Below are 57671 nucleotides of genomic sequence, written 5' to 3'. Positions count from 1 at the left end.
CCGGTCGAAGGTCTCGGTCTGCAGGACCTGGCCCGACAGCCACTCGTGGTCGGTGACCGAGCGGCCGAGCGCGTCGGTGAGGGTGACGCTGCGCGCCGATCCGCTCTTGCGGACGTCGCCGTTCATGCCCTGTCGGTAGGTGGTCCGCACCTGGGCCTTGGGGCCGTCGTTCCCGCTGCCCCTGGTGACGGTCACCGTCGCGAAGCCGCGGAACTCACCCCAGGTACGGGCGTTGGCCTCGGTGAACTGGCTGTCGTCGCGGTGCCAGCCGGCCGGCCCGTACGCGAAGGCGGTGATCTTCTGCGGGGCGTCGGTCGCCGTGTCGTTCTCGGTCAGGGACTTGACCGTGTGGTGGTGGAACCAGTCGAGGACCGGAGCCGAGTCGGCGACGGAGCCCGGCGGCAGCCAGCGCACCGGGTAGCAGGCCAGCGTGTTGTCGTCCTCGGCCGTCGGCATCACGTTGTTCACGCGCGAGCAGGCGGGCAGGTTGTAGTCGACGTTGAGGACCCCGCCGGTCTCGTTGGCGATCTGCTGGATCCGCGGCCGGTTCATGATCGGCGGGGCGGGGACCAGGTCGGTGCCGTCGACCCGGTTGGGCAGCATCACCGGCGTGAACTTCACCGGCGGGAGCGGCACGGTGGGCGTCTCCGTCAGGCCGGTGCGCTGGACGGAGTCCAGCCACAGGACCTTCTGGCTGGTCGCGTCGAGGGGGTTCGGGAAGGAGTGCTTCAGCTCGTACGAGTCGACGCCCTTCCAGGCCCCGCCGACCCGCACCTCGGTGAGCACGGAGGACAGCCGCTTCGTCGTGAAGTAGGTGGGCGCGTACCTGGTGCACGTGCCGGAGGACTTGCACTCCTGGTTGACGGGCACGTCGGGCCACTTGGTGCTGTTGGCGGCCGTGCGCGTCGCCGGGTCACAGGGCGTGGCGTCGGTGCAGCGCTCCACGGCCGTGAAGGTCACCCGGGCGGCGGGCTGCAGCGCGCCCTTGGCGGCCACCTGCTCGTCGAGCTTCTGGCCGTACTTCACCGAGGCGAGGGTGGTGGCGCGGGTGTACGCGGTCTGCGTGCCGGTGCCGTTGTTCTGGGCGCCGCCGCGGTTGTACCAGTTCGTCTCGGGGGCCCAGGTGTAGGTGGTGAGGTTCCCGTTCGGGTCCACGATGTGGTCGAGGGAGAGCCGCTGCCACATCAGGCACTGGGAGGCGTTGCCCTTGGCGGAGTCGTAGCAGGGGTCTCCGCTCTTGGGCGAGTAGACGGGGACGCTGGAGACGGAGTTCGTCGCCGGGTCCGTCTTGTCTCCGCCCGGCAGGTGGTTGATGCCGAAGTAGTAGACGGTGCCGACCGGGTCGGTGACCTTGGCGTAGGCGCCGTCGCGCACACCGTTGACCGCGCCCGAGCCGAACTCGACGCGCGTGCCGTCGTCGTTCTTCAGGCGCCACACACCGGTGGCGGCGTCGTTCGCGGCACCCGAGGTGGCCACCCGGACGAGCGGCCCGGAGTGCACGCCGAGGGAGAGCGAGGCGTTGTACCCGGCCCAGCACAGGTCGCCGGAGTCCTTGATGCCGGCCTTGTCGCAGACCTTGTACGTGCGCTCGATGAAGCCGGGGTTGAGCTCCCAGCCGTCACCGATCCACGAGGCCTGGGAGTTGGTGGCCGACGTACGGCCGTCGACACTGGAGGAGTCGTACTTCAGCGTGAGGTCCGGTGCCGCCCCGCCGAGGGCGGCGGGGACCTGCAGGGCGTAGTCGTACGTCAGCGAGCCCGAGGCGTTGCCGGACGCCCACGCCGAGGAGGGGGTGAGCGCGGTGGCGGTGTAGTCACCGCCACCGCCCTTCTCCTCGGTGTCGGCGGCGAGCAGCAGCGGGGCCGCCGTCCCAGCGGGGGCGGCGCCCACGGAGGCGGCGAACCGCTCGCCGGCCGCGAGGGGTGCTCCCGCTGCCGGTACGGCCACCTCGGCCGTGAGCCGGCCGGTCGCCTTGTCGACCCGTACGGCGAGCGGGGTGCGCACACGGCAGGCGGCCACCTGGGGAGTGGTCACCGCACAGGCGGGCAGGGTCACCAGACGGCCCCGCGAGGCGAACTGGCCGCCGGTCGCCTTCTGGAGGGCGGCCATGTCGAGCCCGACCGTCATCGGCGTGCGGGTGCCGGTGCCCTGGGCGGCGCGGTCGGCGGTCAGGGTGAAGAGCAGTCCGTCGACGCCCGCCTTGCGGGCGGTCGCCGCGTCGTTGCGGACGACGGTGACGGCGGGCGGCGCGCCCTTGGCGCCCTTGCCGGCGCGGGAGACCCAGACCGGCAGGGCCCCGGCCCTGGCCTGGCCCTTCGTAGTCGTCCGGGCCGTCCCGACGAGCCGGGTCACCGGAGCCGTGGGCGTGGTGGCGGCGGCCCGTGGGGGCACCGGGCGCGGTGGCTTGATCCGCTCGGCCGGGCCCTTCGGCTTGAGCGGTACGGACGCCGTGCGCGGCAGCGGCGTCCTGGGCGGCCGCCAGACCGTGTCGAAGTCGGGCGTCGCCGCGCCCGCCGGCGGTATCGCCAGAAGTGATGTGGCCAAAGCGAGCACCATCGGGACGGTCACCCGTCTCCAGTGGTGTCGCCGAGAAGCGTGCATGCCGGTGTGCGGCATCGCTCATCCCCCCGCTGAACTAGACGCCGTTGATCCGGATGATCACCGGCTCAAGCGCGTGAACGTATCAGCCGGTTGAGGGTCAAGCCATTTTGCGGCCACTTTTGAGACGAGTGGCGAAGATCACTCCATGGCCAATTGCTGACGACCTCTGGCAGGAGGGGCGGAATCGGCCGCTCCGGACTTTGATCACGAGGCGAGTTCCTGCCAGAGTGCCCCGCTCCGGGGCCGGACGGCCCCGGTCGTACCTGTATGGGGGGAGTGGGCACTCGCATGTCCAACGCACGAAGAGCCGGCTTGAGACGGCGAGTTCCGGCCAGTCTGGCCACAGGGGTTTCGGCGGTTCTCCTGCTGGCGACTCCGTATGTGGCGGAGGCCGCGCCGTTGCCCGTGCCGGACGCTCCGACGAAGCCGCGACCGTCGGCCGCGCCCGCGGCGCCCACCGCAAACAGCAGGCCTGCCGCTCCGTCGGACGCCCCCGCGCGTACGGTGATCGAGAAGGCCTTGGCGCTGGCGGCGAAGACCGGCAGGGACGTTCCGATCACCGAGCTCACGACGGAGTTCGCGACGACGGTCGCCACCCCCGAGCGCAGACTGCGCACCGACAGCCACGTGCTGCCGCAGCGCACCAAGGACGACAAGGGCCGCTGGAAGGCCCTGGACGACACCCTGGCCGTCCGTGCCGACGGCACCGTCGCGCCCGCGGCCGCCAGCTCCGACCTGGTCATCTCCGGCGGCGGCAGCGGCCCGCTGGCCACCATGACCACCGAGGACGGCAAGCGGCTGGCTGTCTCCTCGCCGTTCCCGGGGCCGCTCCCCAAGCCCGTGCTGAGGGGCAACGACGCGCTCTTCGAGAACGTGGCACCGGACACGGACCTCCAGGTGAGCGCCACCAAGTACGGCGGCTACACGACCGTCGTGGTTTTGCGCACCCCGGCCGCGGCCGCCAACCCGGCCGTGCGGAACCTGGTGTTCCCCACCGTCACAGACGGCCTGGCCCTGGCGAAGGGCAAGGACGGCAGCCTCACCGCCGCAGCCGGCGGGGACACGGTCTTCCGTGCCCCGGCCCCGCTGATGTGGTCCGCCGGCGAGGCCCGCAAGCCCGCCGCCAAGAGCTCGCGCCACGCCGACCTCGATGCCCCCGGCGCGATGGACCCCACCGGCGGCAGGGCCGCCCTGAGCAGCGCCGACGGCCCCGGGGCCAGAGCCACCGTGGCCCGCATCCCGGTGACCGGCGCGAAGGTCTCCGGCCCCGGCAAGGGCGCCACGGGTGAGATCGCCCTGGCGCCCGGTGCCGAGCTGCTCGACGGCGCCGACACCGCGTACCCGATCTACGTCGACCCCTCGTGGTCGGTGGACAGCCGCGGCAAGTCGCACCACGCCTGGGTCCAGCAGGCGTACGACACGGGCAACTACGACCGCACGGGCTCCACCGACCGGGACAAGCCCGGAGTGGGCTACCAGGGCTGGGAGACCGACAAGGGCATCGAGCGCGCTCTCTACGAGTTCGACCTGAACGGCTACGCGGGCGCGACGATCAACTACGCGAAGCTCCGTCTGGAGCAGTACGTCTCCGCCGACTGGTCGTGCACCACCAAATACCCCGTGCACCTCTACCGCGCCGGAGCCTTCGGTTCCACGGTCAAGTGGAGCAACCACCAGATCCGTGAGTGGATCCAGAACCAGAACGTCGGCGGCAACGGCAACAGCGGTGACTGCTACGCCAACATCCCCGTCGAGTTCGACGTCACCAACGCCCTGCGCGACGGCATCCGCGACACCGGCACCCCGCTCGCCTTCGCCCTGACCGGCCAGGAGGGCACGGGCGACAAGATGGCGTTCAAGCGGTTCGCCTACACCGCGGTGCTCAGTGCCGAGTACGACTTCCCGCCGCGCGTCCCCGAGAACCAGCGCACCGTTCCCGCCCCGCGCCGGGTGGTCGCGGGCGACACCCAGGCCTGCGGCGCCGTGCCCGGCGAGCAGTTCGGTTGGATCACCACCCCGGCAGTCACGATCGCGTCCAAGGTCTCCAGCCCGAACCAGGGCCAGCTCACCCAGTGGCTGAACATGTGGGAGCACAACACGGGCGCCACCGTGCACACGGGCTGGTCCGGCTTCGTGGCCACCGGCACCGACGCCACGTACACCGTGCCGCTCGGCGCGATCGAGGACGGTCACAACTACGGCTGGGCGGTCCACGGCGACGACGGCCTGCTGCGCGGTCCCTCCACCACCTCGTGCCACTTCGCGGTCGACCTGACCCCGCCGGTGCTGGAGTTCGGCCGCTTCACCGACCCGGCCACCCAGTTCCCGCCGGCCGGCAACGGCCAGATCACCAAGCTGCGCCTCGGCGACACGGGCTCCCTCCCTGTCACCGCTTCCGACCCGAGCCCGGGCGCGGGCCTGCGCAGCTCCGGACTGGCCTGCCTCGAGTGGGGCTTCGACCCACAGCTCACCGGTGCCCAGAAGCAGTGCGCGCCGGCCGGCAGCGCGCTCAGCGTCAGCTCCCTGAGCGTCAAGCCCACCCACTGGGGCACCAACATCGTCTACGCCCGGGTCCTGGACGAGGCGGGCAACTCCTCGCAGACCCAGTCGTACGCCTTCTACGTCCCGTGGAAGGACGGCGCGGTCGCCTTCGGTGACACCACCGGCGACGCCCGCTCCGACATCCTGCTCCCCGACACCGCGGGCAACCTCGTCACGCACGGCCGCGCCACCGACGGCACCGCCCGCAGCATGATCCCCAGCGGCACCGCCGCCACCGCGCTCCAGGCCCCGGAGGTCTCCTCCGGCCGGACCTGGAAGGACTACCGCACCGTCCACCGCGGCTCGCTCGACCCGGGCCGGAACGTGGACGACCTGTTCGTCCACCAGGAGCCGGCCACGCCCGGCGCCCTCGCCGGAGCGCAGCTCTTCGTCTACGACAACACCCTCTCCGACCCGGGCCGGTTCACGCTCGGCACGAAGGGCACGCTCGACAAGCCCGAGTGCGACACGGCGTACACCACCTCGTGCAGCGGCTACCACAACGAGGTGACCTGGCAGCGCTCCAGCCAGATCACCCCGACCGGCCCGGCCCGCACCACGCGGACGCCCAGCCGGCAGGTGACGGACGCCACCGGCGTGCTGGCCGTGGAGTCCGGCAATCTCTGGTTCTACCCGGTCAAGACCAACCAGACCCTGGCCCCGCCCACCCTGGTGGACGCGTCCGGCACCTGGGACGACAAGGACCTGATGGTCCCGGGCAACGCCCTGAACATCGGCACCGCCACCGACACCGCGCCCGCGCTGTGGGTGCGGAACCGGACCAGCGGCGACATCTTCCAGTACAAGCTGACCACCGCCACCCGGGCGATGGACCAGTACGTGGTGGTCACGGGCCTGGCGGCACAGCCGACGACCCGCATCGGCTACGGGATCAAGGGCACGGACTACCCGCTGGTGGGTTCCGAAGGCGATGTGACCGGCGACGACATCCCGGACTTCTGGGCCGTGGGCACCGACGGCACCCTGCACGCCTGGGCAGGCAGCGCCACCGCCGGCGCGGTGAACGGCCTCGGCGGCCACCACGTCCGCGGTGACGCCCAGGCCCCGACGGTCCAGTGGCGCCTGGAGGGCGACGCCAAGGCCATCCCGGCCAAGAACGGCAGCGGCGTCAGCAACGACGCCACCGCCACGGCCGTCACCTACGCCACCGAGACCGTGGACGGCCGGTCCCGCAAGGTCGCGGTCTTCGACGACCTGGCGAAGTCGGTCGTGACCGGCCCGGCCAAGCCCGTCGACACCCGGCAGTCCTTCACCATCTCCACGTGGGTGAAGATGACCGCGCCCAACGGCATGATCGTCAGCCAGGACACCACCCACGCCAGCGCGTTCATGCTGTGGGCCGACTCGGGCCACTGGCGCTTCGCCATCGCGCGCGGTGACGACGACGGCTGGCCGTACGACTTCAACTCCACCCTCACCCCGGCCAACACCTTCAAGCAGGGCGTCTGGACCCAGTTGACGGCCACGTACAACGCCACCACGGGCGCCATGAGCCTGTACGTGAACGGCACCCTGGCCTCGAGCGGGTACCACAGGGCGAGCACCAGCCCCGCCCCGAGCGGGTCCCTGGTCCTGGGCCGGTACAAGTACGTCAGCAAGCCCAGCGACTACCTCAAGGGCGCCATCGCGGGCCTGTCCGTCTACCAGGGCTACGTGCCGCCGGCGACGACCACGGACCTGCCGATCCGGTACGCCCCGTCGCCCGACTTCTGTGTGGACACGCCGCAGGGCGCCAACGGCAACGGCAACCAGCCGCAGCTGTGGGACTGCAACGGCTCCGACCCGCAGAAGTTCAGCGTCAATGCCAACGGCACCCTCACCCAGAAGGGACAGTGCGTAGCGGTCCGCGGCAACCAGACCGTCCACGGCACCGACCTGATCTTCTGGCAGTGTCTGGGTGAGGGCGGCCAGCAGTGGCTGCCGCGCGCCGACGGCAGCATCTACAACCCGCAGTCGGACGCCTGCTTCGACCTGCCGCGGGCGAACCGCGACTGGGGCCAGAAGTTCATGATCTGGGGTTGCAACGGCACCCCGGCGCAGCGCTGGAGCATTCCGACGCTGATGACGCCGGACCTGCCGGTCGCCCCGTAGCCACCGCGCCACCGCTTCCGGCACCGGAGGAGGGCCCGCGGCTCGTGGAGCCGCGGGCCCTTCGGCGTCCCCACCGCCGGCCGGCAGCCCCGTCCGGACCCATCAGATGGACCAGGAGATGGTCCGTTCGATCACCCACCGGTGCCGGCCCAGACGCTCTTTCGACTCGGTGCCCTTGCGGGCGATGCGGGGTTGGAGATTCGCCACCATGGGCTTCGGTCCGTGGCTGCCGTCATGACGACCTCGACAACCGCCTCACCTCATAGGACATGGTCTTGTCTTGTTCTTTGACCTCACGTCACCGCGGAATGCTTGCCGGTGGAGAAAATGCGGTGCGCGCCGGCGCCACGTTGGTCAGACTCGCTGACATGACTGAGAAGATCACCCGCATCAACCCCGAGCAGCTGCATGAGACACCCGGCTACCACCACGTCACCGTGGTGGAGGCAGGCCGTACCGCCTATCTGGCGGGGCAGTGCCCGCTTGATCGGAAGGGTGACCTCGTCGGTTCCGGTTCCTTCGAGGCGCAGGTCGACCAGGTTGTCGCGAACGCGCTCGCCGCCCTGGCAGCGGTGAGTGCCCGGCCTGAACATGTGGTGCGGTCAGTGATCTACGTGCGGAGCGATGAGAGGGACGTTCTCGGAGCCGTATGGCTTCGGCTCACCGAGTCTGCCCTGGGTCCGGCGTTCACCACCGCCAGCACGCTCCTGGGCGTCGCCCAGCTGGGCTTTTCGGGACAGCTCGTCGAGGTGGATCTCACCGTGGCGCTGCCTGACTGACGAGGACCTGTTCGACCGCCTGACCGTGCGCGGGGACGAACTGTTCGAGCTCACCGGGGCCGGCGCGGCGTCCCGCTGTCCTGGCGGACCGAGACCGCCCCCAAGCTCCCCCACTACTACACCTGGTGACGCCGTTTCAGCGACGCCCCCATGTCCTGCACCGTGTACCCCGCGTGGAACGTCCGTCTGATCAGGATCTTGATCCAGGCGAGTGTCCACCGCCGGTGGCTGTCCCGGTATCGCCCGTCAGTGCCGCTGCGGGCTCGCCGGCGCCTCCGCGCCTTGCGGGGTCGCGTCCGCCGTCGGACTTGCGCCGTCCGCCGTGCCGGGCCCCACGATGCGGCCGTCGCGCAGTTCCACGACCCGGTCGGCGAGTTCGATCAGGTGGGGGTCATGGGTGGCGACGAGGATGGCGACCGACTGGCTGCGTACCACCGCGCGCAACAGTTCCATGATCGATCGTCCGGTTTCCGAGTCGAGCTGGCCCGTGGGTTCGTCCGCGATGATCAGGTCGGGGTCGTTGGCCAGGGCGCGGGCCACCGCGACGCGTTGTTGCTGGCCACCGGAGAGTTCGCCGGGGCGCTGCTCGGCGTGGTCCGCGAGGCCGACCAGGGCGAGTAGGGTCCGGGCGCGCTCCTCGCGCTCCTTGGCCGGTACCCGGCGCAGTCGCATCGGTACGCCGACGTTCTCGGCGGCGGTGAGGACGGGGATGAGGCCGAAGGACTGGAAGACGAAGCCGATGCGGTCGCGGCGCAGGGCGAGCTGGCCCGGTTCGTCGAGGGACGCCAGGTCGGTGCCGTCGAGGGTGATCCGGCCGCTGGCAGGGGTGTCGAGACCGCCGACGAGGTTCAGCAGGGTGGTCTTGCCCGAGCCCGAGCGGCCCCTGAGTGCGGTGAGCGAGCCGCGGCGGACCTCGAAGGACACGCCGCGCAGGGCGTGGACGGCCTGCGGTCCGCTGCCGAAGCTGTGGTGCACGTCGTCCACCACCACGATCGGAGCACCGCCGCTCTTCCGCGCCTGCGGTATCGCCGCTGGTTCCTGCTGGCCCCTCATCGCGCACTCCCTTGTTGCGTTGCCCGCGCGGGCCGGTCCGGCCGGCGTCCCGCACGCTGCCGCTGCAGCCTTGAGTCAGATTTACTCATCTTCAACATCAGTCACTCAAGCCTCTTTCCTCTGTCGCTCAAAGCTGACAGCATCGTCCGGTATCCGGTAAGGGTGTCCGCCAACAGGCAACGAGCTGCGGGAACTTGCACGCCTGGGCAGCGGGTGTCCGCGGGTCGTGGGCTCCCGAGGCGACACTCACGAGTCGTGCGCACGGCCTGTCGGCGGACGCTCCAGGGAAGGAACTGAAACACGTGCTCGGCTTCGTCGTTCGCCGACTGCGCGGGCGATGGCCCCTCGCTCTCTCCGTGCTGCTCACCGTACTGATCACCGCGACCTCGCTGACCGCGCTGGCGGCCTTCACCCGTGGTGTGGGGGAGCAAGGGCTCCGCCGGGCCCTGACCGGCCCTGACCCTGAACAGTCCCGGACCACCGTCGTGATCACCAGTGGCCATCCCGCCTCCTTGCGCGCCAAGGACGACGAGTCCGTCCGGACCTTCGCCGACGAGGTGTTCGGACGGCTTCCGGTGGCCTTTCAGAGCGTGGCCCGCAGCCGGTCGTACGGACTGCCCGGCGCCGCCGCTCCGGGCCGCGACGCCGACTTGACCCTGCTCGCCGCACTCGCCCGGGAGCACGTGGAACTGCTCGCCGGTGCGTGGCCCGGGCCGGTCCCCGCCGGGGCCGGTACCCCGACGGCGCCGATACGGGTGGCCGTACCGCGCGCGGCACTCGCACGGCTCGGCCTGGCCGAAACCGCGCTGCCCGCACCGGTCCGCCTCGACGACCGCTTCGGTGGTCCTCCCCTGACCGTGCTGGTCACCGGCGTGTACCGGGCCGTTGATCCAGACGCCGGGTACTGGCAGCTCGACCCGCTCGGCGGCCGGGAGGTCCAGTCCGACGCTTTCGCCGTCTACGGCCCGCTCCTGGTGGACGACAGCGCCTTCACGAGGGGCGGCCTGCTGCAGGAATACCGCCTCACGCTGCTGACCCCGGACCTGCGCACGATCCGTACGTCCGAAGCCGGGGCCCTGCGGACCGCGACAGACCCCGCGGCGCGCTCCCTGGAGCGCACCGCCTCGCTGCGAGCCTCCACCGAGCTGCCGCAATTCCTGTCCGAGTTGGACTCGGGCCTGGTCGTCGCCCGGTCCACCCTGGTGACGGGCGCGCTCCAGCTCGCCGTCCTGTCGGCCGCAGCGCTGCTCCTCGTCTCCCACATCCTGACGGTGCGCCAGGAGCCGGAGCGCGTCCTGCTCACCGCGCGCGGCGCCTCCCGCCGCCGACTCGGCGCGCTCACCGCGGTCGAGTCGCTGCTGCTCGCCCTGCCCGCGGCCGTCCTGGCCCCGCTGCTCGCACCGCCCCTGCTCGACCTGTTCGGCCGGTTCGGACCGCTCGGACGGGTCCGTCTGGAGATACCGGACACCTGGCTGGTCTGGCCGGTCGCGGCCGGCTGCGCGCTGGCGTGCGTCCTGCTGACGACCCTGTCCTCCCTCCTGCGCGGCGCCTCGGCCGCCGTGCTGCGCCGCGCAGGCCGCAGACAGGCCCTGGTGTCGGGTGCTGCCCGCTCCGGCGTGGACCTGGCCGTGCTGTTCCTCGCCGTACTCGGCTACCAGCAACTGTCGCAGCACGCGGGTTCGGACGTCCCCGCGCCCGGCGCGTCGGTCGACGGCGGGCTCGGCGTGGACCCGGTCCTGGTGCTCGCCCCGCCCCTGGCCCTGTGCGGGGGCACGCTGCTGGTCCTGCGGCTGCTTCCGTTCGCAGCGCGGGCTGCGGGACGGCTGGCGGCGCGCGGCCGGGGCCTGGCCCCGGCCCTGTTCGGCTGGCAGCTCGCCCGAAGGCCCGGCCGGGCCACCGGGCCCGTGCTGCTGCTCGTCCTCGCCGTCTCGAGCGGGGTCCTGGCTCTCGGCCAGCACACCGCCTGGTCCGACTCCCAGCGGGACCAGGCCGACTTCGCGACCGCGGGCGGCCTCCGGATCTCCGGGAGCAGCATGTCCCCGATGGGGCAGGGCGGACGCTACGGGGCGCTGCCGGGCGGGGACCGCCTGAACCCGGTGGTCCGCCGGGAGCAGAAGCTGCCGGACGGAACCGCCGTCGACCTCCTCGCACTGGACGCCACCAAGGTCGACGAACGGGTGCCGCTGCGCGCGGACCTGCGCGGCGGCCACGGGATGCGGGAGCTGTTCGCCCCGCTCGCCGTGGGTGGCCCGGCCTCTCCGGCGGCGACCGGCGCCGCGGAAGCGACCCCCGCCCCCGGTCTCGTCCTGCCCGGATCTCCCCGCCGGATCGACCTCGACGTGACGGTACGGTCCACCGGTATGGACCGGGCGGCCGTGAGCCTGCTGCTGCGCGACCGGTTCGGGGTGACCCATGGGACGCCGCCGGTCACCCTGCCCGCCCACGGTGACGCCACTCTTCCGTTCGCTCTGGACACACTGACCGGTGCCCCGATCGGGTCGGCGGCCACCCCGCTGACGCTGGCGGGCATACGGCTCTCGTACGCCGGGAACGGCGGACCCGCGGGGGACGGCGCCGAACTGACCGTGCGCCGGATCACCGTCTCCGACACCGTGGACGGCGGCGCCGTGAGCGTCACCGCGCCCGGCACCGCGACGGCCACGGGCGGCTGGCAGTCGGCTCCCCCACAAGGGCGGCCCTCCCTCCGGGCTCCCGCGCTGTCCCCGGTCCCTGCCGGTTCCACCGACGTACTGCGGCTGCGCTACTGGGGCGGGTTCGGCACCGACAGGGGCGTCAGCACCGTGCTGTTCCCGACGCCCGCCACGCCACTGCCCGCCGCGGTCCCGGCGGTCGCCACCACCGGCTACCTGCGGTCGATCGGTGCTTCCGTGGGCGAGACGGTCCGCGTCACGCTGGACGGCGCGAACGTCCCGGTGCGGATCACCGCCGCCGTGGACGCACTCCCCGTGGTCGGACGGACGGCGCTCGCCGTCGACCTGCGCACGGTCGGCCGGTTCCTGCTCGAGTCCTCCGGCCGACAGCCGGATCCGCCCACCGAGTGGTGGCTGCCCGCCGCCTCGGCCGCCGACCCGGTCCCGGCCCGCGCAGCGGCCGAGCTGCGCGAAGGGAGCAGGACCGAACGCGTCCAACTGCGTGAGGAGACCGCCACGCGCCTGCTGGACGACCCGCTGAGCGCCGGCCCCCAGAGCGTGCTGGCCGTCCTCGCCGCCGCGTGCGCGGTCCTGGCGGCCATCGGCTTCGCGACCTCCGTCGCCGCCGAACGGCGCGTGCGCGGACGGGAATCCTCGATCCTGTCGGCGCTCGGCGCACCGCGCCGGTCGCTGGCCCGGGCTTCCGCCGCCGAGGGCGGGGTGCTGATCGCCCTCGGGACCGCGGTCGGGACCGGGCTCGGTGTCGTCCTCGTCCACCTGATGGCACCCCTGGTCGTGCTGACCCCCGCCGCCGGACGGCCCTTCCCGCCCGTGCGGGTGGACATGCCGTTCGGGCAGACCCTGCTGACGGCCGCCGCCATCGCCGCCGTTCCCCTGCTGACGGCCGTGTCCAGCGGCCCCCGAGGCCGCGATGTCGCCGCCCGGCTGCGCACCGTGGAGGAGATGTGACCACCCGGCCGCCGTCCGCCGCCCCGCCGTCCGGCCCTGCCCCGCGGCCTGCGCCGTGGATCAGGACCCGGTTGCGGGCGGCACCACTGGCAACGGTGCTGGGCGCCGTGCTGGCGTTCGTCGCCGTCCTGCTGGCCGCCGCGCTGCCGCGGGTCCAGGACCGGAGCGCCGACCAGGCCCTGCGGTCCTTCCTGCACGACAGCGGGCCGAGGAACACGAGCCTGCTGGCCGCCGCGCCGGCTCCCGAGTCCGGCCAGGACCCCCGGGTCCTGGACGCGACACTGAACAGCATGCTCGCCCGTACGGGAGCCGCCTTCCACGTCGATCCGGCCACGGTGGTCCACGGCACGCGGACCACCGAGCGGCAGACGCTGACGAATCCGGAACTCTCCCGCCCGTCCGGCTTCCCGCCCAGGATGTCCCTGCTGTACGTCCGGCAGGCAGAGGCGCACGTGAAGCTGGTGAAGGGGCGTTGGCCGAGCGCCACACCCACCGCTGCCGCCGGCGCGCCCGCGAGAGCCTCCCGGGGCGCCGCCGAGACGCCGCCCCTGCAGGTCGCCCTCTCGGAGCGCGCGGCCCGGACCCTCGGCGCCCGCCTGGGATCCGTCCTGCAGAGCGAGTCCGTCTCCGACGACACGCCGTCCGTGGAGGTCGTCGGTCTCTTCACCGTCCCCGACGAGACCGACGACTTCTGGGTGGACCTGGAGTGTCTCGCCCACGCCTGCGAGCACCGCAACGGCGAGAACCTCTCCTGGGACGTCGACGCCTTCGTCGGCGCCGGGGACCTGGACCGACTGGGCACCTGGGGCCACACCGCCGAGGACTTCTGGCGGCTCCCGGTGGACGTCGACCGCCTGCGGGCCGACCGGCTCGACGCCACGACCGAGGACATCGCCTCGTACGTCGGCGGCCCCACCGCCGCCACACTCGCCCAGGAAACCGACCGCGAGTGGCTACGGACCACCTCGTGGCTGCCCGAGCTCCTCAAGGAGGCCCACGTCCGCCGGCAGGCCGCCGCACCGCTCACCGCGATCGGACCCGCCGGGGTCGGCGCCGTCGCCTTCGTCGTCCTGTGCCTCGCCGGCGCGCTCGCCACGGACCGCCGGAAGGCCGAACTGCGGCTCCTGCTGGCGCGTGGCGGCTCGCGCACCACGATCGTCGGCCGACTCCTCGGGGAGAGCGCCGTCACGGTGCTCCCGGCAGCCGCTGCCGCCACCACGCTCGCCGTACTGCTGTTCCCCACGCCCCGGCTCGCACCCGCGCTGCTCTCGGCCGCGGCCGTCGCACTGCTCGCGCTGCTGGCCTTCCCGGTACGAGCGGCCGTGCTGCTGTCCCCACGGCGCCCGGTCGGACGGTGGCGCAGGCCCGTGGCCGAGCTGCTCGTCCTCGTCACCACGGCCGCCGCGGTGCTGGAGGTCCGCCGCCGCGGGATCGCCCCGGCCGGAAGCGACCTGGACCCGCTGCTGGTCGCGGCCCCGCTGCTGCTCGCGCTGTGCGCAGGGCTGCTGCTGGCCCGGCTCCAGCCGGTGGTGACCGGGTGGCTCGCGGCGGCGGCCGCCCGCCGCTCCGGGCTGGTCGGCTTCCTGGGGCTTGCACGGGCCGCACGCGGCTCCGGGGCCCGCGACGCCGGGCCGCATGCCGGCGGCCGGACAGGTCCCTCCGTCCTGCCGATGGTCGCGCTCCTCCTCGCCGTCACCACCGGCGGATTCGGGGCGGCCGTCCTGGACTCGGTGGACTCGGCCCGGCTGGGCGTCGCACGGCTGACGGTCGGCGGCGACGCCGCGATCACGGCATACGGGGACACGCCGCTCCCGGACGGGCTCGCGAAGGCCGCAGGCGAACTTCCGGGCATACGGACGCCCGTGCCGCTGTGGATCGACGACGGCTTCTCCGTCCTGGGCACCGCCCAAGGCACCACCCAGGTCACCGTGGTCGTCGCCGAGCCGGCCGCATACGCGCAGCTGTCCCGTGCCCTGGGCTGCGGCTCCTTCGACCCCGCCCTGCTGGCCGGAGGCGGTGCGCAGTCCCCCGACGCCCCGGTGCCCGCGCTGTTCAGCGCCGGCCTGGCGCGACAGGCCGGCCCGGGCACGTACGCGCTGCGGTCCGGCAACGGCGAAGAGCTGCGGGCCCGGGTCGCCGGCGTGATCGACTGCACCCCGGCCCTGCCGGTTCCCGACGCCGCGACCGTCGTCCTGCCGGCGGGCCACGCGACGACCCTCATCGACGGCGCCGACCGACCGAACCGGTGGTACGGCCTCGGTTCCGCCGACGGCGACCGGCTGCGCGCGCTGGTCCGGGCCGCGCTCCCGGCCGCGTCGGCCGCCCCGGCCCCGGCCACCCCGACCGACCCGGCTGACGACCTGTATCTCGCACGCACCGCTGCCGAGACGGTCGCCGAGCTGGGCGCCGATCCGCTCCAGCGGTCGGCACAGCGCCTCTTCTGGGGCTCCGTGGCCGCAGCGGCCGGCTTCGCGCTGCTGGCCGTACTGCTGACGCTGATGCGGACCGTCCCCGAACGCACGGCGCTGCTGGCACGGCTGCGCACCATGGGGCTGCGCCGCCGGCAGGGCGTGGCACTGATCCTCTCCGAGGCCCTGCCGCAGACCCTGGCCGCAGCGCTGGGCGGGGCCCTGGCGGCGGCGGCCGCGGTGGCGTTGCTGGGACCGGCGATGGACCTGTCCACGCTGGTCGGCGCACGGGTGCCGACCGGCATACGGCTCACGGCGGGGCCCGTACTGACCCAGGCCCTGGGCCTGGCCGCCCTGGTGGCCGCGGCCGTGCTCGTCGAGGCGGCGACATCCGGACGACGGCAGATCACCACCGAGTTGAGAGCGGGAGACCAGAGTTGACCACCGACCAGCCGACGTACGAGGAGCTGCGCCGCCGGGCGACGGCCGCCGCGGAGCCCCGCGTCCGGACGGCGGACACCGCGATCGCCTGCGATCGCCTGGTCCGGATCTTCAACGCGGACGGCCTCGAGGTGCAGGCACTCCAAGGGCTGGAGCTGACGGTCGACCAGGGTGACCTGGTGGCCCTCGTGGGCGCCTCGGGCAGCGGCAAGTCCACCCTCATGAACATCCTGGCGGGCCTGGACGTCCCGACGGCGGGCAGCGCGACGGTCGCCGGCTACGACCTGCTGGAACTGTCGGCGCGCGACCGGCTGCGCTACCGGCGCGAAGCGGTCGGGTTCGTCTTCCAGCAGACGGCCCGCAACCTGCTGCCGTTCCTCACGGCCGCCCAGAACGTCGCCCTGCCCATGCAGTTGCGGGGAGGCGGTGGCTTCCGACGCGGCGCGGCCGCACGGCGCTCCGCCCGGGTCGCGGAGACCCTGGACGCCCTGGGGATCGGCGATCTGGCTCACCGGCGCCCGGCGGAACTGTCCGGAGGCCAGCAGCAGCGCGTCGCGATCGCCGTGGCGATGGCGAACCGGCCCGAAGTCCTGCTGGCCGACGAACCGACGGGCGAACTGGACTCGGAGACGGCCGCGTCGGTCTTCGAGACCTTCCGCACGGTGAACAAGGAACTCGGCGTGACGGTGGTCATCGTGACGCACGACCCCATGGTGGCGGGCGAAGTTCGCCGCACGGTGGCGATCCGCGACGGCCGGACCAGCAGCGAGGTCCTACGCCGCGTGGTCACCGACGAACACGGCGAGGAATCGATCAGCGAACGCGAGTACGTCGTCCTGGACCGTTCCGGGCGCGTCCAGCTCCCCCCGAAGTTCTTGGCAGCCCTGGGCATGGAGCACCGCGTGGCGGTCGACCTGGCCCCGGACCACATCGAGCTGAGCCCGGACCGGAGCTGAGTACGCCGTAGCCGATCGAGCAACGTCCGGGCCGAAGAATTCGGCGAAGGGAGTCACCCGGGCCCTGGTGCTGTGACCGGGAAGGTTCACCGGGTCGGGTCCGGTGCAGGCGTGATCGGTCATGGCGTCAGTGTGTGGCAGCCCGGCCCCCGGTGTTGGCGTTCGCTCCACAGTGCACCACGCGGTACGCGGGAACGTGCACAACACGTACGCCAGGGGGCCGGCTCAGATGTGACCTCCCCCGTCCCGTGGGTGCGCCCGGCCCACCCGGGTCGCTGTGCTCTCGGCCTGTGGGGGCGGCAGGGCACGGTGGTGCCGAGCGCCGGCTGCGCACTACCCGTGGTTCATGGCGTGCAGGGCGAGCAGGCTGCGGAGGAACACCTCCCGGTCGGCGGCCGGAAGCTGTCGGAGCAGGCGTTCCTCGCCGTCCTGGACGGCTGCCTGGACGGTGTCCCGGAGTCGGCGGCCTTCGGGAGTGAGCGAAAGCAGGCGCGCCCGGCGGTCCTCGGGGTCGGGTCGGCGGGTCAGCAGCCCGCGGGATTCCAGGTCGTCCAGTACGGCGATGATCCGGGTCTTGTCGGCGTGGATGGCCTCAGCCAGGGCGGTCTGGGTACGCAGTGGCGCCTCGTCGAGGTGGGACAGCACTGCATAGGCCCACATGGTCAGGCCATGGGCGTCGAGGACCGGCCGCTCCGCGGCCATCAGTGCACGGCCCAGGGGAACGACCATCGCGGCGAGGTCCGGGCGGGGGGTGTTCGGCCGGGGTGCGGTCATGCCGAAGAATGTAACCCGTTGACAAATCGTGTGCACAAGCTGATCGTAAGCACATGCATATGAATCTCATGAGGTCGTCCTGGACGCCGGGGCCGGATCACGGCCGGGACGGCCCCGTCCTGGTCAGCGTCACCGACTTCCGGCTCGACACGGTGCTGGACCTGCCGGGGGTTCACCGCGCAGCCCGGCGGCTCGCGGCCGGCTGGCCCGAGTTGGACGGAGCACACGGGATGTGGCTGTGGGCACGCCCCGCCGCCCGCCGCTGCGGTGCCGTGGCGGTCTGGCAGGACGAGGCCGCCCTGCACCGGTTCGTCGCTTGGCCGCCGCACGTCGAGATCATGCGCGCGTATCGAAACAGAGGCGTTCTGACCTCCACCACCTGGCGCTCGGACGCCTTCGACCCGATCGAAACCTGGGCCCGCGCCCGCACGATCCTGCTCGCCCGGGACGGTCGCGGCCCGCGTTCCGGGAAACCAGGTGACCCGGCCGCCCCCAGCCCGACGGCCCGGGACAGCGGCGCACGTTGAGCCGTACCGACTTGTGCGTGTTCAGGCGTACGCCAGGACGTCGGGGTGCCGCGCGTTGGCGTTGCGCCAGCACAGGTAGCGGTGCAGTTCACGTGTCCGGACGGTGGGTGTGCGGCTCGATCAGCGCTTCAGGAGCGGGCAGCGGACCGGGGTCGGTGACCGTCACCGCCGACGAACTGGAGCCCCACCGGGACGCCGACGGTTTCCTGCACCTCGCGCTCACCGCGGAGGTCAACGGCGAGACGGTCGGGTCGGACCTGCTGTCGAACATGAGCTGGACGTTCGAGGAGATGGTGGCCTGCGCCTCGCGCGGCACGCGGGTCGTCCCGGGTGACGTGCTCGGCTCGGGCACCCGCGGCAACGGCGGTTGCCTCGCCGAGCTGTGGGGCCTGCGCGGCGAACGGACACCGCCCCGTTGAAGCCCGGTGACACCGTCACCCTCACCGTGCAGGGCATCGGCGCGCTCGGCGACGCCGTCGGTCGCGCCGAACTCCCGGGCGGGCGACACCCGCACGCGGCGGCCGACCCGGATTCCCTGCGCCGGCCGCTGAAGCCGAAGCGGGCCCGCGGACTCCTCGCGATCGCACCCACCGGAACGCCCGGGACCGGGTGACCGGTCATTTCGCCGATGCCTTCCTCTCTCGTCGCCCCGACAGTGACGGGGCCGGTCCACACCGGTGCGCCGGCCGTCTTCCGGTCGGCGTCGCGCAGCCCACGCCATGACGGCACACGACTCGAGAGGACGACTCCGTCGTGAAACGACACATCGCTGCCGCCGCAGCCCTGTCATCCCTGGCCTTCCTGGCCGCTCCCGCCGCCACCGCCGCGGACAATCCCTATCAGCGCGGCCCGGCGCCCACCGTGGCCTCCATCGAGGCGGCCCGCGGATCCTACGCGGTCTCCCAGACCAGCGTCTCCTCCCTCTCCGTCACCGGGTTCGGCGGCGGCACCGTCTACTACCCCACCTCCACGAGCGACGGCACGTTCGGCGCCGTGGTGATCTCCCCCGGCTTCACCGCGTACGAGTCCTCGATCTCGTGGCTCGGACCGCGGCTCGCCTCGCAGGGCTTCGTCGTCTTCACGATCGACACCCTCACCACGCTGGACCAGCCGGACAGCCGGGGCCGCCAGCTCCTCGCGGCACTCGACTACCTGACCCAGCGCAGCTCGGTCCGAAGCCGCGTCGACGCCTCGCGCCTGGGTGTCATGGGCCACTCGATGGGCGGCGGAGGCACCTTGGAAGCCGCGAAGAGCCGGCCCTCGCTCAAGGCCGCCATCCCGCTCACCGGCTGGAACACCGACAAGACCTGGCCCGAGATCAGCACCCCGACCCTGATCGTGGGCGCCGACGGCGACACGATCGCCCCGGTCGCCACCCACTCGGAGCCGTTCTACGAGAGCCTGCCGGCCTCACTGGACAAGGCCTACCTGGAGCTCAACGGGGCCACCCACTTCACGCCCAACAGCTCCAACACGACGATCGCGAAGTACAGCATCTCCTGGTTGAAGCGGTTCATCGACGACGACACCCGTTACGACCAGTTCCTCTGCCCCCTGCCGCGGCCGAGCCTGACGATCGAGGAGTACCGGGGCACCTGCCCCCTCGGCTCCTGACGTGCCCGAGGTCCTCGCCGCGGGTGCGGCGAGGACCTCGGGCCGCCCGACCCCGGACCGCTCAGGCTGTCCGCGTGCACAGCGGGCGAGCCCGAGGTATGGGCCCCGGCCCAACGCCTCCCTCTTTCCTCACTTCTTACCGGCCAGTACCGTGACGGCGTGAGTGGAGCGCCGAGGGTCGCCGCTGCTCCGCGGCTGTACGACCGTACGTCCGAACTCGCCGCCGTGGCGGAGCTGTCGGCGCGGGCCGCCGCGGGGACGGGCGCCGTCCTGCTGCTCACCGGAGGCCCTGGCACCGGTCGGACCGCACTGTTGGACCAGGTCGTACGGGACTCCCGGGTCCGGGCCCACCGGGTGGCCGCGCCCAGCGGCAACCGCGTCCCCTGGAGCGGGGTGCGCGCCCTCGTGTCCGCCCTCGCTCCCACCCCCTCGGCCGCGCGCCGTGCCCTGCGCACGGCCCGTGGCCCGGGCGGCGTGCCCGGCGCGCTGGCGGCCCTGTGCCCTGGCGAGCCGTTGCTGCTCTGTCTGGACGACCACCACCTCTGGGACGCCCACTCCCGCACCGCGCTCGACGCGGCCTGGCGCGGGAACACCGGACCGTGGGCGTGGGTCGTCTCGTTCGCCGCCTATCACCGGCCCCCCGATGTGCCGGGTGCCCGACTGTTGTCCCTGGGGCGGCTGAGCCGCGAGGGAGCGCGGGGTCTGCTCGACGACGTGTGCCGGGTGCCTCTGACGGCGTCCTTCCGCACACGCCTGCTCGACGAGGCCGCGGGCCATCCCGGTGTCCTGACGGCGACGGCCGCCCGTGTCTCGGCCGAGCCGGAGGGCGGAGACGGCACCTCGGGTCCGGTCACCGACGACGCCTCGCTGTCCGAGGTGTACCGAGGGCTCCTCGACTCCCTGCCGGCGGAGTGCGGGCGGGTGCTGACCCTGGTGGCCGTCGCCGGGGAGCCGCGTCCCGACACCGGGCGGCCGGACCCTGCGGCCGGGGGGCCTGACGTCGTACGCCCGGTCCGCGCGGACTCGGTCCTGGCGGTGGCCCGCGCCGTGCGCGCGTCGCCCGAGGCGCTCGACCGGCTGGTCGCCGACGGGCTCCTGCGCGGGACCCGGGAGGCACTCCGGTTCGACGACCCCTTCCTGCGGCGCGCGGTCCTGGGTACCGTACCGCCGTCTCGGCGCCGGGAGCTGTACGCCCTCTTCGTCCCTCCCACCGGAGCCCGACCCGGTGCCGGGCTGCCCACCGCACCGCCCCGTCCTCCCGGGGCTCCGGCGGAAGCCGAGCCGCCCAGCGCTCCCGGAGCCCCGGCGGAAGTCGAGCCGGCCAACGCTCCCGGAGTCCCGGCAGAAGCCGAGCCGGCCCGCGGCGCCGGCCACCGGTCCGATCGGTTCCGGGCGCCAGGGGGCGTGGGCGAGCCGACCGGCGAGGTCCGGGCGCCGGAGGACGCACGGGGGCTGCCCGGTGTGGTGCGGGGAAGGGCCGAACTCGCCCGCGGACTGGCCGGACTGGGCGACGGTCCGGTCGGGGACGCCCATCAGGTGCTGCTCCTCGCCGCCTCGCTGCTGCGCAAGGGGGCACCCGAGGAGGCCTCGGACGCGCGGTTCCTCGCCATGGAGGCGGCGTGGGCGGCCGGGGACCCGGAGGCCTGCGCGACCGCTCTCGGCGGGGGCGGCTTCGGCGGCGAACGCACCGGACCCTTCGCCGACGCCGACACGGTGGAACGGGACTTCCGCGACGGAATGTGCGCTGCGCTCGCGGTGCGGCTGGAGGAGGCGCGTGCGCCGCTGGCCCGGGTCGTGACCCGCGACGGGGCGTCCGACGAGCCGCGCCGCCTGTTGCGGGCGGGCGCCGCCGCCTTGGTCCTGGGGGACGCGCCCGCCGCCGTACGCGTGCATACCCGTGCCCTGGCCACGGTGCGCGCCACGGCCGGGACCGCACTGCTGCCCCGGGTCCTGGAGCACCTGGCCTACGCCGAGTTGCGGGCCGGACAGCACGAGCGTGCCGCCGCGCACGCCAGGGAGGGACTCCGTACGGCGGAGTTCACAGGGCAGCGCAACGCGGCCGCCCACCAGCACGCGGTCCTCGCCCTGGCGGCCTCCGTCCGGGGCGACGCCCCGGCCGTCGTGGAGCACGCGGGCCGTGCGCTCGGGACAGCCCGGGCGCACGGCCTCGTCCAGGCGACGACGCTCGCCGAGTGGTCGATCGCCCGGGCCGAACTGGCGGGCGGGCTCGCCGCGCAGGCCGCGGCGCGTCTCGCCCCCCTCGTCGGGAGGGGGCCGCGCGGCGGTCACTTCGCCCTGCGGATGCTCGTCGTGCCCTGCTTCGTCGAGGCCGCCTGCGCGGCAGGCCGGGAGGCCGACGCCTGTACGGCGGCCGAGGAGTTCGCGGTCTGGGCCGGGCTCGGCCTCGACCCCCAGGCGCCCGCCCAACTGGCCCGCTGCCGGGCGTTGTTGGCCGGAGGAGGCGAATCGGCGGACTGGTACCGGGAGGCGGTGCGGCACCACGAGGAGAGCGGCAACGACTTCGAACGGGCCCGGACCCTCCTCGCGTACGGCAAGTGGCTGCGCCGCCGCAGGCGCCTGGTCGAGGCCCGGGGCCCGCTCAGCGACGCGCTGGTCACCTTCGAGCGCGCGGCGGCCGGGGTGTGGGCCGACCAGGCGCGGGCCGAACTGCGGGCGACCGGAGGCGCGGTGGGCAGGAGGGCTGTCCCCGGCGCGGCGGGCGAGCTGACCCCTCAGCAGCAGCGCATCGCCGGGCTGGTGGCGGCGGGGGCGACGAACCACGAGATCGCCGACCGGCTGTCGCTGAGCCCCCGCACGGTCGACCACCACCTGCGGAACGTCTTCGCCCGGCTGGGAGTCCGCTCCCGCGTCGAGCTCTCGGGGCTCCTGTCTCGTACCACGGGGGACGGCCACCGCTCCGACCGGTGACCTGGTGGGGTCCAGGGAGCGTCCGGCCCTCGGCCGCCGTCACCCCGCCGTCGCCGTGGCTGATCCGACCCGCGCTCGGCGGCAGCCCGGCGCAGGCGGCGAAAACGCCGCCGAACCGGTCGTCGCCGTCTGCTTCGAGGCCCGGGCGGGTCCCTCGCCGCCTCGTTCAGCACGAGGCCGTCAGGCGGAAGGCGTCCAGGGCCAGCGTCATCTCCGTGAGGTCCCTCGGCCGGGACAAGGACCGGGACGTCAGCTGCTCCAGGCGGCGCAGCCGGTTGAAGACCGTGTTGCGGTGGCAGTAGAGCCGAGCCGCCGCCCGGCCCGCCGAACCCTCGCACTCCAGCCAGACGTCGAGTGTCTCCAGCAGAATCGCGCGGTCGGCCGGGTCCAGTTCCAGCAGACCGCCCAGGACGTCCGTCACCAGAAGGCCGGCCAACTCGGGTTGTCCGACCACCAGGGCGCCCGCCATCCGGCGGTCCAGCCGGACGATCTGCCGCGAGTCCGGCGGACTGGTTCGCAGAGCCAGCTCCGCGAGCCTGCGTGCCCGTCCCAGCTCCGCAAGGCCCGTCACCACCGGGCTGATCCCTCCGGGCCCCGGGCAGCGCCCGTCGAGCAGTTCGGACAGTGCGTCCAGACCGATGCCCTCCGCCAGCGACACCACCCCGATCTCGCAGTCCGCGCCCATCCGCCACAGGAACCGCGCACCCGCCCCCTGCACCCGCCGGTGGAAGGGCTCGGGGGCCTCCCGCCGGTCGTGCCGCAGCACCACCACCGCGTACCGGCCGTGCTCCGGCAGATCCAGGCCGGCCGCCGCCCGCGAGGTCACCTCCGGTGAACACCGGCCCTGCAGCAGTGCGTCGAGGAGGGCCTGGAGCTGCTCGTCGGTACGCCGCCGCAGCTCCCGTTCCGTCGCCCGGTACGCCTCCGACGCGGTGTCCGCCTGCGCGTCCACCGCCTGCCAGACCATGGTCGCCGACTGGGTCAGCACCGCCAGCCTCGACGGGAACGCCGCCGCGTCCTCGACCAGCGCCTCCCACACCAGATGACCGGCGTGCCGGTAGGCGTGCACCAGCAGTTCCAGCGGCATCCCCTGCTCGGCACGCCGCCGCCCCAGCTCGTCGGCGTGTTCCAGGTCCCGCCGCGGTGAATCCCGCGGTGCCGAGATCATCTCGATCCCGATCCGCAGCGCCTCGTGGGCCTCACGCCAGTGCTGGTCGTGCGGCACGATCCGGCCGTACGCCGGTTCGTGCTCGTGGAGTTCCCTCAGGTGCTCGTCCACCAGCTCGGGCAGCCGCTCCAGAAGCGCCGTACACGCCTCGGCCAGCAGCTTCCAGTCATCGCCGGTCCGTGGTCTGCGCCGTCCCATGCCCGGAGGATGCCACCCCGCCCCTCTTCCCGACAGGCCCCTGACACGCGGTGTTGTGCGCGTGCACAACCCGTACCGGCGCCCGCTGGTCACCGGCAGCGTTTCGGCCGCCGCACGTGGACGGGCGGCCACCGCGGTGCTGGGGTGAGCGCCACTGAACAGGCCACGGAAGGGGAACCATGGGAGGGACCGGACTCGCCCTCGAGGTCACGGACCTGTCGGCGGGATACGGACCGGTACGCGCCCTGAGGCGGGTGTCGCTCACCGTGCCGGAGGGCGCCGTCGTCACCGTTCTCGGCGGCAACGGTGCGGGGAAGTCCACTCTGCTGAGGGCCGTCTCGCGCACACTGTCGTTCCACGGCGGGACCGTCACCTCCGGCACCGTCGTCTTCGGCGGGCGGCCGATCGGCGGGCTCGCGCCGGACCGGGTCGTCGCCGCCGGGGTCTCCCAGGTGCCGGAGGGGCGGCAGGTCTTCGCCCGGATGACCGTGGAGGACAACCTGCGGGCGGGGGCGCTCGGCGCGCGGGGAGACCGGAGGGCGAAGGCGTCGGCCCTGCGACGGGTCCACGAACTCTTCCCCGTGCTCGCCGACCGGTCCCACCAGCGCGCCGGACTGCTGTCCGGCGGTGAACAGCAGATGCTCGCCGTCGGACGCGCGCTGATGGCCTCGCCGAAGCTGCTCCTCCTCGACGAGCCCTCGCTGGGCCTCGCCCCGCTCATGGCGGCCCGGATCGCCGACACGATCCGCGAGATCAACGCCCAGGGCACCGCCGTCCTCCTCGTCGAGCAGAACGCGGCGCTCGCGCTGCGGCTCGCCGACCGGGCGTACGTCCTGGAGGTCGGCGAGGTCTCCCTCTCCGGCCCGGCCGCCGAACTCGCCGCCTCCGACGAGGTACGGCGGCGCTATCTGGGCGTCGTCGACGAGGCCGCGGCCGCGGACGCGTCGGACGCCGCCGTCGCGCACCCCGTCCTCGCCCGATGGGAGGAGATCCGATGAGTGAGCCCGCCCCCCGGGACCCGGACCCCTGTGGTCCCGCGAAGCCGCCCGCCGCGCCCGGCAAGGACACTGCGGCGGACGCCCGGTCCGCGGAGGCCCCCGTCCCGGAAAGGCCCGTCCCCGCGAAGGCCCACGCCCCGGAAAGGCCCGCCCCCGCGAAGGCCCACGCCTCCGTCCCCGCTCTCGACGTCCGTGACGTCACCGTCCGCTTCGCGGGGCTCACCGCCCTCGACGCGGTCTCGTTCACCGTCCGTCCCGGCACCGTGCACGCCGTCATCGGACCCAACGGAGCCGGCAAGTCCACCTGCTTCAACGTGCTCTCCGGCGTCTACCGGGCGACCTCGGGAAGCGTCCGGTTCGGCCCGCACGAACTCACCTCCCTGCCTCCGCACGAGATCGCCGGACTCGGCGTCGCCCGCATCTTCCAGAACCTCGCGCTCCCGCCCCGCGCCACCGTCGAGGACAGCCTGATGCTCGGGCGCCACCGGCTCACCCGCACCGGCTTCCTCGCCGCCGGGCTCCGGTTGCCCTCCGCCGCCCGCGAGGAAGCCCGCCACCGCGCCCGTGTCCGCGAGATCGCCGCCTTCGTCGGCCTGGAGAAGCAGCTCGCACAGCCCGCCGGATCCCTCCCGTACGGGCAGCAGAAGCTCGCCGAACTGGCGCGCGCCCTCTGCATGGAGCCCACGCTGCTGCTCCTCGACGAACCCGTGGCCGGGATGACCGCCGACGAGCGCCGCCGTACCGCCGCCGTCATCGCCGGTGTCCGCGACAGCCTCGGTATCTCCGTCGTCCTCGTCGAGCACGACATGGGAGTGGTGATGCGGCTGGCCGACGCCGTCACCGTCCTCGACTTCGGCCGCCGGATCGCCGACGGCGCTCCCGGCGACGTCCAGAACGACCCCGCGGTCGTCCGCGCCTACCTCGGAGAGGAGACCACCGGGTGACCACCTTCGTCGAACTCCTGCTCAACGGCGTCTCGTTGGGATCCGTCTACGCTCTCATCGCCCTCGGTTTCGTGGTGATCTTCCGCGCCACCGAGGTCGTCAACTTCGCCCATGCCTCCCTGCTGCTCGCGGGCGGCTACGTGACCGCCGTGCTCCACGAGAGCATCGGTTTCTGGCCGGCGCTGCTGGCCGGGATCGGCGGCGCGGCCCTGGTCGGCGCCGCCGTCGAGTTCCTCGTCATGCGCCGCTACCGAGGCTCCGACCAGAGCGTCCTCGCCATCGTCACCATCGGCGTCGACATCCTGCTGGCCACCGAACTGACCCGCCGCATCGGCACCGACATCCTGTCGCCCGGCGACCCGTGGGGCGACGCCGTCGTCACCATCGGCCCGATCGCCCTGGCGCAGACCCGCATCGCGGCCTTCCTCACCGCCGGACTGCTCATCACCGCTTTCCTGCTCGCCTTCCGCCACACCTCCTGGGGCGTCGCCATGCGCGCCGCGGCCGAGAACCAGGAGACCGCCGCCCTCATGGGCATCCGGCTCGGCCGGGTCTCGCTCGGCGCCTGGGCGGTGGCCGGCGGCCTCGCCGCCGTCGCCGCGCTCTTCCTCACCGTCTTCCCGACCCCGGGCCTGGAACGGACCACCTCCCTCGCCGCGATGAAGGCCTTCCCCGCCGCCATCCTCGGCGGGCTCGACTCCACCACCGGCGCCCTCGTCGGAGGCCTCCTCGTGGGGGTCACCGAGTCCCTCGCCACCGGCTACCAGGGCGGTCTGACCTTCCTCGGCCGCGGCATCGGCGATCTCGCCCCGTACCTGGTGATGATCGCGGTACTGCTCCTCCGCCCCGCCGGACTCTTCGGCACAAAGGAGCTGTCCCGTGTCTGAGGCGCTTCCCCGCCGTGGAGCGGCCGTCCTCGCCCGGCCCCGTGTGTACGGGTGGGCCGTCGGCGGGCTCGTCCTCACCGCCTTCCCCTTCTACCTGGACCGGTTCTGGCTCCAGGCCGGGCTCTTCGCCATGGCCGCCGCGATCGGCGCCATCGGCATCAACCTGCTGACCGGAGCCACCGGCCAGCTCTCGATGGGTCATGCCTTCTTCCTCGCCGTCGGTGCGTACGGCTACTGCGCCTTCGCCGGGGACGGGACTGACGGGCTCACCGGCCTCGGCCTGCCCGGCTGGCTCGCCGCCGTCCTCGCCGTCGCCCTCGCGGGTGCGGCCGGCGGGCTGTTCAGCCCCATCGCCGGCCGGCTGCGGGGCGCCTACCTCGGCATCGCGACCCTCGCGCTGATCTTCATCGGACAGCACGTCCTGTTCAACGCCCACGACCTCACCGGTGGCTTCAACGGCCGCGCCGTGCCCCCTCTGAACCTCTTCGGCATCGCCTTCGACGACAGCGAACTGCTGATCGCCCAGGTCCCGTTCGGTTCCGCCGAGAAGCTCTGGTACCTGGGTCTCGTCCTCCTGCTCGCGGGCGTCCTCTTCGCTCGCGGCGTCCTCCGCGGCCGCCCCGGCCGAGCCATGAACGCGATCCGGGACCACCGGATCGCCGCCGGCGTCATGGGCATCCCCGTGGCCCGCTACCGCGCCGCCGTCTTCGTCCTGTCGTCCATGTACGCGGGACTCGCGGGGGTCCTGCTCGCACTGGTCTTCCAGCGCACCGTGCCGGAGTACTTCGGCGTGCTCCTCTCCCTCGAATACCTGGCCATGATCGTCATAGGCGGTCTCGGTTCGGTCGCCGGGGCGGTGGTGGGCGGCGTCTTCGTCTCCCTGCTGCCGCAGCTCCTCAACCGGTACAGCGACGCGCTGCCCCTGGTCTCCGCCCCCGGCACGGGCGGGATCGCACCGGGGGAAGCCGCCCGCTATCTCTACGGCGCCGCCGTCGTCGCGGTGGTGCTCTTCCTGCCCGGCGGCCTGGTCCGGCTCGCCGCCCGGCCCCGCGGGCGAAACGCCCGACCCTCGCACTCCTCTGGGGAGGAACGATGACCCACCGACGCCAGGCCTCGAGAACGACGGCCGCCGCGCTCGCCGCCGCCCTCGTCGTGCTGACCGCCGTCGGCTGCAGCTCCAAGGCCAAGTCCACCGACGCGGCGGGCACCGGAGCGGACGGGGTGAAGTCCGGCACGGGCGTCACCGACAAGACCATCGCGGTCGGTGCGCTCACCGACATGACGGGCGTGTACGCTACGCTCGGCAAGAGCGTCACCCAGGCGCAGCAGCTGTACGTGAAGCAGGTCAACGCGGCCGGCGGGATCTGCGGCCGGCAGCTGGAACTGACGGTCCGCGACCACGGCTACGACCCGCAGAAGGCGCTCTCCGCCTACACCGAGCTGGAGCCGAAGGTCGCAGGTTACATGCAGTTCATCGGCTCTCCGTTCGTCGCCGCGGTGAAGCAGCGCGTCGACGGCCGGGACAAGGGGCTGGTGCTGCCGCAGGCCTGGTCGGCCTCGCTGCTCGGCTCCCCGTACATCCGCGTCCTCGGCTCCACCTACGACATCGAGACGATCAACGCCGTCGACTTCCTGGTGAAGGAGAAGGGACTGAAGGCGGGCGACAAGCTGGGCCACGTCTACTTCGAGGGCGACTACGGCGAGAACGCGCTGGCGGGTTCGAAGTTCGCGGCCGGGAAGGCGGGGCTGACGGTCGTGGAGCAGAAGATCAAGCCCACCGACAACGACATGTCGGCGCAGGTGGCGGCGTTGAAGCAGGCGGGCGTCAAGGCCGTCGTCATCAGCGCGGGCCCGCGGCAGGCCGCCTCGTTGGTCGGTGTCGCGGCGGCGGCGAAGCTCCTGGTGCCGATCATCGGCAACAACTCCGCCTTCGCCCCTCAACTGCTGGGCACCCAGGCCGGACCGGCGCTGGAGAAGATGTACTGGTTCGCCTCTCCGAGCCTCCCGATCGGCGCCGACACCCCGGCCGCGAAGAAGCTGGTCGCCGACTACAAGGCCGCGTACCCGAACGACGGTCTCGACAACGGCATCGTGGCCGGCTGGACGGCGGCCGACGTCTTCGGGGAGGCGCTGAAGAAGGCGTGCGACGCCAAGGATCTCACCCGGGAGGGCATCGACAAGGCCCTGTTGAGCCTGAACGCGTACGACGCCGGGTTCGGGACGCACGACTTCAGCGACCCGAAGGCGCCGTCCTCACGCGAGTCCGTCATCCTCCAGCCGGACAAGTCCGTCCCGGGCGGCATGCGTACCGTACGTGAGCCGTTCGTCTCCGAGGCGGCGAAGGGCTTCACCTCGAAGGCCGGCTGAACGCGTATCACCGCGACGCCCGGCCCACCACGCCGGGCGGTACTCCTTACGGCTGCCCGGTCTGCCCGGTCTGCCCGGTCTGCCCGGTCTGCCCGGCGGAACGTCCCCTGCGCGTTGCGGGCACGGCGGAGGCCGAGCCCCGCGCCGCGCCCGCCGGGCAGACGGCCGACCGAACCGACCGCGGAGGGGTGGCGTCCGCGGGCGGGGCGCGCCCGGCAGCCGGTCGGTCCTGCCCTGCGACCCGTTGCGGCTCGCTGCTTCGGGGCCGGCGGCCGTCAGCCCTGCATGGCCCTCCCCCACGCCTCCACCACCTGCTGGTGAGCCCGTGACGGCGGACGCCGAGGAGGGAACGCTTTCAGCAGCCGGTGGACCACTCGTGGGAACCGCCCTGGTCGTTGGCGCCGGCGTCGTAGCCGACTTCCTGCCCGGGAGCCAGGCAGAGGGTGACCCGGCCGAGGTGCTGGCGGCCCTCGTAGACCTTGACATGGTCAGGCACCCCCGGGCCGGAGACGCCGTGGTTGGCCCAGGAGGAGTCCTGCTTGAACATGTCGCCCTCCCACCAGCTGTCGTCACCGCTGTGCTCGATCTTCAGGCCGTCGAAGTTGGCGTTGGTCCAGACACAGAAGTAACCGCTGCGGCAGTCCGCCGCCTCGGCGGCGGCCGAGGTGGCGAGGATTCCGACGGTGGAGATCAAGACGGTGGCGAGGAGGGTGGTCAAGCGCTTCATGCGGGTGGGTTTCCCTTCGGTGGTGGGGTCTTGAGTACTGCGGTGGCTTCGGCGAGGGCGTGGGCACGCAGCCGCTCCCATCGGGCGATCTCGGTGCGGTGGCGGGCCCGGACCTCGGTGAGGTCGCGGTGGGTGTGGGCGGCCTCGGGCCCGAGGTTGTTGACGATGACCGAGACGCGGAACCACCCGGGCTGGTCGCCGTAGAGCCGCTGCTGCGCGGCGGCAAGACAGCCGTCGGTGTGCGCGCGTACGACGTGGCCGGTGGGGAGCGGGAGGGACAGTTCGGCCGGGCCCGTACCGAAGAGCGCCGCGTCGACCTTCCGGTCGTCCGTGCCCGGCGGCCGGCCCCTTCCGGCGCGCGGCGGGACGAGTCCCTGGCGGGCCAGGCAGGCGTCGGTGAGGCGTTGGGTGGCGGCCTTGATCAACTCGTCCGGATCCGGGGCGGCTTTCGAAGCCTGCGCTGTACAGCCCGTCAGGACCGCGCAGGCCAGGACCACGGCGGTGGCCGGCAACCCTACGGGCTGACGCGGCCGACGGCGCGTCCGGGCGGGCGATTCCTTGATCACATCCATGGTGTCTAGTCGCCGGAGCCCCCCGCGCGACAGGATGGCGGCCCGGACTCACCCGGCTGGGTGCGCCTTTTCACCCTGGGGGCCTTGCTGCCGGCGCGAGGAGGTCGGCCAGGTCGTGTGCGACACCGGCGAGCAGCCGGTGGAGCTCGGTGGCGGACAGCTCGATCAGGGGTCGTGTCTTGCAGGTTCGCCGATGAGGCGCGGTGGGACAGTGGAGTCCGACGGCCGGTCGGCCGGGTCGCGGCCGGACCTCCTCGACGCCCGGACTCGAACAGGAGCTCTTGGTTGCGCTTCTACGCCCAGACACCCGCACGCCGAAACCGTCAGGTGCTCGTGGACCTGATCGCCGTGGCTCTGATCGCCGCCGCCGTGTGGGCGGCCTTCGCCGTCCGCAAGGCGATCCTGCTGCTGGCCGAACCGGGGCGCAAGGTGGAGAGCGCCGGCGACGGCCTCGCCGAAGAACTCGGCAACGCGGGAGACGCGGCATCGGACGTGCCGCTCATCGGCGACATCCTGAAGAAGCCGCTCCAGTCCGCGGCCGACGCCGGCTCCGGCTTCGCCGACGCGGGAGTGTCGTTCCAGGAGACCGTCGGCCAGGTCGCCGACGTGGTCACGACGGTTCTCGTCCTCGTCCTGGTGGTCTTCGTCCTGCTGCTGTGGCTCCCGCCGCGTCTGCTCTGGATCCGGCGCAGCAGCACCCTGCGCCGTCTCGCGGAGGCTCCCGGAGGCGCAGACCTGCTCGCCCTGCGCGCCCTCACCGGCCCTCCGGGCGCACTCGCCGAACTCCCGGCCCCGCCAGGCGGATGGGCCGACGCCTGGCGTCGGGGGGACCGGCAAGCCATCACCGACCTCAGCACGATCGCCCTCGCCCGCGTCGGACTCCGGCCCTGACGCGGGGCGTCCGCTCCTTCGGCGCGGGACTCCGAAGCGGCGGAACGGACGGCCGCCCGTCGTGAGGCGTGCGCCTCACGATCAGGACGCCGCGGCCTTTCCGGTGGCGGTCACCGCGCGTCCCGATCGGCAGAAGACCGACCGGGGCGCGGCCACCTGAGCGCCTGCCAGGGATCCCGGGCGGGGCGGCTTTCGCCCGCCCCTGGCGACGTGCGGCGCGTCAGGCGTTGACGAAGTCGCGCACCTGCCCGTAGACGGTCGGATCCGAACCGATGGCGGTGTGACTGAGGCAGGCGGTCTGGATGTTCTTCGCGCCGCTCAGGGAGACACTGCTGTCGGGGTTGATGATCGTGTCGCAGGGCGACCACCAGGTGCCGTAGCGGGAATTGCCCGGGGTCTCGTCGCCGGCGTTCAGCGATGTGAGGAAGGTGGAGCCGATGCGCATCTCGAGGCAGGAGGTGTAGGCGCAGCCGTTGGCCCAGTCGGTGCCGTGGTTGGGACCGGCCAGCGAGACCCAGGCGTCGATCTTTCCGCTGCCGCCCAGGTTCTTGGCGTAGTAGCGGCTGGAGAGCCCGCCCATGGAGTGGCTGACGATGTCGACCTTGGACGCGCCGGTGGCCGCGAGCAGGCGGTCCACCTCGGTGGCCAGTTGCTGGGCGGTGGTGGCGTTGGACTGGCGCCAGTCGTAGCTCCACTGGTCCAGGTGGGACGAGGGCCAGCCGTCGGCTCGGAAGTCGTCGGCCATGGTGTTCCAGTAGGAGCCCGACGAGCTGTATCCGTGGACGAACAGGATGGGGTTGCTGGACGGTCCGAAGGTGGTTGTTCCGGCAGCGTGTCCCGGAGCCGCGGACGTGAGCGCGAGCAGGGCGCCTGCGAGGGCGGCGAGCACGTACTTCTTCAAGGCGTACCTCTGGGTGGTCGGCTCGGTGGGGGGCGGCGCGACCAGAGGTTACTTCCTGGTAGGCCGGGCGGGTCAATGGCCTTTCAGGGATCGATACCGGCCCTTGACCTGCAGTTTCGCTCCGCGTCGTAGCGTTTGTGAGGTGCCGGGGGCGCCGACCATGACCGCGGTCCCCGTCTCCGAGACGTCCCCTTTGACGCCGCCGGCACGGGTCCCGGTTGTGCTGGCCCCGGTCCGGGTGCGAGCCGGGACTGCGGCACCCCCGTGCCGAAAAGGCACCGTGTACGCGGAGCCGGCTCCGGTCCTGGAGGCGGACAACCGCATCCGCGTGTTCGTCCAGGGGGCGTCGAACTCCCTGTGGAGCCGCGGGCAGAACAGGAACGGCACCTGGGGCGACTGGACGCACCACGCCGGCGCCGCGGTGGCCGGCGTGACCTCCCGGCCGACCGCGACGGCCTCCTCCACGCGTTCACGGTCGGCTCCGGAAACGAACGCAACCTCTACTACGTGCACCAGAACTGGGCCTGACGCCCCTTCCTCTCGGTGCGGCCTGTCGAAGACCACGTGCTCTTCGGCGGGCCGCCACCCGCACTCAGCAGGTTCGAAGGGACACACCAGGCGTGTGGCGCGTCTGGAGCAGCCCGGATCACCAGTGCCGTAGCAGGCAACGTCGACCCTGTTGCCGGTCGGCGGTTCCGGCGCGCGCCGAGCAGCGCGGTCACTCGGCGTCGAGCCGGCGGCCGGCCCAGGCGTAGCTTTCGTGCCCGCGAGTTCGTAGCGGACCCCGATCACGGGGCGGCCTGCGCTCAGGCGGACCAAGGTGGTGGCGTCGCCGATGAAGCGGGCCGGGGTCCGGTCGCCCGGGGGCAGGTCCGGGATACGCGTCGGGCTTCGCCCTCAACAGCGGTAGCAGAGAGTCTCGTTCGGTACGCAAGAGCAGCGCGGGAAGCTCAGGATCGTGAGGCCGCCCACGGCCGCACACTACGGTCCGCCCCGGACATCTCCATGGGTCCGGCCTGGTTGCCGGTGACGTCCCCTATCCGTTGGATCGCAGCTTCCCGGTCTCCAGCAGCTCGTTCTTGCCCGGGGAGCGCAGGGAGAAGCTCAGGTCCCTGCTGCTCTTGGTGCGGTTGATGTCGAAGAGCGGGCCGTCCTGAGCACAGCCCTTGCCGGACAGGTCGGCCTGAAGCTGCCCCGGCGTGGTGGACAAGTTCTTCGGCTCCTCGCTCCCTTGGGCCTCCAGCACGGTGAACGCCTGCGCCAAGTAGACACACATCCTCACCGGTGTCCCGCCCGGCTGGATACTGATCTGCACGCCGCGCGGACCAGGACCATGCCCGACCACCACCGCGACCAACTCGTAGTCCGTGGCGTCCGGTGGATCGTAGTACCACTGTCCGTTGAACGTGTCGAGCGACTTCACCTTCGGGTCTTCCACCCCGTCCTTGAGGAAGGTGCTCTTCGTGTTGCCACTGGTCACGGCGACCTTGCCGTCGGCCGGGTTCTTGAGGGTCATGGCAGGCTGCTGCTGTTCGCACTTCCCGGACTCGCTCATCGGCTCGGCGCGCTTCAAGGTGGAAGCGCTCACGCTCACCTCGCTCGCGGTGGCGCCCTGCTCCTTGCCGTCGGTTGCCGAGGTCACGGTGGGGCTGTAGACGCACAGGCGGCCGAGGCCCAGCACGGCGTACTCGGCCTTCTGATCGACACGGGCGCCCTTGTCGAACGTCAGCCGGGTGAGCAACGACGCCCGGGTGCCTGTGGCCGTGTCCTCGACATCGGTCTCCTGAACACCCACCCAGGCGCCGGCGAAGCCGTCCGGCAGGGCCTTGGACGTACTCCCGCCGCCGCCGTCGTCGCCGGAGTTGGCGCCCCTCCAGAGGTTGAGGGCGACCAGCCCACCCCCGATGAGCACGACTGCGGCGGCAGCCGCGGCGACGACAGCGGCCGGTCGGCGACGGGGAGTCGGCGGTCGGCCGGCCCCGTCGACCCCCTGGGTGGGCGCGTCGTACGGGAAGCCCCCGGGCGAGGGAGGCGGGAGAGCCTGGAGGGCCGGGTGGGGGTTCAGTGACGTAGGCGTGGCGGTGGGCGTGGCGGTCGGAGTCGGCGTGGCCGCCTGGGCGTGCGCAGGGGCCTGCGCAGGCGCCGCCGGAAGCGGCTGCGGCCGCGCCGGGGCGAAGTCCAGCAACTGGGCCGAGCTGCGGCCGAGTTGAGCGAGGACCTCACCCGGAAGCCAGGTGGTGGAAGATCCGATGGCGGTCCGGGCGGCCAGGTCCTGCGGGGTGGGCCTGGCGGACGGGTCCTTGCGCAGGCACTCGCGTACGAGCGGCAGCAGGGCCTCCGGTACGCCGACGAGGTCGGGTTCTTCTTCGGCGACACGGAACATCAGCGAATGCAGCCCGCTGTCGACGGTGCCGAAGGGCGAACGTCCGGTCGCGGCGAAGGCGAGGACCGAGCCCAGGCAGAAGACGTCGGACGCGGGGGTGAGGCGCTGCCCGCGTACCTGCTCCGGGGACATGAAGCCCGGGGATCCGATCACCGCGCCGGTGCGGGTCAGTGGGCCCTCGGCGAGGGTCTCCAGGGCGCGGGCAATGCCGAAGTCGATGACGCGCGGGCCGTCCACAGTGACAAGGACGTTGGACGGCTTGAGGTCTCGGTGGATCAGGCCGGCCGCATGGATGTCGATCAGCGCGTGCGCAAGGCCCTCGGCGAGGAAGCGCACGGATGCCTCGGGCAGCGGCCCGAAGTCGCGGGCCACGACATCGTGCAGGGACGGGCCGGGCACATACCGTGTCGCCACCCAGGGCACGCGCGCCTCGGTGTCGGAGTCGAGCACGGCTGCCGTCCATGCCCCGCCCACCCGCTGGGCGGCATCCACCTCGAGTGCGAACCGCCTGCGGAAGTCGGGCTGTGCGGCGTACTCGGCCTGCACGACCTTCACCGCGACGGTCCGCCCGTCCTCGGAGCGGCCGAGATAGACGAGCCCCATGCCGCCTGCGCCGAGCCGGGCGATCAGGCGGTACGGGCCTATGTGCGCCGGATCCTCGGCGATCAGCTGTTCCACGTGAGCAAGCTAGCCCAACCATCCGACAGAGAGGGGGCCATCGGCCCAGGCAGGGCATCTCCAGGACCTGGGCCTAGACGAGCTGTTCCACATCTGACGGCGTGTCCGGGAACGTGAAGAGGGTGCGCCCAAGATCGTTGTGTGACAGCGGAGGGTTCGGCGGCGTCGGGCGTACGGGTCAGGCGCCCGCCGCTACGGCGGTCAGCCAGGCGTTCCAGTCGGCCTCGTAGTCCAGCGAGGTGAGGAAGGCACGGGCGGCGGTCCAGTTTCCGGTGCGGTAGTGGCCGAGCACGGTGGCGACGTCGGCGGGGTGGCGCTCGACCATGTAGCGGGCGGCGAGGTAGCCCCAGTTGTAGGTGCGGTTGACGTCGCTGTTGGCGTAGGTGGTGTCGAACAGCGTGCGCAGGGAGTACGTGTGCTTGCCGGCCTCGGCCAGCGCGTTGGCGTAGGGGATCCCGCGGTAGGAGTAGGAGACGTACTCCGCGATGCCCTCGCCCCACCACACGGTGGGGGTGGTCTGGCTGGCGTTGAAGTCGCCGTACAGGTCGTAACGGCCGTCGAGGTAGTGGGTGTACTCGTGGTTGAGGTTCCAGATCTGCCAGCCGGGGCTCACGTCGGTCCGCTCGTAGCAGATGAACCGGGGCTGGTTGCCCGTTCTGGAGGGGTCTCCCTCCAGGTACATGCCGCCGTTGTTGGTGTCGATGCCGTAGATCTTCCTCGCGTAGGCCTTGTAGTCGGCGCTCGAGTCGAAGACGTCGACTTCCAGGGTGGTGTTGTAGTCGTTCGCGACCGGCCCCGAGTCCTTGACCACGCCGTGGAAGTAGGCGTCCTGGCCGGCCAGGCTCGCGCAGGTCGCCGCCAGTTGGGCGGCGGTCATCTCCTGGGCCCGTATGCGCAGCGACGGGCTGCAGTCGTGGACGATCGGGAGGATGCGGGACTCCAGCCCGCCGCCGGCGGTCGCGCCGGGAGTGTTTTTGGCGTTGCCGTGGGCCGGGCGCTGGGCCGGGTCCGCGAAGACGTGTTCCGGCTTGGGGTCTGCCGGGCCGGCCTGGGTGGCTTGGGCGGGAGCGGCCGCGACGGCGGCTACGAACAGGGCGGTGGCGATGGCCATGGCGCGCAAGGTTCACTCCTGGGAGGGAAGTTGGGAACCCGTCCGTGACGGGCTGCGCAGTAAAATGGCACATGTCACATGTCTTTTCAATATGGTTCACAAGGCCGTGGAGAGTTCGTTCGTCGACCGACTCCGCCCCGGGACAGGGGAATTGCAGAAGCTGAGCGACCGAAGGAGCGGGAGGAGCCCGCAGCTCGTGGAGCGACTTCGAGTCGCGAGGCGCCTTCCGCGCCGAGCTGGAGCGCGCTTCTTCATCTGTCGGTCAGCTGGTGGAGCCGTCCTCCTCGATCCCGTCCGAAGACGGCACAGCCTGACGCGCAGCTCGCAGAAAGGGGCCGGCCGACGCGGTCGCCACCACCTCCGTGGGCCGCCGGCCGGGCCTGCCGCACCGACTGCTGACCATCCTCGAAGGCGAGGGACTGGTCGACGACGCCTCCGCGCTCGGTCAGTCGCTCGGACGTCAGCGCCTGCGCAGCCGATCGGATGTCCTTCGGCTACAGCCTGGCGCCCCTCCCCCGTGTCCCGGCCTCGGAGGGGGTGGCGGCAGGGTCCGTCGGTCGCCCCGTGGCGATCTCCATCAGCCGTGCGGTGAACGGGTGCCGCGGAGCCGTGAAGAGGCGGTGTGCCGGTCCCTCTTCGACGAGGGTGCCGGCCTCCAGTACGGCGATGCGGGTGGCCAGCGCGGCTGTCGCCAGGTCGTGTGTGATCAGCACCAGGGACAGGTCGCCCCGGTCGCGTACGAGTCCGGCGAGCGTGTCGAGGATTCCCCGCCGGGTGACCGTGTCGAGGCCGGAGGTGATCTCGTCGCAGATCAGCACGCGGGGCCGGGCCAGCAGGGCCCGGGCCAGCGCGGCGCGCTGGAGTTCGCCGCCGGACAGCCCGCCGGGGGGACGGCGTACGAGGTCGTCGGTCAGGCCGAGGCCCGCGAGAGTGGTGAGCGCTTCGGTCAGGGCGTCCGGCTCGGCCGCTCCGCGCAGCCGTACCGCCGTGCGGGCCACCTGGTGGAGGACCGGGCGGTGTTCGTCGAACGCGGCCCTGGCGTCCTGGAAGACGTACTGGACCGCGGCGAGCTGGTGCCGTGTGCGGTCTCGCAGGCTGCGCGGGAGCGGGGCGCCGTCGAGGAGGATCTCGCCGTCGTGGTGCCGGTGCAGGCCGGCCAGGCAGCGGGCCAGGGTCGTCTTTCCGCTGCCTGAGCGGCCGACGACGGCCAGGCATTCGCCCGCGTGGACGGTGAGTCCGGGTACGCGGAGCACCGCTGTCCGGCCGTGGCGGGCGGTGAGGGGGCCGGTCCGGAGGACCGGGTCGCCCTCGGCTGCCGGTTCGACACGGGTGGTGGCGGATTCGGATGCCAGGAGCTCGACCGTCCAGGGATGCCGTGGTGCGCGCCACAGACGCTCGGCCGGCGCGGATTCCACCACGTGCCCGTTCCGCATGACCAGGACCTCGTCGGCGAGTGCGCGGACGACGTCCAGGTCGTGGCTGAGCAGGACGACGGCGATCCCCTCCCGGGCCACGGCGGCGAGCTGGTCGACGATGCTCCGTTTCGTCAGCGCGTCCTGGCCCGTGGTCGGCTCGTCGGCCACGACCACCTCGGCGCCGAGCAGCAGCGCCTGCGCGAGGACGACGCGTTGTTGCTGGCCGCCCGACAGCTGGTGGGGGTGGCGCCGGAGCATCTCCTCGGCGTCGGGGAGCTGGGCCAGTGACAGGGCCCGCAGGACGCGCTCGCGGACGGCGGCCCCGCGGCTTCGCCTCGGCAGGTGCCGTACCTGTGCGCGGGCGATGTCCCCCAGCAGGGCGCCGATGCGGCGGGCGGGATTGAGGACCGCCGCCGGGTGCTGGGGGATGTAGCCGACCAGGCCGTCCGGTGCGCGCACGTGGCCGGACACGCGTGCGCCGGCGGGGTACTCGCCGAGCAGGGCGAGGCCTGTGGTCGTCTTGCCGCTGCCGGAGGCACCCACGAGCGCGGTGATCGTGCCGGGAAGCACCCTGAGGTCGACCCCGTCGACGATCGCCCGGCCGTCGACCTCCACGCGCAGGTCCTTGATCTCCGCGACCGCGTTCACGGCGTTCACGTCCGCTTCCTCTTCTCCAGTCCGGCGTCCACGAGCAGATTGGCGCCCATGGTCAGGGCGACGACGAGCAGGGCGGGCACCACCACGGCCCAGGGTTGGACGAACAGCCCGGTGCGGTTGCTGTCCACCATCACCGCCCAGTCGGCGGCGTCCGGCTCGACGCCGACGCCGAGGAACGCCGCGGTGGCGACGAGGTACAGCACTCCGGTCAGTCGTACGCCCGCGTCGGCGGCGAGCGTGCGGGTGAGGGACCGGCCGACGTAGCCGACGGCCGTACGCCACCAGGTCTCCCCCTGCATCCGCAGTGCCTCGACCGCCGGGCGCGATGCGGCCTCGGCCGCGGCGGCCCGGACGATGCGGGCGGCGTCGGGGATGTTGACGAGGGCCACGAGGAGGGCGAGGCCGGCGGCGCCGGGGGTGAGGACGGCGGCGACGAGCAGGATCATCAGCAGGGACGGCACGGCGAGCAGCACGTCCAACGGTCGCATCAGCAGCTCTTCGAGCCAGGCCCGGTGGGTGAGGGCGCTGATGACCCCGAGGGGGAACGCGATCAGGTAGGCCACGGCGGTCGCGGCCAGTGCCACGAGCACCACCGACCGCCCTCCCAGCAGGACTTGGTCCCAGACGTCCCGGCCGACGAAGTCGGTACCGAGCCGATGCCCGCCGCCGAGCGTGAACGAGGCGCTACGGGGCCCGGGTTCGCCCACGAGCAGCGGCCCGAGGAGGGCCAGGGCGAGGGGTACCCCGACGATGACGGCGCCGAGCGCGAAACGGGACCTCACGCGGCCGCCTCCGTCCGGGGGGCGAAGCGGCGCGCGACCAGGTCGGCGCCGAGGTTGAGCACGACGGTGGTGACGCCGAAGACGACGGCGAGGCCCTGGACGACGGGCACGTCCCGTTCGGCGACGGCGTTCATCAGGACGGTGCCGAGGCCGGGGATCACGTACAGCGCTTCCACGACGATGACGCCGCACAGCAGCCAGTCGATGGTGCGGGCCAGTTGCTGGGTGGCGGGGGCGATGGCGTTGGGGAGGGCGTGTCCGTAGCGGACGCGGATGCCGGGGACGCCGTAGCGGCGGGCGTATGCCGCGTACGGCGAGGCCAGCGCGTCGATCATGCCGGCGCGCACCAGCCGGGCGAGGGAGCACACCGGGCGCGAGAGCAGGACCAGGACGGGGATCACCAGCGCGGCGGGGTGGGCCAGGAGGTCGGTGCCGTAGCCGACGGCGGTCGGCGGGAGCCAGCCCAGGCGCAGGGCGAGGACGGTGACGAGGAGCACGCCGAAGGCGAACTCGGGCACGGCGTACGCCCCGAGCGTCACCGAGCTGACCAGGCGGTCCGTGAACCGTCCCTCGTGACGGGCGGCGAGGACTCCGAGGCCGACGCCGATCGGGACGAGGAGCGTGACCGTCAGGGCGGCCAGCAGCAGGGTGGGGCCGAAGCCGTCGGTGATGTACGCGCTGACGGGCCGGCCGGAGGCCAGGGAGGTGCCGAGGTCTCCGTGCGGCAGCCCGGCGGCCCAGTCCGCCAGCCGTTCGTGCGCGGGCCGGTCGAGGTCCATCGCGTCGCGGATGGCAGCGATGCGCTGCGGGTCGGGCTGGTCGCCGGCGAGGGCGACGGCGGCGTCGCCCGGCAGCGCCTCGGTGAGGGCGAAGACGAGCAGCACGACGGCTGCCGTCTGCGCCGCACCGAGCAGCAGCCGCCGGGCGATCCAGGACCGGAGTCCGGTCACGCGAGCCACACCTTGTCGAAGCGTGCCCAGTCGAGGGAGTTGGCCGGCGCCTCGGCTTCGACGCCCCGGACGTTACGGGCGGTGCCGAGGATCCAGTCGGCGAAGCCCCAGACCAGGAAGCCGCCTTCGGCGTGCAGGCGGCGCTGCATGCGCTCGTAGACGGCGGTGCGGGCGGCCTTGTCCTTGGTGGACTGCGCCTGCTCGTAAAGGGCGTCGAAGTCCTTGTGGTGCCACTTGGTGGCGTTGGTGGTCGATCCGGTGAGCAGGCGCTGGGAGATGTGGGCCTCGATGGGCATGGCGCCGGAGCGGTAGGAGCAGAGGGTGCCGGAGTCGAGGACGTCCTTCCAGTAGCTGTCCTTGCTGCCGGTCCTGACGGTGACGGTGACGCCGGCCTTGGCGGCCTGGTCGCGGAAGATGGTGGCGGCCTCGGTGAACCCGGCGGCGACGGGCGAGGTGTCGAGGGTGACCTTCAGGCCCTCGGCGCCGGCCTGCTTGAGCAGCGCCTTGGCCCGGTCGAGGTCCTGTTCCCGCTGGGGCAGGCTCGCGGCGTAGTACTCGTAGCCCTTGCCGAACAGGTCGTTGCCGATCTCGCCGGCGCCGGACAGGGCGCCGGCGACCAGTTCCTTCCGGTCGGCGATCAGGAAGAACGCCTCCCGTACCCGCTTGTCGTCGAACGGCGGGCGGTCGGTCTTCATCGCGAACGCCTGCATGGCGCTGTTGCGGAGCCGGATGATCTCGATCCGGCCCTTGCCCTCGTGGGCGCGGCCGGTGGTGGGGTCGAGCTCGTGGGCGTACTCGATCTGGCCGCCGAGGAGGGCGTTGACGCGGGCGGACTCCTCGTTGGCGACGATGAACTCCAGCTCGTCCAGGTACGGGGCACCGTCCCAGTAGTCCTCGTTCCGCCTGAAGACGGCGGACTTCCCGGGGGCGAAGGAGACGAAGCGGAAGGGGCCGCTGCCGACCGGCTTCCCGTCGAAGTCCTGCTCGCCCTCGGGCACGATGTACGCGCCGAACGCGGCGAGCACGTTGGGGAACTCCGCGGTGGGGCGCTTGAGGACGAACTCGACGGTCCGCTCGTCCAGCGCGCGGCTGGCCTGGAGGTCGATGGGTTCCAGGGACGCCTTGGCGCGGAACGCCTTCTTCGGGTCGGTGATGCGCCGGTAGCTGTACAGGACGTCCTCGGCGGTGACCGGCTTGCCGTTGTGGAATCCGGCCTCGCGCAGCGTGACCTTCCAGCGGTCCAGGCCGGTGCCGGGCTCCCATCTCGCGGCGAGGCGCGGCCGGGCGGACAGGTCGGGGCCGTGGTCGGCGAGCTTGTCGAAGAGGGCCTTGGCGCGGGCCGCGTCGGCGAAGAGGTTGGCGAGGTGCGGGTCGAGGGTCTCGCTCGCGCCGCCGCCGGCGAAGGCGGCGCGCAGGCGTCCGCCGCGCCGGGGCTTGCCACCGGCCTTGGCGGTGTCGGCGGCCGGTCCCGGGCCGGCGCAGCCGGCCAGTGCGAGGGCGCCGAGGCCGGCAGCGCCTCCGGCGACGGCGAGGAAGCCCCGGCGGCGCAGACCGGGGAAGCGGCGGTCGTCCACGGAGACGTCGTGCGCGGGAGAGTCGTTCATGGCGGTGTTCCTTGCTGTCGTACGAGCCGTTGGGGCGCGTGGGACTCAGGGGTGGGGTGTGGCGGTGAGGCGGGCGACCAGGTGCAGCCGGTCGCCGTCGGCCGTCACGGCGGGCGGATCGCCCTCCCGCCACGGCGGATCGGTGCGCGGGCCCGGTCCGTCGTACAGGGCGAGCACCTCGAAGCCGTGGGCCGCGAGGACGTGGCGCAGTTCCTGGGGGAAGAGCAGGCGCCACGCGGAGCGCTGCTCGACCGGCGGGGAGCCGTCGTCCGCGGTCCACACCCGGGTGCGGCGCAGCAGTTGGGCCGTCCGGTCCACGGACAGGGTGGTGGTGGAGCGGTAGGCGGTGCCCTGCCAGGTGAAACCGTTGACGGTCGGGGCGTCGAGGAGTTCCGTACGCCCGAGGAAGAAGGCGCCGTTGCGCATCTCGGCGACGAGCAGGCCGCCGGGGGCGAGGGACCGGCGGCAGGATGTCAGGAAGCCGTCGAGCTGGTCGTTCGTGTGGCAGTACAGCAGGGCGCTGTCCAGGCACACCACCGCGTCGAAGGTCCGCCGCCCCAGGTCGAAGCCGTGCAGGTCGGCCCGGACGTAGGCGGGGCCCGGGTGCTTCTCGCGGGCGTACGCCAGCATCGCGTCGGACAGGTCGGCGCCGGTGACCGTGCGGCCGGCGCGGTGCAGGTGCGCGGCGTCCCGGCCGGTGCCGCAGCCGGTGTCCAGGACGCGGGGGCCGGGTGGGCCGTACCGGCGCAGGCAGTCCTCGGCCCAGCGCCCGGCGAGCCGGTCGGGGTCGGGGAAGCGCGCCTCGTACAGCGCCGGGTTGTCGGTGAGCAGGTTGGCGGTGGTGGGGGTCACGGGTGGCGTGCTCCTCATGCGGTCGCCGGGGCGGCGGGGCGGACGGGCAGGAGGCGGCGGCGGTGGAGCCGGGCGACGCCGGTGGCGGAGGCGAGTCCGAGGGTCAGGCAGCATGCCCAGGGCAGCCACGGCGCGTCCGCGCGGTCACCGGCGTCCATGGCCCAGCCGACGAGCGTGTTGCCGACGGCGGCGGCGATGCCGGAGACGACGTAGAAGAGGCCGAAGCAGGTGCCGGTGAGTTCCGTCCGGGCGAAGCCGGGGATCAGTTCCATCACGAACGGCTGGGCCAGCATCAGGCCCAGGTGGAGCAGGAGGGCGCCGGCCAGGACGGGCAGCACTCGCATCGTCGCGTCCGCGAGGCCGTCGGGGGCGCCGTCGTGTCCCGCCACGGCGATGGGGGGTACGAAGGACAGTCCCATCAGTGCGAGGCCGGTGCCTATCCAGCGGGCTCTGCTGCCGCGCCCCTTGAGCGCGGTGGTGATGCGCAGCTGGAACCCGAGGTGGGCGAGGGTGCCGACGAGGAGGACGAGTCCGGCGGCGCCCTCCCAGCCGGTGGCCCGCCGGGCGCCGTCGGGTATCAGCAGGTAGAGCTGGTTCTCCAGGGTGAACATGCCGACCATGGCCAGGGCGAAGGCGAGGAAGCCCCGGCTGCCGATCACCTCGCGCCAGTCGGCGACCACGCTGTTGCCGGTCGGCGCGACGTGGCGGGCCGGGAGCACCAGGGCCTGGGCGAGGGTGAGCACCGCGAAGATCCCGGCGGCGGTGAGCGCGGCGGCACGGAAGTCGACCAGCAGCAGAGCGCTGCCGAGCAGCGGTCCGATCAGGGCGCCGGTGGTCGCGAAGACGTTGAACAGGGCGAACGCCTCGGCCTTGCGCTCCCCCGCCTCCAGGGCGAGGCAGGCCCGCACGGCCGGGTTGAACAGGGCCCCGGCCAGGCCGCTGAGCACGGACGCGGCGAGGAGCACGGGCAGTCCGTCGCCGAGCGCGAACAGTCCGAAGCCGACGGTGCGCAGGGCGCATCCGGCGATGATGACGCCGCGCGCTCCGAGCCGGTCCGATGCCGTGCCGCCGATGAGGAAGAGCCCTTGCTGGCTGAGGTTGCGCAGGCCCAGGACGATGCCGACGACGGCGGCCGACATGCCCAGGTCCTCGGTCAGGTGCAGGGCGAGGTACGGGACGAGCAGGTAGAAGCCGGTGTTGACGCCGAGCTGATTGACGAGGAGGAGCCGGACGGCCGTCGAGAAGCCTCGTATCTCGTGCCATGTCCTCACGCCCGGGCCTCCTGGGCGTCGCGTTCGCGTACGCCCAGGCCCGGGTGCCGGCTCGACCGTACGGTGCCGTCGGCGCCGCCGATGCCCGTCCAGGGGTCGTCGGCGAGCAGCAGGTGGCCGTCGAGGTCGACCCAGCGGGCGCGGTCGGCGAGGTGGACGGCGGGGGCGATGCCGAGGGTGCTGGCGGTCAGGCAGCCGAGCATCAGCTCGGTTCCGGTGTCCGCGATCAGTTCGGCGATGCGGAGGGCGGCACCGACGCCGCCGCACTTGACGAGCTTGACGTTGATCCCGTGGACGCGTCCGGCGAGGCGGCGGGCGTCCTCCGGGCCGACCGCGTCCTCGTCGGCGACGACGGGGAGCGGGGAGCGCTCCGCGAGCTTCGCCAGCGCCTCCGGATCGCCGGGTGCCAGGGGCTGTTCGACGGCCTCGACGCCCAGCTCCGCGAAGAGCGGGAGCAGCCGCTCGGACTCCCGGACGGTCCACGCCCCGTTCGGGTCGAGGAGCAGCCGGGCGTGGGGCGCGGCGGTGCGGACGGCCCGTACGCGGGCCAGGTCCTCGTCCGGGTCGGGTGCGCCGGCCTTGACCTTGAGGACCGTGAATCCGTCGCGAACGAGGCGGTTCGCCTGTGCCCCGGCCCGCTCCGGTGCGGTGATGCCGATGGTGCGGGCGGTCGGGGCGGAAGGCGGGGCCGCGTCCGGATCCAGGAGCCGGTGCACCGGGACGCCGGCGCGCTTGCCGACGAGGTCGAGCAGCGCGGACTCCACGGCCGCGGTCACGGCCGGCGGGGCGGCGGCTTGGCGGGTGCCGTCCCGGAGGGCTCCCAGGGCGGTCTCGGGGTCGGGGAAGCGGGCCAGCCATCGGGATTCCGCGTGGAGCAGCCGGCCGAGGGTGTCGGCGTCGAGTCCGTAGTACAGGCTGGTGACGGCCTCGCCGTGGCCGTGCTGCCCGTCGTGCTCGACGGTCAGCCAGACGGCCTCGCGGGCGGCCATCGTGGAGCGGGAGATGCGCAGCGGCTCGGTGAGTTCGAGGCGTACGGTGCGCTGACTGGTCTTCACGGTGTCTCTTCGGGGTGTGCGGCGAGCGGGTCGGTGACGGTGCGGCAGCGTGCCCAGCCGGTGGCCTCCACGGCCTGGGCGTGCGGGATCTCGACGGGGCGGGTGGCGGCGGTGGCCGGGTCGATGCCGTGGGCGGTGGTGAAGTCGTCGTCGAAGACGCTGCCGAGATAGCGCTGCGGGCCGTCGGGGAAGACGGTGGCGACGACCGCGCCGGGGTGGACGCGGGCGACCCAGGCGGCGACGAGGGCGACGGCGCCGGTGCTCCAGCCGCCGCTGACGAAGGCGGAGCGGGCCAGTCGGCGGCAGGTGTCGGCGGCCTCGGCGGGGCCGACCCAGTGGACCTCGTCGAAGGCGTCGTAGGCGACGTTGCGCGGATGGATGCTGCTGCCGAGGCCGCGCATCAGGCGGGGTCTCGCGGGCTGGCCGAAGATGGTGGAGCCGGTGGCGTCCACGCCGATGAGCCGCAGGCCGGGCCAGTGGCGGCGCAGCGGTCCGGTGATCCCGGCGCTGTGGCCACCGGTTCCGACGCTGCACACCAGGACGTCGAGGTGGTCGAGCTGGGTGGCGAGCTCGGCCGCCAGGGAGGCGTAACCCGCCGTGTTGTCCGGGTTGTTGTACTGGTCGGGCCAGTAGGCGTCCGGGAGGAGCGCGAGCAGTTCGCGCAGCCGGGCTAGCCGGGCGGCCTGCCAGCCGCCCTCGGCCGCCGGACGGTCGACGAGCTCCAGGCGCGCGCCGTACGCGCGCAACAGCCGGCGCATCGAGGGCTCCAGCTCGATGTCGCCGACCAGCACGACCGGGTGGCCGAGGGCCTGTCCGGCGAAGGCGAGTCCGATGCCGAGGGTCCCGGAGGTGGACTCCACCACGGGTGCGCCGGGCAGCAGTTCGCCGCGCTCCTCGGCTCCCAGCAGCATGGAGACGGCGGCGCGCGCCTTCATTCCGCCGACGCCGTGCCCTTCGAGCTTGGCCCAGAAGCCCGGCTGGGGGCAGGGCAGGTCGGCCGTCACGCGGGCGAGCGGCGTACGGCCGAGCAGGGCGAGGAGCTCCCGGTTGCCCGTGGCGCGTGCGGAGCCGAGGACGGCGGTGGTCGTCACAGGTCGCCTCCGTAGCGGTGGACGACCCCGGGTCCGCCGTCCAGCCAGAAGAAGGGGTACGGCTCCGCGCACACCGCCGTGACGCCCGATCCGATGAGGCGCGGCAGGACCGCGCTGCCGGTCTGCGCGAACATCACCAGGGGGATTCCACGGCGCTGCGCGTGCCGGCGCAGCGGCTCGAAGCTGCCGTTGCCGAGGGTCATGCCGGAGGCGAGGACGGCGTCGCAGCGCTCCAGCTCCGCCAGGGCGTCGCCGCGGACCGGTTCGCCCCACTCGGTCGTGCCGCCCTTGAGGTCGCAGGGGACGTACGAGAGGCCGCGTGCCCGCAGGGCCTCGAGGAGGGAGTTGACCACGCCCACGACGAGCACGGTCGCGCCGGGTGCGGCGCCGACCAGGTCCACCACGGCCCGGGCCCTGGCGCGGGACTTCTCCAGTGACGTGCCGGCGGGCAGCGGGCAGGGCCGTGCACCGTTCTCGGGGCCGTGCGGCAGGACGTGCATGAGGTACGCGTCGAGGGCGGCGACCCGGACCGGCTGCAGTTCGTGTTCCAGGAGCCCGGCGACGTCGGCGCCGACGCAGTCTTCGACGGCGCCGTCGGGCAGCTCTCCCGGCTCGACGGCGCAGGACCCCACCGCTTCCGCGAGGCGCAGGCTCAGCACCTCGTTGCGGTAGCCGGAGCCGCGGCCTTCGTGCCGTACGGCCTGTCGGGTGGTGAAGGCGACCGAGATCCGCCGGGTGCGCGGGTCGGGGCCGACGGCGCCGGTCAGCACGCGTTCGACGAGTTCGTCGTACGCGGAGGCCGTGACGGGCGGTTCGGTGAGGGCGGTCATCGGGTCACCACCCGGGGACGGAGCTGGGCGAGGAGGGATTCGACGCGGTCCCGGGCGGTCGGGCCCAGGGCGTCGCCGGCCATGACATGGCCGAGGTACTCGTTGTTGCTGCCCGCCGCCTTGACGGTCTTGCCGGGGTCGGCGAGCTGGAGTTCCAGCAGGCCGTCCGCCGCGCGGACCGCGTCGGCGCCGTCGACGGCCTCCAGCACGCCGTCCGCATCGGGTACGAGGAAGCCGATCGCGGCGCTGGTCAGTCCGGTGGCGCGGCGGCGCAGGTCCGGTTCCCGGCCGAGGGCGACGTCCACGCAGGCGGCGGCGAGGTCGATGCCGGTGACGTGTCGTACGAGCTCGGTGATGCGGTTCCCGGCGGGCCGGGGGTTGACCTCGACCAGGCGTGGCCCCTCGGCCGTCAGTTTGATCTCAGTGTGGGCGACGACCCCGTCGAGGCCCAGTGCCTTCAGGGCCCGGCGCGCGGTCTCCGCGGCGGCTTCGGTGTCCGCCGGATCCAGTGCGGCGGGGAACATGTGGCCGGTCTCGATGAACGCGGGGGCTCCGGCCACGCTCTTGTCGGTGACACCGATGACGTGCACGGCCCCGTCGTACGACACGGTCTCGACGCTCACCTCCGGGCCGTCGAGGAGCTCTTCGAGCAGCACGACGGGGTCGCGGTGCTGTCCGCGGGCGTTGACGGGGAAGTCGGCGAGCGCGCGGTAGGCGTCGGCCAGCGCGGCCTCGTCGTCGGCGCGGCGTACGAACATCCCCGCGCACAGGTCCACGGGTTTGAGCACCAGCGGATAGCCGATGCGGTGTGCCTCGGCGGCGGCCTCGGCCCAGTCCGCGCACACGGCGAACCGCGGTCCCGGGAGGCCCGCTTCGGCCAGAACCCGGCGGGTCGCGTCCTTGCGGCACGCGTTCTCGACCGCTTCGGGCGTGGGGCCGGGGAGCCCCAGGCGCCCCGCGATCCGCGCGGCCGTCGGGAGGTAGTAGTCGCAGGAGGTGATCACCCCGTCGAAGCGCAGGACCTCGTGGGCCCGTTCGACGAAGGGCAGCAGCGCGTCGGTGTCGTTGGTCTCCGCGGTGAGCACGTGGCGGGCCGCGAGGAGGGGGTGGGCGGTGCCCTCGGGCGCGGAGCGCAGGTAGTGGTGCAGGTCGCGGGTCAGGAAGGTGAACTCGTGTCCGGCTTCGCGGACGGCCCTCGGCAGCAGTCTGCTCATGGACCCGACCCAGCTCTCGACCACCAGCAGATGAGCCACGACATCCCCTTTTCACAGCATGGTTGAGGTGTGATCCGGTCACGGGAGCAGCGCCGACCAGGGCGCGCTCGCTTGACCGAAGGGGACCTTATCGATAATCGTTTTCATTGTCACCTAGGGGGTCGTGCCTTCTCCGCACGCGAGACACCCGCCTGCCGTCGTACGCCCCCCGGGGACTGCCCCTTCACCCACCTCAGGAGATCCGGATGAACCACCCCCCACGCCCGCCCTACACCGTGCGCCCCGCCGGTCCGGCCGATGTGGAAGGCGCCCGCCAGGTCATGCTCGACACCTTCTACCGGGACTTCGGCTACGGGTACGTGCCCGCCTGGCACCGCGACGTCGTCGAGATCGAGAGCACCTACCTGGACGACCCGCGGCACCTGCTCCTGGTCGCCCTGCACGGCGGGGAGGTGGTGGCCACCACCGGCGTCCGCTCGACAGGACCGGCCCATCCCCCGCACCCGCGCCGGCTCGCGGAGCGCTACCCCTCGGGCACCACCGCGCAGCTCGTCCGCGTGTACGTACGCCCGGAGCACCGGCGGCACGGCCTGGCACGCACGCTCGTGGACCGGGCATGCGCCTTCGTCGCCGGGACTCCCGGATACGACAGCATCTACCTGCACACCAACGTCGACGTCGAGGGCGCCGAGGCGTTCTGGCGCGCCATGGCCAAGGAGGTCTTCGACGCCCGCACGACCGGAGAACACGGTCCGGGCGTCGGCACCGTGCACTTCGAGATCCCGTTGCCGTAGCGCGGCCCACACGCCACGACGACGTCGAGCGCAACGACAACGACACCTGCCAGCCGGGCGCACCCGCGGGCTTCGGGACCGTCACCGGCGCCGAGATCTCCAAGGACGGCGGCAGCGGGCTGCACCCGGACCGGATCGCCCTTCACCAGCCCGGCGCGGCCGGTGCGGGCGTGGGGCGGCACCACGACATCGTGGCCCACCGGCTCGACCGCCATGGATGATTCCCACGACTCGCCGCAGGCCCGGCATGCGTCGCCGCCGCGGTGCCTCCGGCCCACGCCGCCCACGGCGGCGGCCGGTCCGCACGCGCGCCAGTGAGCCGCTTCAGCAGGACATCCTCGTCCTGACCGGATTCGGGCACGATCCCGATGTCATCGCGGACGCCACCGGTCGGCCCGGCAGCACCCTCCGCCGCCTGATCGCCCCTCACCTCCTCCGCGACGAGAACCTCCCCCGGGTTTCGCTGGATTCGTACAACCATCCGCACGCTCAGGAGTCTTGTAAGACGAATGCGCCGCAGGCGCGTTCGTTTCGTCTCTAGGGGGACCCACATGACTCACCACATATCCCTGCGTGCCCGCGTCCTTCCGGCCGTGGCCGCCGCCGGGATGCTCGTGCCCGTCGTCGCGGGCGCGGCGCCTGCTTCCGCCGCCACCGCGCCGCAGGTCAGCTGCACGTCGGGCAAGGCCGGGCTCGCCGCCAAGCTTCAGCGGGACATCACCGCCGCCCTCGCCACGCGCGGCGGCACCGTCGCCGTCGGCCTGCGCGACCGCACCACGAACACCACCTGCACCCTGCGCGCCACGGTCTCGTACGACTCGGCCAGCGTCGTGAAGGTGACCGTCCTCGCCACGCTCCTCTGGGACGCCAAGAAGACCAACCGGTATCTGACCTCACGCGAGACCAACCTCGCGACCGCCATGATCACCAAGTCCGACAACGCGGCCACCACCTCCCTGTGGAACCAGCTCGGCGTCACCAAGGTGAAGGGTTTCCTGGCGGCTGCCGGCATGACGCGGACGGTGCCGGGATCCGGCGGCTACTGGGGGCTCACCCGGATCAACGTCACCGACGAGCAGCGGCTGCTCTCGCTGATCACCGCCAGGAACTCCGTCCTGAGTGACAACTCCCGCGCCTACATCCTCAAGCTCATGGGGAACGTCATCACCTCGCAGAGGTGGGGAACCCCGGCCGGCGCGCCCTCCTCCGTGGCCGTGCACGTCAAGAACGGCTGGCTGCAGCGCGCCACGCGCGGCTGGCGCGTGCACAGCGTCGGCACGTTCAAGGGCGGCGGCCACGACTACACCATCTCCGTGCTCACCGACGGCAACAGCACGATGAACTACGGCGTGAACACGATCCAGGCCGTGGCCAAGGTGATCCACCGGGATCTGATCCCGACCGCGACCGCCGCGTCCCGTTACACGCCGACCACCACGCCCAGGGAGGCGTACGTCGCGGTGCCCCGGGGCTGACGCCCCGACCGCCCGCGAAGAGGGCGAACGGGAGCACGCGGACCGGACCCCCGGCAGCGTCTTCCGCCCCCTCCTGCCGCATCCCCGCCTCGCGTCAGCCCTGACCTCGGCTCAGCCGGCGGGTTGGTCTTCGGGCAGGCCGTGGAGCACCACCAGGAAGTTCGGCAAGGCGAGAACGGCTGCCGGCGACCGACCCGCCGGCAGCCCCACGCCTCATTTCGGTATCCGTGTGGCAGTCGACGGCGTCGCCCGGTCAGCAGTCGCGGGCAAGACGCTCCCGACCGACTCCAGCGACTCCTCCTGAACCTGCCGGTCCGACGGGTCGGCACGCGGGCGGCGTCCGTCGACGGAGCCGCTGTCCGCACCGGCGATGACCGAACGGGCCCGGGCGCGGATCGCCTGCTGGTCGGCGGTGGTGCCGGTGGGCCGGTTGAATACCGGCCCCGTGGTCACGGTGGCGGCGCTCGCGCTCCTGAAACCCCGCCCCGCGGAGCCCGGCCGTTATGAGTTGCGGATCTCGAGGGACGAGCGTGCTTTCGCGAGCAGGTCGTCGGCGGTTTTCTGCGCCGTTTTGCCGTCGGGCAGGTTGACCCCGAGGGTGATGCGTTCTTGCTGTGAGGTGATGACGATGAGGATCTTGGTGAGGCGTCGGGGAGTCCCCTGGCTGTTCTCGCTGTAGGACTCGGTGAGGACGGCCGCGTCGCGGCCCTGGTGGGTGGTGGACTCGACGGTGGCCACGCTCGGCGAGCCGCCGGTGGGCGGGATGGCGCTCTCGTGCTCGCGCTTCCAGTGCTCGGCAGTCGCCCGGGCGGTCTCGGTGGCCTTCTCCTTGCGGTCCACCAGGAGGGACCTGTCGCCCTTGGGAGCGGTGTAGCGGGTGCCGCGATAGGGGCCGTCCTGTGCGCCCAGGCTGTCCTCGGTGGTGATGGTCCAGTCCGCGGGCGCGGCCACAGACAGGTTCATCCGGTACTCGTCGTACTTCTTCCAGCCGTCCGGCACGTCGTCCTGGTTCAGGAGCACCACGGTGGTGATGAGGAGGGCCGCGGCAGCCACGCCGCCGATGACGGTCTGACGCCGGTTCACCCGCCGCCAGGTGGGCCGCTCAGCGGCGGCCGTCTGCCCGGACCCGGCGAGCAGCGGGGCGGGAAGGGCAGGGGGCGCGGGGGCGGGGAGGGTGAGCGTGCGCAGCATCGGCTGGGCCGCCGGGACGGTGAGGCGGCTTTCGGGTTCCTTGCGCAGCAGGCCGGTGATCAGGCCGGTGAGTTCGCCGGCGTTCTGCGGGGGCGGGAGTTCGGCCAGGAGGATGGCCTGGAAGGTGGAGGGGGTGGTCTGGCGGCGGAAGGGAGAGACGCCTTCGACCGCCTGGTAGAGCATGATGCCCAGCGACCACAGGTCGGACTCGGGGCCGGGTCTGCGTCCCAGGACGCGTTCGGGGGCGATGTACTCGGGCGAGCCGATGAAGGCGCCCGTCTCGGTGAGTTTCTGCTCGCCCTCGACCTGGGCGATCCCGAAGTCGGTGAGTACGACGCGGTCGTGCCGGCCGATCATCACGTTCCCCGGCTTCACGTCGCGGTGCAGCACCCCGGCTTCGTGTGCCGCGTGGAGCGCGCCGAGAACAGCCAGCCCGATCCGTGCCGCCTCCGCAGGGGCCAGGGTCCCCTCGTCGAGGACCTCGGCCAGGGACCTGCCGCGCAGCAGCTCCATCACGATCCAGGGCCGGCCGGCTTCCGTGACCACGTCGAAGATGGTCACGACCGAGGGGTGGTCGATCCGGGCGGCCGCCCGCGCCTCACGCTCGATCCGCAGGAAGGCCGTACGACGCTCGGCCGGTCCCAGGTGCTCGGGGACCTGCGGTTCCTTGACCGCCACGTCACGGTCGACGACCTCGTCCCTCGCCCGCCACACGGTGCCCATCCCGCCGGCACCGAGCCGCTCCAGCAGCCGGTAGCGGCCGCCGAGCAGCCGGCCCGCGTCCGGCTGCGGGACCCTCTCCCTCCTGGTGGGCGGATGGGGCTCGTCGACGGCTGCCGGCTCCCGCCCGTCGACCACATCGGGTGCCCGGCCGGCCGGCGGCAGCAACGCCGCAGCCGGTGGTTGAAGCCCGTAGCTCGTGGGCTCGTCGTCCCGTTCCCGCCCGCTCACTTCGCTCCCATCCTTCACAACCTGCTGATTCTCCTGAAGCGGCTGCCGGAACCACCGGCCCGAACGGCAGCCTCCGTCTGTAGCGGGGCTTGGCCGAAGCACGCCCGCCAGGGCGTGCCGAACGACTGCGACGCCTGATCCCCGACCAGCCTTCGCCGGCTCAGAAGCCCGCCGAACCACCGCCGGTGAACCCGCCCCCCGGGCCGTGCCCGCCCCCGCGGTCGCCCGACTTCCACAGCAGCACGCCCACCACCACGATGAGGGCGACGAAGCCGACGAACCACAGCCCGAAAGCAACCACCATGTAGATCAGCAGATCCATGGGTAACCGCCCCCTTCCGGCCCGTCGTTGCGGGAGAACGCTTCCTCGTGCCCGGCCTGCTCAGCGTAGGGATCCGGGAGGCGACCCGCGTCCACCCAGGGGTGGGCACGGGGGCTGCAACAAGCAGGGCAGCGCCTGGGTTCCTCATACCCAGGGTGTAGGTGACGCCGTGCCGCTGTCGTGTGCCCTGTGCGTTCCACTGCCGCTGGAACAAGCGCCCCGGCCCGCCCCGGGAGTCAACCCTGGGGTGGACGACGTCTCGGGTGGGCGTGTCTACCCTGCGGGAATGCAGGGAGGCAGAGTGCGGGCGCGGGTCGATCCGCTGGTGATCGACGTGGTTCTGGCGTGTGTTCTGGCAGCGCTGACCATCGTCTACGGCCGGCAGGCCTACGAGGCCGTCTACCGCCAAGAGGGACGGCCGCCCTTCGGCCTCCTCGCCATCGGGCTCAGCCTGGCGGTGAACCTTCCCCTGGCGGTACGGCGGCGTGCCCCCTGGGTGGCGTTCGCCGTCTCCCACGGCGCGTTCGTCGTCTACACCGCGGCGGGATTCCAGCCGTCGGCGAATCTATGGGCTCCCCTCCTCCTCTGCTTCACGATGATCCGGCACAACCCGGAGCGGCGGGCCGCATGGGCGGCGGTCGTGACCGCGGCGACATGGGTGGCGAGCGGCCTGGCAGCCCACATATCGGTCGAACTGGCGATCGGGCAGAGCGTCATCGGGGTGGGCGTCGTGTGGTCGTGGGCCACCAGCATCAACCGCCTGGCCCAGCGCAACGTCCAACTGGCGGAACTGACCGCGCAGTTGCGGCGGGAGCAAGAACTGCGCGCCCGGCACGCGATCGTGGAGGAGAGGCTGCGCATCGCACGGGAGCTCCACGACGTGGTCGCCCACCACCTGTCGGCGCTGGCGGTCCAGGCGGGTCTGGCCGATTTCGTGTTCGCCTCCGATCCGGCGGCCGCTCGGGAAGCGGTGGTCTCGATCGGTACGAGCAGCCGGGAGGCCCTGGAGGAGATGCGCGGCCTGCTCGGAGTGCTGCGTACGAGCCCGGGCGTCGGCGACCCCGACCAGCTCTACCAGTCCTCGCCCGGCCTGGAGCGTCTGGATGATCTGGTGGAGCGCACCCGTGCGGCGGGGCTCGACGTCACGTTGGCAGTGACAGGCCCGCAGCGATCGCTACCGTCGGGCGTGGACCTGTGTGCTTATCGCATCGTCCAGGAGGCGTTGACCAACACGGTCAAGCACGCCGGCCGGGGGGCGCGGGTCAGCGTCGGACTGAGATTCGAAGCCGATCGACTGGCGGGCGAGATCAGCGATCAGGGCGGCAGCACATCGGCGGCTCTGCCGTCGAACGGGCTCGGCTTGCTCGGGATGCGGGAACGGGTGAGACTCTACGGCGGGTCGCTGCGGGCCGGGCCTCGAGCCGAGGGAGGGTTCGAGGTCGTCTTCACCATTCCGCTGGCCCCGCTTGAGACCGCTGGGGGCGGGTGACCACCTTCCCCTGCACACACGGGGGAGGCGGCAGCGATGACACGGCTGCTGATCGTGGACGACCAGGTACTGATCCGGGCCGGGCTCGCGGCCCTGGCCACGGCCGCGCCCGGTTTCGAGGTCGTCGGGCAGGCCGCCACGGGCGAGGAGGCGGTGGACCTTGCCGCCACCACGCACCCGGACGTGATCTTGATGGACATCCGCCTGCCCGGCATCAGCGGCATCACCGCCCTGGAGCGCATCCTCGCCGACGCGAGCGAACCCCGGCCGAAAGTGGTCATGCTGACCGTCTTCGACCTCGACGAGTACGTCTACACCGCCCTCAGAGCCGGGGCCAGCGGCTTCCTCCTCAAGGACACCCCGCCCGAGCGTCTCCTTGCCGCCGTTGCTCTGATCGCCGAGGGGGAGATGCTCTTCGCCCCGGCCGTCACCCGCCGGCTCGTCGAGACCTTCGCCCACCAGCCGAAGGCGAAGCGGGAACAGCCCACGTCCCTCACCGAACTCACCGACCGCGAGACCGACGTCCTGCAACTGGTCGGACAGGGCCTCACCAACGAACAGATCGCCCAGCGTCTACTGGTGACCATCGCCACCGTCAAAACCCACCTCAACCGCGTGATGTCCAAGCTCGGCCTGACAAGCCGCGCCCAGGCCGTCGTCGTCGCCTACGAGAGCGGCCTGGTCTCCCCTGGCGGGCACGGCTTCAGGTAGCCCGATCCCGAAGGCGGTCGAACCGGCACGTGACACCGGGGCAGGCCCGCAGCTCGTGGGAATGCGGCGTGGACACCACCGGCCGTAACCGGCGGGCGACACGCTCCCGCTCACCGTCCCGGACGGGTCCTCACGTACGGCGTTCCGCAGCACCCGTGCGCCGACAGTCGGCCGCCTCGCGGGACGTGACCGGCGTGGCCGAGGTGGCGAGGGCGGTACGTCATCCCTCCGTATACGGCAGAGGTTGCAGGAACCACGAGTCTGGACCCAGGGGAGGGCCGCGAGACTCAACCCGTCGTGGGACGACGTCGACTCCAGGTCTCCGTAAGTTCGTCAACCGGCGCCGGGGCAACCCCCTCGGCCGCCGGGACCACGGGCTACAGGGGACCCGACGGGGGGACCGGCTCGTGCCCATGGGAAGGGAAGGACACGGCATGAACGCACGCAAGGCGAATCTCCGTACCCTGCACAAGCGCGGAGACCTCCGCACGCCGAACGTGGGCAGGCGCATGGTGCTGGGCGCGGTGGCGCTCGCCGCGGCGGCCACCGCCGCACTGGCGCCGGCAGCCGCCGCGTCGCCGTCGAACGTCGGGACGGCCGCGGCCGGGGCCTGCACGGGGTGGCGGATCATCCAGGTCAACGGCAACGCGGCAGGCGTGAAGTACCGCGAGTGCGACCGGTACAGCGGCCTGAACACGCAGACCAAGGCCCAGTTCTACATCTGGGACAACCGGCACGACGGCAAGGTCGCGCAGGTCTACACGGCCACAGGATCCAACCTGAACGGTGCGTGGCACCAGACCTGGTCGAAGTACTACGCCTGGGGCAACGAGTCCCACCACAGCCCGCTCGTGGACACGGGCTGGCACAAGGGCCACGACGTGAAGGTGCTGCTCAAGGCCGTCCGGGGCTGATCCACGGCAGGGGACGCGACGACGCGACACCGGTTTCCCGGTCCGAGAACGGACCAGGAAACCGGTGTCGCTGTCAGAAGTTCTGGCAGGCGGCATGGACTTCCAGCCGGTTGGGCGCGCCTCGGAGGCATCCAGCAGTCACTGACCGCAGAGAAGATCGGGAAGCCCGCCGACGGACCTTCGGAGGCGCCGCCATGCCGCTGTCCGCCGTCGAGCCGGGCACGCGCATGTACGACAACGCCTACCGGGTGCCCCTGGCCGGGCGGAACCGGCCGGCGATCCTGCGCGTCGCGCCGGAAGACCGCCGCCAGTTCCGCCCTTTCCTCAGCTCGCCCGGCAGTGGGAGACCGACGGCCGTCTCATCCCCGCGCAGCGTGACGGGGAGCGGACGATCCCCGCCCGCCGCTCTCTCTGGCCCGACCGCTGTCCGTGCGGTGCGGGCACGGCCCCATCGCCCCCGCGCCTCACCCGGTTTCAGTTCTGGCTCGCTTTCCGTGAACCGGTCACGGTGGGTCATGCGGCGTCGTCCAAAGACTGCGGTTCCGGTGCGCTTCTGTGGCGAGGAAGTCCCGCGCTGCGGAGGTGACCTGGTCGCGGATGTGCTGCCGGTCCGGAGGTTGATCGTTCAGCAGGTCGAGTGCGCTCGCCAGATCAACTGACGGTCTCGCGGGAGCGGCCGCATTCCACCGGGGTGGAGTCCACGACCCCTACGTCGTCGCTCCACACCGAGGTGGTGGCGGCCAGGATCCGGTTGATGCTTCGCATCAGACCGGCGGCGCCACGACGCCAGGTCGGGATGTTCCTTCAGGTGTCGTCGGTCGGCACATAGAGTGCTGTCACGAGGGTGTCCACGTCGTTCGTCACAAAACGATCCTGGACGCCCTCGTTCTCGTCTCCGCAGGCACCCCTTGGACCACACCACCAGGAGGAACCAGTGTCATACCCGCAACCGCTCACCCCCGAGGAGAAGCTTGCCGACGCGAAGAAGCGGCTGAGCCTCCCGCGTATCGTCGCGATCTGCGGCTCCACCCGCTTCATGACCGAGATGAACGAGGCCGATCTGCGGGAGACCGAAGCCGGAAGGATTGTCGTCAAACCGGGCTGTGACATGAAGTCGCCGCACGAACTTTGGTCCGATCCTGTCGAGGCCGAGGCGCTGAAGGTCCGGCTCGACGATCTGCACCGGGCGAAGATCCGCCTCGCTGATGAGGTGCTCGTAGTCGGCGACTACATCGGAGACAGCACCCGAGCCGAAATCGCCTACGCCCGGTCGCTGGGCAAGCCCGTGCGGTTCACGCACCCCGAAGTCGACCCCGACGCCTGACCGTCTCGCGGTGGCTTCGACCGCCGCCCACCCAGCCGGTTGCCATTTCTGATCCGTCCTGGAGAACCCGGTTCCGTGCGAGTCTCGCCGACGTGCGAAGGGAGAGCGGCGGTTTGGGCAGCGGTCGTCTGGGGTCGTCATCGGGACCGATCACGATGGGGCTGTTTCGACGACGCCGGAGTTCCGGGGCAGGGTCAGGCCGACGATGACCGCGTCGCGGTCTCGGTCGGTGCCGGCCGTGAGAGTGTGGAGGCTGGGAAGGTTGCCGGGCTCGGACGCGGTTGGCGAACCGCTCGCTCCGCCAGGGAGAGTCGGCCTTCTCCTCCCGATCGGGAGCCAGTACGCGCAAGCACTGGCGGTGGCGGGCGACGGCCCGCTCGGCCGCTTCGCTGAGGTTGTGCCACAGGTGCCACCGTCCGCAACCTGGAGAGCCTGCGGGGCTCCGGTCGTGGCGCCTTCCCCGCGGGCGGGCGGGAAACCACTGACAGCACCAGCCTCAGACCGAGGTGTCGAGGTGGGCGAAGACGACGAGGTTCTCGGTGTAGTCCTTCACGGTACGGTCGTACGCGCCCGCGCAGGTGATCAGGCGCACGAGGGCGG

40 protein-coding genes and 4 pseudogenes (1 of these 44 running past the window's edge) are annotated in these 57671 nt (G+C 72.5%); 21 read left to right on the top strand and 23 right to left on the bottom strand.

The window, feature by feature from the left end:
• Positions 1 to 2544, bottom strand: partial view of a ricin-type beta-trefoil lectin domain protein gene (locus ABZ318_RS01385; RefSeq protein ID WP_356900430.1) — the 5' portion only. The gene continues 4305 nt to the left of window position 1, outside the view; 2544 of the gene's 6849 nt are visible here — the first part of the coding sequence; it begins with the start codon at positions 2542 to 2544; its stop codon lies off the left edge, out of view.
• Positions 2545 to 3105: 561 nt separating this feature from the next.
• Between ABZ318_RS01385 and ABZ318_RS01380 the strand changes: the two genes are divergently transcribed.
• Positions 3106 to 7254 (top strand): ricin-type beta-trefoil lectin domain protein, encoded by a 4149-nt coding sequence (locus ABZ318_RS01380; RefSeq protein ID WP_356900429.1) that lies wholly within the window; start codon positions 3106 to 3108, stop codon positions 7252 to 7254.
• Positions 7255 to 7365: 111 nt separating this feature from the next.
• On the opposite strand, the pseudogene ABZ318_RS01375 reads toward ABZ318_RS01380, so the two are convergent.
• Positions 7366 to 7452: pseudogene (locus tag ABZ318_RS01375) on the bottom strand (IS5/IS1182 family transposase); the annotation flags it as partial.
• Positions 7453 to 7622: 170 nt separating this feature from the next.
• Between ABZ318_RS01375 and ABZ318_RS01370 the strand changes: the two are divergent.
• A complete protein-coding gene (locus tag ABZ318_RS01370; protein WP_356900428.1) occupies positions 7623 to 8033 on the top strand; it encodes a Rid family hydrolase in 411 nt (136 codons plus the stop codon).
• Positions 8034 to 8279: 246 nt separating this feature from the next.
• Here ABZ318_RS01370 and ABZ318_RS01365 read toward each other — a convergent pair whose 3' ends face one another.
• Positions 8280 to 9086, bottom strand: coding sequence for an ABC transporter ATP-binding protein (locus ABZ318_RS01365; protein ID WP_356900427.1), 807 nt, complete (start codon positions 9084 to 9086; stop codon positions 8280 to 8282).
• Positions 9087 to 9388: 302 nt separating this feature from the next.
• Between ABZ318_RS01365 and ABZ318_RS01360 the strand changes: the two genes are divergently transcribed.
• The 3 genes from ABZ318_RS01360 to ABZ318_RS01350 all read left to right on the top strand — a co-directional run bounded on the left by ABZ318_RS01360 (position 9389) and on the right by ABZ318_RS01350 (position 16511).
• Positions 9389 to 12706, top strand: a complete 3318-nt coding sequence (locus ABZ318_RS01360; protein WP_356900426.1) for an FtsX-like permease family protein — start codon at positions 9389 to 9391, stop codon at positions 12704 to 12706.
• A 95-nt stretch (positions 12707 to 12801) separates the two neighbouring features.
• A complete protein-coding gene (locus ABZ318_RS01355; protein WP_356900425.1) occupies positions 12802 to 15555 on the top strand; it encodes a hypothetical protein in 2754 nt (917 codons plus the stop codon).
• Positions 15552 to 16511, top strand: a complete 960-nt coding sequence (locus tag ABZ318_RS01350) for an ABC transporter ATP-binding protein (protein ID WP_356900424.1) — start codon at positions 15552 to 15554, stop codon at positions 16509 to 16511. Before ABZ318_RS01355 ends, ABZ318_RS01350 begins: the two co-directional genes overlap by 4 nt.
• A gap of 333 nt (positions 16512 to 16844) precedes the next feature.
• On the opposite strand, the gene ABZ318_RS01345 is transcribed toward ABZ318_RS01350, so the two are convergent.
• Positions 16845 to 17285, bottom strand: coding sequence for a MarR family transcriptional regulator (locus ABZ318_RS01345; protein ID WP_356900423.1), 441 nt, complete (start codon positions 17283 to 17285; stop codon positions 16845 to 16847).
• 53 nt (positions 17286 to 17338) lie between these two features.
• On the opposite strand from ABZ318_RS01345, the gene ABZ318_RS01340 reads away from it, so the two are divergent.
• The 4 genes and pseudogenes from ABZ318_RS01340 to ABZ318_RS01325 all read left to right on the top strand — a co-directional run bounded on the left by ABZ318_RS01340 (position 17339) and on the right by ABZ318_RS01325 (position 22354).
• Entirely contained in the window at positions 17339 to 17812 is a 474-nt protein-coding gene (locus ABZ318_RS01340; RefSeq protein WP_356900422.1) for a hypothetical protein, read from the top strand.
• Between the two features lie 161 nt (positions 17813 to 17973).
• A pseudogene (locus ABZ318_RS01335) lies at positions 17974 to 18272 on the top strand (fumarylacetoacetate hydrolase family protein); the annotation flags it as partial.
• Positions 18273 to 18577: 305 nt separating this feature from the next.
• Positions 18578 to 19426 (top strand): dienelactone hydrolase family protein, encoded by an 849-nt coding sequence (locus ABZ318_RS01330; protein ID WP_356900486.1) that lies wholly within the window; start codon positions 18578 to 18580, stop codon positions 19424 to 19426.
• 159 nt (positions 19427 to 19585) lie between these two features.
• A complete protein-coding gene (locus tag ABZ318_RS01325; protein WP_356900421.1) occupies positions 19586 to 22354 on the top strand; it encodes a LuxR C-terminal-related transcriptional regulator in 2769 nt (922 codons plus the stop codon).
• A gap of 166 nt (positions 22355 to 22520) precedes the next feature.
• Here ABZ318_RS01325 and ABZ318_RS01320 read toward each other — a convergent pair whose 3' ends face one another.
• Positions 22521 to 23720, bottom strand: a complete 1200-nt coding sequence (locus ABZ318_RS01320; RefSeq protein WP_356900420.1) for a helix-turn-helix domain-containing protein — start codon at positions 23718 to 23720, stop codon at positions 22521 to 22523.
• A gap of 179 nt (positions 23721 to 23899) precedes the next feature.
• Between ABZ318_RS01320 and ABZ318_RS01315 the strand changes: the two genes are divergently transcribed.
• From ABZ318_RS01315 to ABZ318_RS01295, 5 genes are read left to right on the top strand one after another with little or no spacing between them, the layout of a single operon-like run.
• Complete coding sequence (locus tag ABZ318_RS01315; RefSeq protein WP_356900419.1) at positions 23900 to 24718, top strand: ABC transporter ATP-binding protein; 819 nt, start codon at positions 23900 to 23902, stop codon at positions 24716 to 24718.
• Positions 24715 to 25662, top strand: coding sequence for an ATP-binding cassette domain-containing protein (locus ABZ318_RS01310; RefSeq protein ID WP_356900418.1), 948 nt, complete (start codon positions 24715 to 24717; stop codon positions 25660 to 25662). The genes ABZ318_RS01315 and ABZ318_RS01310 overlap by 4 nt, the downstream gene beginning before the upstream one ends.
• Positions 25659 to 26549, top strand: coding sequence for a branched-chain amino acid ABC transporter permease (locus tag ABZ318_RS01305; protein WP_356900417.1), 891 nt, complete (start codon positions 25659 to 25661; stop codon positions 26547 to 26549). Before ABZ318_RS01310 ends, ABZ318_RS01305 begins: the two co-directional genes overlap by 4 nt.
• A gap of 43 nt (positions 26550 to 26592) precedes the next feature.
• Entirely contained in the window at positions 26593 to 27645 is a 1053-nt protein-coding gene (locus tag ABZ318_RS01300) for a branched-chain amino acid ABC transporter permease (RefSeq protein ID WP_356900485.1), read from the top strand.
• Positions 27642 to 28916 (top strand): ABC transporter substrate-binding protein, encoded by a 1275-nt coding sequence (locus tag ABZ318_RS01295; protein ID WP_356900416.1) that lies wholly within the window; start codon positions 27642 to 27644, stop codon positions 28914 to 28916. Before ABZ318_RS01300 ends, ABZ318_RS01295 begins: the two co-directional genes overlap by 4 nt.
• 355 nt (positions 28917 to 29271) lie before the next feature.
• Here ABZ318_RS01295 and ABZ318_RS01290 read toward each other — a convergent pair whose 3' ends face one another.
• A complete protein-coding gene (locus ABZ318_RS01290) occupies positions 29272 to 29643 on the bottom strand; it encodes a peptidase inhibitor family I36 protein (protein ID WP_356900415.1) in 372 nt (123 codons plus the stop codon).
• Positions 29640 to 30134: a hypothetical protein gene (locus ABZ318_RS01285; RefSeq protein WP_356900484.1), complete on the bottom strand. Its 495-nt coding sequence runs from the start codon at positions 30132 to 30134 to the stop codon at positions 29640 to 29642. The genes ABZ318_RS01290 and ABZ318_RS01285 overlap by 4 nt, the downstream gene beginning before the upstream one ends.
• Positions 30135 to 30500: 366 nt before the next feature.
• Here ABZ318_RS01285 and ABZ318_RS01280 point away from each other — a divergent pair, with 366 nt between their 5' ends.
• Positions 30501 to 31106, top strand: coding sequence for a hypothetical protein (locus tag ABZ318_RS01280; RefSeq protein ID WP_356900414.1), 606 nt, complete (start codon positions 30501 to 30503; stop codon positions 31104 to 31106).
• Positions 31107 to 31326: 220 nt separating this feature from the next.
• Here ABZ318_RS01280 and ABZ318_RS01275 read toward each other — a convergent pair whose 3' ends face one another.
• The 13 genes and pseudogenes from ABZ318_RS01275 to ABZ318_RS01215 all read right to left on the bottom strand — a co-directional run bounded on the left by ABZ318_RS01275 (position 31327) and on the right by ABZ318_RS01215 (position 47939).
• A complete protein-coding gene (locus ABZ318_RS01275; protein WP_356900413.1) occupies positions 31327 to 32007 on the bottom strand; it encodes a triacylglycerol lipase in 681 nt (226 codons plus the stop codon).
• Between the two features lie 1036 nt (positions 32008 to 33043).
• Positions 33044 to 35068 (bottom strand): serine/threonine-protein kinase, encoded by a 2025-nt coding sequence (locus ABZ318_RS01270; protein WP_356900412.1) that lies wholly within the window; start codon positions 35066 to 35068, stop codon positions 33044 to 33046.
• Positions 35069 to 35252: 184 nt separating this feature from the next.
• Positions 35253 to 35999, bottom strand: a pseudogene (locus ABZ318_RS01265) (collagenase); the annotation flags it as partial.
• Positions 36000 to 36673: 674 nt separating this feature from the next.
• A complete protein-coding gene (locus ABZ318_RS01260) occupies positions 36674 to 38242 on the bottom strand; it encodes an ATP-binding cassette domain-containing protein (RefSeq protein ID WP_356900483.1) in 1569 nt (522 codons plus the stop codon).
• A gap of 5 nt (positions 38243 to 38247) precedes the next feature.
• A complete protein-coding gene (locus ABZ318_RS01255; RefSeq protein WP_356900411.1) occupies positions 38248 to 39033 on the bottom strand; it encodes an ABC transporter permease subunit in 786 nt (261 codons plus the stop codon).
• Positions 39030 to 39983 carry an ABC transporter permease gene (locus tag ABZ318_RS01250; protein WP_356900410.1) on the bottom strand — a complete coding sequence of 318 codons (954 nt, stop codon included), beginning with the start codon at positions 39981 to 39983 and terminating at the stop codon, positions 39030 to 39032. The genes ABZ318_RS01255 and ABZ318_RS01250 overlap by 4 nt, the downstream gene beginning before the upstream one ends.
• Positions 39980 to 41587, bottom strand: a complete 1608-nt coding sequence (locus ABZ318_RS01245; RefSeq protein WP_356900409.1) for an ABC transporter substrate-binding protein — start codon at positions 41585 to 41587, stop codon at positions 39980 to 39982. Before ABZ318_RS01245 ends, ABZ318_RS01250 begins: the two co-directional genes overlap by 4 nt.
• A gap of 45 nt (positions 41588 to 41632) precedes the next feature.
• The gene (locus ABZ318_RS01240; protein ID WP_356900408.1) at positions 41633 to 42439 is read right to left on the bottom strand and encodes a class I SAM-dependent methyltransferase; all 807 of its coding nucleotides are present in this window, start codon (positions 42437 to 42439) and stop codon (positions 41633 to 41635) included.
• 14 nt (positions 42440 to 42453) lie between these two features.
• Positions 42454 to 43710, bottom strand: coding sequence for an MFS transporter (locus tag ABZ318_RS01235; RefSeq protein ID WP_356900407.1), 1257 nt, complete (start codon positions 43708 to 43710; stop codon positions 42454 to 42456).
• Positions 43707 to 44765: a dipeptide epimerase gene (locus ABZ318_RS01230; RefSeq protein ID WP_356900406.1), complete on the bottom strand. Its 1059-nt coding sequence runs from the start codon at positions 44763 to 44765 to the stop codon at positions 43707 to 43709. The genes ABZ318_RS01235 and ABZ318_RS01230 overlap by 4 nt, the downstream gene beginning before the upstream one ends.
• Entirely contained in the window at positions 44762 to 45856 is a 1095-nt protein-coding gene (locus ABZ318_RS01225; protein ID WP_356900405.1) for a cysteine synthase family protein, read from the bottom strand. Before ABZ318_RS01225 ends, ABZ318_RS01230 begins: the two co-directional genes overlap by 4 nt.
• Positions 45853 to 46686, bottom strand: coding sequence for a DUF364 domain-containing protein (locus ABZ318_RS01220; RefSeq protein WP_356900404.1), 834 nt, complete (start codon positions 46684 to 46686; stop codon positions 45853 to 45855). Before ABZ318_RS01220 ends, ABZ318_RS01225 begins: the two co-directional genes overlap by 4 nt.
• On the bottom strand, positions 46683 to 47939 hold the full coding sequence (locus ABZ318_RS01215) for an ATP-grasp domain-containing protein (protein WP_356900403.1): 1257 nt from the start codon (positions 47937 to 47939) through the stop codon (positions 46683 to 46685). The genes ABZ318_RS01220 and ABZ318_RS01215 overlap by 4 nt, the downstream gene beginning before the upstream one ends.
• A gap of 206 nt (positions 47940 to 48145) precedes the next feature.
• On the opposite strand from ABZ318_RS01215, the gene ABZ318_RS01210 reads away from it, so the two are divergent.
• Together ABZ318_RS01210 and ABZ318_RS01205 are read left to right on the top strand one after the other, a co-directional pair.
• Positions 48146 to 48694: a GNAT family N-acetyltransferase gene (locus tag ABZ318_RS01210; RefSeq protein WP_356900402.1), complete on the top strand. Its 549-nt coding sequence runs from the start codon at positions 48146 to 48148 to the stop codon at positions 48692 to 48694.
• 551 nt (positions 48695 to 49245) lie between these two features.
• Positions 49246 to 50169, top strand: coding sequence for a serine hydrolase (locus tag ABZ318_RS01205; protein WP_356900401.1), 924 nt, complete (start codon positions 49246 to 49248; stop codon positions 50167 to 50169).
• Between the two features lie 501 nt (positions 50170 to 50670).
• Here the strand turns inward: ABZ318_RS01205 and ABZ318_RS01200 are convergent.
• Positions 50671 to 52311, bottom strand: coding sequence for a serine/threonine-protein kinase (locus ABZ318_RS01200; protein ID WP_356900400.1), 1641 nt, complete (start codon positions 52309 to 52311; stop codon positions 50671 to 50673).
• A 160-nt stretch (positions 52312 to 52471) separates the two neighbouring features.
• Complete coding sequence (locus ABZ318_RS01195; protein ID WP_356900399.1) at positions 52472 to 52633, bottom strand: hypothetical protein; 162 nt, start codon at positions 52631 to 52633, stop codon at positions 52472 to 52474.
• Between the two features lie 286 nt (positions 52634 to 52919).
• On the opposite strand from ABZ318_RS01195, the gene ABZ318_RS01190 reads away from it, so the two are divergent.
• The 3 genes from ABZ318_RS01190 to ABZ318_RS01180 all read left to right on the top strand — a co-directional run bounded on the left by ABZ318_RS01190 (position 52920) and on the right by ABZ318_RS01180 (position 55747).
• Positions 52920 to 54122: a histidine kinase gene (locus ABZ318_RS01190; protein ID WP_356900398.1), complete on the top strand. Its 1203-nt coding sequence runs from the start codon at positions 52920 to 52922 to the stop codon at positions 54120 to 54122.
• Between the two features lie 36 nt (positions 54123 to 54158).
• Positions 54159 to 54833: a response regulator transcription factor gene (locus ABZ318_RS01185; RefSeq protein ID WP_356900397.1), complete on the top strand. Its 675-nt coding sequence runs from the start codon at positions 54159 to 54161 to the stop codon at positions 54831 to 54833.
• 434 nt (positions 54834 to 55267) lie between these two features.
• Positions 55268 to 55747, top strand: a complete 480-nt coding sequence (locus tag ABZ318_RS01180) for a hypothetical protein (protein WP_356900396.1) — start codon at positions 55268 to 55270, stop codon at positions 55745 to 55747.
• 660 nt (positions 55748 to 56407) lie between these two features.
• Here the strand turns inward: ABZ318_RS01180 and ABZ318_RS01175 are convergent.
• Positions 56408 to 56611 (bottom strand): annotated as a pseudogene (locus ABZ318_RS01175) (hypothetical protein); the annotation flags it as partial.
• Between the two features lie 70 nt (positions 56612 to 56681).
• Here ABZ318_RS01175 and ABZ318_RS01170 point away from each other — a divergent pair.
• Positions 56682 to 57071: a hypothetical protein gene (locus ABZ318_RS01170; RefSeq protein WP_356900395.1), complete on the top strand. Its 390-nt coding sequence runs from the start codon at positions 56682 to 56684 to the stop codon at positions 57069 to 57071.
• The last annotated feature ends 600 nt before the right edge of the window (positions 57072 to 57671 follow it).

The organism is Streptomyces sp. NPDC006197 (assembly GCF_040613865.1).
GTDB lineage: Bacteria > Actinomycetota > Actinomycetes > Streptomycetales > Streptomycetaceae > Streptomyces.
Note: the sequence above shows the minus strand (reverse complement) of the source record. Positions and strands in the feature narration are given on the sequence as shown.

What these genes read in the sequence shown, in the direction of transcription:
- ABZ318_RS01340 (WP_356900422.1), top strand. Translation starts at nt 17,339, where the DNA reads ATGCATATGAATCTCATGAGGTCGTCCTGGACGCCGGGGCCGGATCAC.
- ABZ318_RS01195 (WP_356900399.1), bottom strand. Translation starts at nt 52,633, where the DNA reads ATGGATCTGCTGATCTACATGGTGGTTGCTTTCGGGCTGTGGTTCGTC.
- ABZ318_RS01345 (WP_356900423.1), bottom strand. Translation starts at nt 17,285, where the DNA reads ATGACCGCACCCCGGCCGAACACCCCCCGCCCGGACCTCGCCGCGATG.
- ABZ318_RS01185 (WP_356900397.1), top strand. Translation starts at nt 54,159, where the DNA reads ATGACACGGCTGCTGATCGTGGACGACCAGGTACTGATCCGGGCCGGG.
- ABZ318_RS01220 (WP_356900404.1), bottom strand. Translation starts at nt 46,686, where the DNA reads ATGACCGCCCTCACCGAACCGCCCGTCACGGCCTCCGCGTACGACGAA.
- ABZ318_RS01315 (WP_356900419.1), top strand. Translation starts at nt 23,900, where the DNA reads ATGGGAGGGACCGGACTCGCCCTCGAGGTCACGGACCTGTCGGCGGGA.
- ABZ318_RS01180 (WP_356900396.1), top strand. Translation starts at nt 55,268, where the DNA reads ATGAACGCACGCAAGGCGAATCTCCGTACCCTGCACAAGCGCGGAGAC.
- ABZ318_RS01310 (WP_356900418.1), top strand. Translation starts at nt 24,715, where the DNA reads ATGAGTGAGCCCGCCCCCCGGGACCCGGACCCCTGTGGTCCCGCGAAG.
- ABZ318_RS01290 (WP_356900415.1), bottom strand. Translation starts at nt 29,643, where the DNA reads ATGAAGCGCTTGACCACCCTCCTCGCCACCGTCTTGATCTCCACCGTC.
- ABZ318_RS01365 (WP_356900427.1), bottom strand. Translation starts at nt 9,086, where the DNA reads ATGAGGGGCCAGCAGGAACCAGCGGCGATACCGCAGGCGCGGAAGAGC.
- ABZ318_RS01370 (WP_356900428.1), top strand. Translation starts at nt 7,623, where the DNA reads ATGACTGAGAAGATCACCCGCATCAACCCCGAGCAGCTGCATGAGACA.
- ABZ318_RS01295 (WP_356900416.1), top strand. Translation starts at nt 27,642, where the DNA reads ATGACCCACCGACGCCAGGCCTCGAGAACGACGGCCGCCGCGCTCGCC.
- ABZ318_RS01210 (WP_356900402.1), top strand. Translation starts at nt 48,146, where the DNA reads ATGAACCACCCCCCACGCCCGCCCTACACCGTGCGCCCCGCCGGTCCG.
- ABZ318_RS01320 (WP_356900420.1), bottom strand. Translation starts at nt 23,720, where the DNA reads ATGGGACGGCGCAGACCACGGACCGGCGATGACTGGAAGCTGCTGGCC.
- ABZ318_RS01190 (WP_356900398.1), top strand. Translation starts at nt 52,920, where the DNA reads ATGCAGGGAGGCAGAGTGCGGGCGCGGGTCGATCCGCTGGTGATCGAC.
- ABZ318_RS01245 (WP_356900409.1), bottom strand. Translation starts at nt 41,587, where the DNA reads ATGAACGACTCTCCCGCGCACGACGTCTCCGTGGACGACCGCCGCTTC.
- ABZ318_RS01205 (WP_356900401.1), top strand. Translation starts at nt 49,246, where the DNA reads ATGACTCACCACATATCCCTGCGTGCCCGCGTCCTTCCGGCCGTGGCC.